General features: G+C 63.9%; 36 protein-coding genes and 1 riboswitch (1 of these 37 only partly in view). Of the genes, 20 read left to right on the top strand and 16 right to left on the bottom strand.

Features of this window, described 5'->3' with window-relative positions:
- Positions 1-127: 127 nt before the first annotated feature.
- The 6 genes from P3T24_RS36005 to fliF form a co-directional block, all read right to left on the bottom strand.
- Positions 128-1,774: a flagellar hook-length control protein FliK gene (locus tag P3T24_RS36005; protein WP_429441538.1), complete on the bottom strand. Its 1,647-nt coding sequence runs from the start codon at positions 1,772-1,774 to the stop codon at positions 128-130.
- A gap of 75 nt (positions 1,775-1,849) precedes the next feature.
- On the bottom strand, positions 1,850-2,299 hold the full coding sequence (fliJ, locus tag P3T24_RS36000; RefSeq protein ID WP_074262840.1) for a flagellar export protein FliJ: 450 nt from the start codon (positions 2,297-2,299) through the stop codon (positions 1,850-1,852).
- Between the two features lie 2 nt (positions 2,300-2,301).
- Positions 2,302-3,942 (bottom strand): flagellar protein export ATPase FliI, encoded by a 1,641-nt coding sequence (fliI, locus tag P3T24_RS35995; protein WP_074262839.1) that lies wholly within the window; start codon positions 3,940-3,942, stop codon positions 2,302-2,304.
- Positions 3,936-4,622 (bottom strand): flagellar assembly protein FliH, encoded by a 687-nt coding sequence (fliH, locus tag P3T24_RS35990; protein WP_429411620.1) that lies wholly within the window; start codon positions 4,620-4,622, stop codon positions 3,936-3,938. The genes fliI and fliH overlap by 7 nt, the downstream gene beginning before the upstream one ends.
- Complete coding sequence (gene fliG, locus P3T24_RS35985) at positions 4,609-5,604, bottom strand: flagellar motor switch protein FliG (RefSeq protein WP_074262837.1); 996 nt, start codon at positions 5,602-5,604, stop codon at positions 4,609-4,611. The genes fliH and fliG overlap by 14 nt, the downstream gene beginning before the upstream one ends.
- A complete protein-coding gene (gene fliF / locus P3T24_RS35980) occupies positions 5,594-7,387 on the bottom strand; it encodes a flagellar basal-body MS-ring/collar protein FliF (RefSeq protein ID WP_074262836.1) in 1,794 nt (597 codons plus the stop codon). Before fliF ends, fliG begins: the two co-directional genes overlap by 11 nt.
- A gap of 235 nt (positions 7,388-7,622) precedes the next feature.
- Here fliF and fliE point away from each other — a divergent pair, with 235 nt between their 5' ends.
- The 5 genes from fliE to P3T24_RS35955 all read left to right on the top strand — a co-directional run bounded on the left by fliE (position 7,623) and on the right by P3T24_RS35955 (position 10,987).
- Positions 7,623-7,958: a flagellar hook-basal body complex protein FliE gene (gene fliE, locus P3T24_RS35975; RefSeq protein WP_074262835.1), complete on the top strand. Its 336-nt coding sequence runs from the start codon at positions 7,623-7,625 to the stop codon at positions 7,956-7,958.
- Between the two features lie 259 nt (positions 7,959-8,217).
- Entirely contained in the window at positions 8,218-8,652 is a 435-nt protein-coding gene (gene fliS / locus P3T24_RS35970) for a flagellar export chaperone FliS (RefSeq protein ID WP_074262834.1), read from the top strand.
- On the top strand, positions 8,649-8,975 hold the full coding sequence (locus P3T24_RS35965; protein ID WP_074262833.1) for a flagellar protein FliT: 327 nt from the start codon (positions 8,649-8,651) through the stop codon (positions 8,973-8,975). Before fliS ends, P3T24_RS35965 begins: the two co-directional genes overlap by 4 nt.
- Before the next feature lie 81 nt (positions 8,976-9,056).
- Entirely contained in the window at positions 9,057-10,661 is a 1,605-nt protein-coding gene (locus tag P3T24_RS35960; RefSeq protein WP_429441536.1) for a flagellar hook-length control protein FliK, read from the top strand.
- The gene (locus P3T24_RS35955) at positions 10,661-10,987 is read left to right on the top strand and encodes an EscU/YscU/HrcU family type III secretion system export apparatus switch protein (protein WP_074262831.1); all 327 of its coding nucleotides are present in this window, start codon (positions 10,661-10,663) and stop codon (positions 10,985-10,987) included. Before P3T24_RS35960 ends, P3T24_RS35955 begins: the two co-directional genes overlap by 1 nt.
- Here P3T24_RS35955 and P3T24_RS35950 read toward each other — a convergent pair.
- Both P3T24_RS35950 and P3T24_RS35945 read right to left on the bottom strand, forming a co-directional pair.
- Positions 10,984-12,402 carry a coniferyl aldehyde dehydrogenase gene (locus P3T24_RS35950; protein ID WP_429441535.1) on the bottom strand — a complete coding sequence of 473 codons (1,419 nt, stop codon included), beginning with the start codon at positions 12,400-12,402 and terminating at the stop codon, positions 10,984-10,986. The two genes, P3T24_RS35955 and P3T24_RS35950, sit on opposite strands and share 4 nt — an antisense overlap.
- A 42-nt stretch (positions 12,403-12,444) precedes the next feature.
- On the bottom strand, positions 12,445-14,127 hold the full coding sequence (locus tag P3T24_RS35945; RefSeq protein WP_429441534.1) for an isovaleryl-CoA dehydrogenase: 1,683 nt from the start codon (positions 14,125-14,127) through the stop codon (positions 12,445-12,447).
- Between the two features lie 364 nt (positions 14,128-14,491).
- On the opposite strand from P3T24_RS35945, the gene P3T24_RS35940 reads away from it, so the two are divergent.
- Both P3T24_RS35940 and P3T24_RS35935 read left to right on the top strand, forming a co-directional pair.
- On the top strand, positions 14,492-16,132 hold the full coding sequence (locus P3T24_RS35940; RefSeq protein ID WP_074262828.1) for a GMC family oxidoreductase: 1,641 nt from the start codon (positions 14,492-14,494) through the stop codon (positions 16,130-16,132).
- Between the two features lie 212 nt (positions 16,133-16,344).
- Positions 16,345-18,144, top strand: coding sequence for an OmpA family protein (locus tag P3T24_RS35935; RefSeq protein WP_429441532.1), 1,800 nt, complete (start codon positions 16,345-16,347; stop codon positions 18,142-18,144).
- Between the two features lie 156 nt (positions 18,145-18,300).
- Here the strand turns inward: P3T24_RS35935 and P3T24_RS35930 are convergent, their stop codons facing one another.
- Positions 18,301-19,263, bottom strand: coding sequence for a LysR substrate-binding domain-containing protein (locus P3T24_RS35930; RefSeq protein WP_429287776.1), 963 nt, complete (start codon positions 19,261-19,263; stop codon positions 18,301-18,303).
- Between the two features lie 247 nt (positions 19,264-19,510).
- Between P3T24_RS35930 and P3T24_RS35925 the strand changes: the two genes are divergently transcribed.
- The 11 genes from P3T24_RS35925 (at position 19,511) to P3T24_RS35875 (ending at position 32,342) form a co-directional block, all read left to right on the top strand.
- Entirely contained in the window at positions 19,511-20,284 is a 774-nt protein-coding gene (locus P3T24_RS35925) for a glycosyltransferase family 2 protein (RefSeq protein ID WP_429441540.1), read from the top strand.
- 67 nt (positions 20,285-20,351) lie between these two features.
- A riboswitch (S-adenosyl-L-homocysteine riboswitch) is annotated at positions 20,352-20,486 on the top strand.
- Between the two features lie 33 nt (positions 20,487-20,519).
- A complete protein-coding gene (gene ahcY / locus P3T24_RS35920; RefSeq protein ID WP_429411602.1) occupies positions 20,520-21,941 on the top strand; it encodes an adenosylhomocysteinase in 1,422 nt (473 codons plus the stop codon).
- A gap of 180 nt (positions 21,942-22,121) precedes the next feature.
- Positions 22,122-22,475, top strand: a complete 354-nt coding sequence (locus tag P3T24_RS35915) for a phage holin family protein (protein ID WP_074262823.1) — start codon at positions 22,122-22,124, stop codon at positions 22,473-22,475.
- 33 nt (positions 22,476-22,508) lie between these two features.
- A complete protein-coding gene (gene metF / locus P3T24_RS35910) occupies positions 22,509-23,339 on the top strand; it encodes a methylenetetrahydrofolate reductase [NAD(P)H] (protein WP_429441530.1) in 831 nt (276 codons plus the stop codon).
- Between the two features lie 224 nt (positions 23,340-23,563).
- A complete protein-coding gene (locus P3T24_RS35905; RefSeq protein ID WP_429441528.1) occupies positions 23,564-25,207 on the top strand; it encodes an ABC transporter substrate-binding protein in 1,644 nt (547 codons plus the stop codon).
- A gap of 204 nt (positions 25,208-25,411) precedes the next feature.
- Positions 25,412-27,040, top strand: coding sequence for an ABC transporter substrate-binding protein (locus P3T24_RS35900; protein WP_429441527.1), 1,629 nt, complete (start codon positions 25,412-25,414; stop codon positions 27,038-27,040).
- A 204-nt stretch (positions 27,041-27,244) separates the two neighbouring features.
- Positions 27,245-28,258, top strand: a complete 1,014-nt coding sequence (locus tag P3T24_RS35895; RefSeq protein WP_074262819.1) for an ABC transporter permease subunit — start codon at positions 27,245-27,247, stop codon at positions 28,256-28,258.
- 4 nt (positions 28,259-28,262) lie between these two features.
- Positions 28,263-29,180 (top strand): ABC transporter permease subunit, encoded by a 918-nt coding sequence (locus P3T24_RS35890; protein WP_074262818.1) that lies wholly within the window; start codon positions 28,263-28,265, stop codon positions 29,178-29,180.
- Positions 29,181-30,185: an ABC transporter ATP-binding protein gene (locus P3T24_RS35885; RefSeq protein WP_429441525.1), complete on the top strand. Its 1,005-nt coding sequence runs from the start codon at positions 29,181-29,183 to the stop codon at positions 30,183-30,185. It begins immediately after the preceding gene.
- A complete protein-coding gene (locus P3T24_RS35880) occupies positions 30,182-31,201 on the top strand; it encodes a peptide ABC transporter ATP-binding protein (protein ID WP_429441523.1) in 1,020 nt (339 codons plus the stop codon). Before P3T24_RS35885 ends, P3T24_RS35880 begins: the two co-directional genes overlap by 4 nt.
- Positions 31,194-32,342: a TraB/GumN family protein gene (locus tag P3T24_RS35875; protein ID WP_429441521.1), complete on the top strand. Its 1,149-nt coding sequence runs from the start codon at positions 31,194-31,196 to the stop codon at positions 32,340-32,342. The genes P3T24_RS35880 and P3T24_RS35875 overlap by 8 nt, the downstream gene beginning before the upstream one ends.
- A gap of 32 nt (positions 32,343-32,374) precedes the next feature.
- Here P3T24_RS35875 and P3T24_RS35870 read toward each other — a convergent pair whose 3' ends face one another.
- The 6 genes from P3T24_RS35870 to pxpB form a co-directional block, all read right to left on the bottom strand.
- A complete protein-coding gene (locus P3T24_RS35870) occupies positions 32,375-34,168 on the bottom strand; it encodes a tetratricopeptide repeat protein (protein ID WP_429441520.1) in 1,794 nt (597 codons plus the stop codon).
- Positions 34,169-34,394: 226 nt separating this feature from the next.
- A complete protein-coding gene (locus tag P3T24_RS35865; RefSeq protein ID WP_429441518.1) occupies positions 34,395-35,351 on the bottom strand; it encodes a DUF979 domain-containing protein in 957 nt (318 codons plus the stop codon).
- On the bottom strand, positions 35,348-36,091 hold the full coding sequence (locus P3T24_RS35860) for a DUF969 domain-containing protein (protein WP_074262812.1): 744 nt from the start codon (positions 36,089-36,091) through the stop codon (positions 35,348-35,350). The genes P3T24_RS35865 and P3T24_RS35860 overlap by 4 nt, the downstream gene beginning before the upstream one ends.
- A gap of 220 nt (positions 36,092-36,311) precedes the next feature.
- Entirely contained in the window at positions 36,312-37,064 is a 753-nt protein-coding gene (gene pxpA / locus P3T24_RS35855; RefSeq protein ID WP_074262811.1) for a 5-oxoprolinase subunit PxpA, read from the bottom strand.
- Between the two features lie 18 nt (positions 37,065-37,082).
- Positions 37,083-38,135 carry a biotin-dependent carboxyltransferase family protein gene (locus P3T24_RS35850; RefSeq protein WP_429441516.1) on the bottom strand — a complete coding sequence of 351 codons (1,053 nt, stop codon included), beginning with the start codon at positions 38,133-38,135 and terminating at the stop codon, positions 37,083-37,085.
- Positions 38,132-38,785 (bottom strand): 5-oxoprolinase subunit PxpB, encoded by a 654-nt coding sequence (pxpB, locus tag P3T24_RS35845; protein ID WP_429441514.1) that lies wholly within the window; start codon positions 38,783-38,785, stop codon positions 38,132-38,134. Before pxpB ends, P3T24_RS35850 begins: the two co-directional genes overlap by 4 nt.
- A gap of 234 nt (positions 38,786-39,019) precedes the next feature.
- Between pxpB and P3T24_RS35840 the strand changes: the two genes are divergently transcribed.
- Complete coding sequence (locus tag P3T24_RS35840; protein WP_074262808.1) at positions 39,020-39,532, top strand: winged helix DNA-binding protein; 513 nt, start codon at positions 39,020-39,022, stop codon at positions 39,530-39,532.
- A 67-nt stretch (positions 39,533-39,599) separates the two neighbouring features.
- Here the strand turns inward: P3T24_RS35840 and P3T24_RS35835 are convergent, their stop codons facing one another.
- Complete coding sequence (locus P3T24_RS35835) at positions 39,600-40,154, bottom strand: 5-formyltetrahydrofolate cyclo-ligase (protein WP_429441513.1); 555 nt, start codon at positions 40,152-40,154, stop codon at positions 39,600-39,602.
- Positions 40,155-40,231: 77 nt separating this feature from the next.
- On the opposite strand from P3T24_RS35835, the gene P3T24_RS35830 reads away from it, so the two are divergent.
- On the top strand, positions 40,232-40,460 hold the 5' portion of the coding sequence (locus P3T24_RS35830) for a transglycosylase SLT domain-containing protein (RefSeq protein WP_429441512.1). Its footprint extends 1,742 nt past the window's final position; only the first 229 of its 1,971 coding nucleotides appear in the window; its start codon is at positions 40,232-40,234; its stop codon lies beyond the right edge, outside the window.

The raw sequence follows: 40,460 nt of genomic DNA, 5'->3' as shown, positions 1-40,460 counted from the left end.
TCTTTGCGGCGGCAAAGAAAGTAAGTGCCGCCCCGCACAGGGGCATCGCTAATAGACCGATAAGACAGCAAGGAAAGGCCAAAGCAGCAAGAACACAGACAAGCGCCGCGCAGGCAAACCCAAAACCTTATGCAAACGTATCCACAAGCCCCACAGTCCGCCGAACGGCAACATTAGCGACAGCAGTGGAATCTCCGTCATCATCCCCGCCGGAGGCAACCCCACTGGCAGAGCCATTCCTCGCCCCATTGGCCGACGACTGCCCCTGCTGCCCAGTCTGCCTGGCAAACCCATCAGTGACGGAGGCACTCCCCAACCCTATACCGTTCTGCTCCATCGCCTCCCGCAACTTCGGCAACGCCGCCTCAACGGCCTCCCGTACCTGCGGATGCTGCGAAACAAACAACGCATGTGCATGGTTATCGGCAACCTGCAACACCACCTGAAGTGGTCCCAGGTCCTTCGGGTTCAGTGTCAACTCAGCACTCTGTTGATGTGCGTTCGACAAAAACACCACCTTCTGTCCCAAAGCTTCTTCCCAATCCGACGTGCCCACCTCCGGTCCCAACGTGCTCGCGGCCGCCGCGGTCGTTGCCGGGTTCGTGCCCTGGGTGGCCGTCGTTGCCGTCGATGCGCTCGCCGCAGCCTGGCTCGCGGCCAGCGCCGCGTTCGCTGCGTCCGCTGTGCCCTTCAAACTCGACAGGCTGTCCTGTGTGTTCGCCATGCCCGTCAATGCCAGCGCATCGGCTGCATCCCTGCCCGCTGTGTCCGTCGGGCTCGTCGTCGTGACCGCAGTCGGATCGGTCTTGTCGCCCTGCTTGAGCTTCGCATCGCCCAGAAGCGTGTTGCTTGCCGAATTCTTGTCGCTCTTCGAGGCGCTCACCGACAGGTCGGTGTCGTCGTTCGATCCCGCTGCGCCCGTCGCCGCATTGCCGGCGTTCGTGGCCTGGGCCGGCGCTGCACCCTGCGTGCCGTTGAGTGCCGCCAGCGCCGCCTGCAGCGCGTCGTTGGCCGTCTTTCCGTCTGCCGAGGCCAGGCGCTTGCCGTGGTGCGTGCCGTCCGCCTTGTCGCTGTCTTTCGCGCCCTGCGCGGTCGTGCCGTCCGTCAACGTCGTGCCGGCGTCGTCGGTTGTCTGTGTGTTCGTGCCGCCGGCGCTCGCGTTGGCGCTGGCCTGAAGCTGTGCCTGCAACTGCGCCAGTACCGACGACGCTGTCGTCGTGCTCGCGGCATCGTTCGATCCGTCGCTGTCCTGCTGTGCCGTCGTGCCCTTCGCGTTGCCGTTGCCGCTCGCCTGCTGCGTGTTGCTCGAGGAGCTCGCCGAGTTCGTGCCGCTGCTGTTGGCACCGTTCGCACCGTTGGCATTGCTGGTACTGGAACTGCCGCTTGTACCGCTGGCGCCGCTTGTGCTGCTCGAACCGTCGGCGCTAGCGGTGCTGCTGGCGCTGCTCGAACTATTGCTGGTGTTGCTTGCGTCGCTCGTGCTGTCGCTGCTGTCATCCGCGCTGTCCGGTGCCTGAGCGTCCGACTGCGAGGCGCTCTGCGTGCTCGCGGAATACGACGGGTCCGACGGCGTCGGCGGTGAATAGGGTGTCGGGGGTGTCGGCGTCGGCTGGTTCTGCGCGTCGCTTGCGTTCTGCGCGGCTTCGGTCTGCGCCTCCATGCTCTGTTGCAGGGTCTGCGAGAACAGTTGCGCGCTCGCAGAGTCCGACGGCGAACTGCCCGGCGTGCTGTTCGACGAGCCGAATAGCGAACTGATATATGAAAGTGGCGACATGGTCGATCCTGTCTATCCGGTAAATCCGGTCAAGTTCCGGCTGCTCCCGGTCGAGCTGTCGTGCTCGCTTGCGGGTTATGCACCCTCGGCGCGCATCCTGAGAATGCGCGCGGCGTGTTCGTCTGCATCGCGTTGTTCACGGCGCGCCGTTTGCTGCGCTTCCGCTGCTTCGCCGCGTGCCTGCAGTACTTCGTAAGAGCCTAGCTTCTGTTTGTGACGCTGCCACTCCGGCTTCGCCGCTTCGACGCGCGCGTTCGCTGCGTTCAGCAGCTTGCGCTGCTGTTCGATGGCGGCGTCGAGCGTATCGATGAAAGCCTGGAAGTTGCGCATGTTGCCGGCCGGCATCCCGCTTTGGGCGGTCGTCGTGAAGCGGGAGTGGTATTCGTCGCGGTAGCGCACCAGGGCGTCGAGCTGCGCCTGCACTTCACTTGCCTCACGTTGGGCTCGGCCAAGGCGCTGCGCGGCGGCGTCCACATCGTCCTGGGCGAGGCCAATAAGCGTCTTGATCGGAAAGTGTTTCGCCATCGTCAGCCTCCTTGGGCAAACAGCGCATCGAGTCTCTTCAGACTCGCGTCAAATTCCGCACATTCGCGGAAACCTTGTTGCAAAAACGCTTCAATGCGCGGATACAGTGCGATCGCGCGATCGAGTAACTGGTCGCGCCCCGTCGAATAGGCGCCCACATTGATCAGGTCGCGGTTACGCTGGTAACGCGACAGCATCTGTTTGAAGAGCCGCGTCTTCTCCAGGTGCGGCTCGTCGATCAGCGCAGTCATCGCGCGGCTGATCGAGGCTTCGATGTCGATTGCTGGATAGTGCCCGGCTTCGGCCAGCGAACGCGACAGCACGATGTGGCCGTCCAGAATCGCGCGCGCCGAGTCGGCGATCGGGTCCTGCTGGTCGTCGCCTTCGGTCAGCACCGTGTAGAACGCCGTAATCGATCCGCCGCCTGCCGGGCCATTGCCGGTGCGCTCGACGAGCGCCGGCAGCTTGGCGAACACGGACGGCGGATAGCCCTTGGTGGCCGGCGGTTCGCCGACCGCCAGGGCGATCTCGCGCTGGGCCATTGCGTAGCGGGTCAGCGAGTCCATCAGCAGCAGCACGTGCTTGCCCTGATCGCGGAAGTATTCGGCGAGCGAGGTCGAGTAGGCAGCGGCCTGCATCCGCAGAAGCGGCGAGACGTCCGCTGGCGCGGCCACCACCACCGAGCGCGCGAGGCCATCCTCACCGAGAATCTGTTCGATGAATTCCTTCACTTCGCGGCCGCGTTCGCCGATCAGGCCGATCACGATTACCTCGGCGCTGGTGTAGCGCGCCATCGTGCCGAGCAGCACCGATTTACCGACACCGGACCCGGCGAACAGGCCCATGCGCTGGCCGCGGCCCACCGTCAGCAGCGCGTTGATTGCGCGCACGCCGACGTCGAGCACCTTGTGAATCGGCTCGCGGTTAAGCGGATTGATGGTCGGGGCGGAGAGCGGGGCGTCCATTTTCGTGCCGAGCGGACCGAGTCCGTCGAGCGGCCGGCCGGAGGCATCGAGCACGCGGCCGAGCAGTTCCCAGCCCACCGGCAGACGCTTCGCGCCCGCCATCGGATCGGCGATCGGTGCGCTTTCCAGCGGATAGACGCGTGCGCCGGGCAGGAGGCCGATCACTTCGGTGGTCGGCATCAGGAACAGCTTGTCGCCGGCGAAGCCCACGACTTCGGCTTCCGCCATCGGCCGCGAGCTGCCCAGCGGCAGTTCGATCATCACTTCGGCGCCGACCGACAGGCGCAGCCCGACCGCTTCGAGCACGAGGCCCGCGGCCCGTGTCAGGCGTCCGCAGGCGCGCATTGGCCGCGCAATCGCGTTACGGGCGCGCAGTCCATCGAGATGGTCACGCCAGGCGTTCATGTGCGGGTTGTTGGCGAGCGCCGGGTTCGGTGCCGGGCGAGCCGCGGCTTTCGCTGAAGACGGCGCGGCATCGCGGCTCGCGGCGGCGAACGCGCTGGCCGAATGACCATGGCGAGGATCGTGCGGGGCGGCCGTCCGCGGCGCGGGCTGCGCACTCGGCAACTCCATCGGCTCGGGTGGCAGCGCGTGCATGCCGAACGAGGCTAGCGCCAACTCCTGTTCGAGCGGCGTCAGATCGCTGGCGCGGATTTCCTCGATGGTCGGCTTTACCATGTGCTTGCCTTGCCGAGAGCGGCAGCAACCCGCTCCCAGCGTGTGTCGATACCGGCATCCACTTCGCCGGTGCTGGCGTGGGCGCGGCAACCGCCGCGTTCCACGGCCGGATCGGTTCGCACGGACCAGCCGCGCGCCTGTAATTCTTCCATCAGATACGCTTCGACCACCGGCAGGTCCGCCGGGCTCACTACCAGGTGCGGCGCGCCGGTCAAGGCCGGCTCCGCTGCGATGACTTCGCGGGCTACGGCAATCAGTGCGGCCGGATCATGCTGCACATGCTGGCGTACCACCTGCTGCGCGATGTCCAGCGCGAGCGCCACCAGGTTCTCCGAAATTTCGTGTTGCGCGCCGTCCAGTGCGACCTTGAAGCTTTCCGCCAGGGCGGCAAGGCGCGCGGCTTCTTCGCGCGCTTCGGTTTGCCCCTGCGTGAAGCCTTGCGCGTGACCCTGATCGTAGCCTGCCTGGTAACCGAGCGCCTGCCCGGCCACGTGACCGGAGGCGAGGCCCTGGGCATGCGCGGCGTCGCGCAGGCGCTGCAGCTCCGCTTCGAAGGCGCCGCTGTCGTCGGCCGGCTCCTCGGGCGGCGCCGGCGGCACCGGGTCGAACGAGGCCATCTCCCAGCGCTGGTAGGCCGAGAGGCTGCCTTTGCGCGCGGGATCCTGATCAGACATATGCATCTTCCGCCTTGCCGCCTATCGCGATCTGACCACTTTCTGCCAGGTTGCGCACGATCTGCAAAATGCGGCGTTGCTGCGTCTCCACTTCGGAGACGCGAACCGGACCGCGGGCGTCGAGGTCTTCGGCGAGCAGTTCGGCCGCACGCTGCGACATGTTCGAGAGGAACTTCTGGCGCAGCGCAGGTGGCGCGCCCTTCAACGAAATAATCAGTGCTTCCGACTCGACTTCCTTCAGCAGCAACTGGATCGCGCGGTCTTCCAGGTCGAGCAGGTTCTCGAACACGAACATCTGATCGACGATCTTCTGCGCGAGTTCCGCGTCGTACTGGCGGACGTTTTCGAGCACGCCTTCTTCGTGGTTGCTCGACATGAAGTTGAGAATTTCCGCGGCGGTGCGAATGCCGCCCATCGGGCTGCGCTTGAGGTTGTCGCTGCCGGACAGCAGGCCCGTCAGCACATCGTCCAGTTCGCGCAGCGCGGCCGGCTGGATGCCGTCGAGCGTGGCGATCCGCAGCAGCACGTCGTTACGCAGACGTTCGCTGAAGCAGGCGACGATTTCGGAAGCCTGATCGCGGTCGAGGTGGACGAGGATGGTCGCGATGATCTGCGGGTGCTCGTTCTTGATCAGCTCGGCCACGGCCGACGAATCCATCCACTTGAGGCCTTCGATACCGCTCGTATCGCTGCCCTGCAGGATCCGGTCGATGATCGCGCCGGCCTTGTCGTCGCCGAGCGCCTTGGTCAGCACCGAGCGGATGTAGTCGCTCGAATCGAGCGACAGTGCGGTGTGCTGCTCGGCCTCGCGGACGAACTCGTGCAGCACTTCGTCGACCTGTTCGCGCGTCACGTTCTTCAGCGCCGCCATGGCGACACCGATCTTCTGGACCTCGCGCGGCCCCAGAAACTTGAATACCTGCGCCGCTTCTTCCTCACCGATCGACATCAGGAGGAGCGCGCTTTTCACTACGCCTTCAGCGCTCATCGGACACCCAGCTCTTAACGACGGTTGCAACGATCTTCGGATCCTGGCGCGCAATGTTGCGGGCGTATTCCAGGTTCCGCTCGAATTTGTGTTTATCGCTCTCGAGCGACATCAGGTCGGATTCGCCGTCGTCGTCGCTCGCCTTGCTGCCGCTGCGCTCGCTAGCCGGCAGGCCGTCGAGCAGCATCGGCTCGTCCGGCGAGGGCAGTGAGGCGGCGGTAACCGGCGTGGGCGGCGGGAAGGCGCGGCGCAGGGCCGGCTTGACCATCACGAAGTAGAGGAACAGGGCGACAGCGCCGATGCCCAGGTACGTCGCGAGCTGCTTGGCCAGCGCGATCATGTCCGGCGTGCGCCACCACGGCAGATTGGCGTTCGGGTCGACCTCGGTCTCGAAGGCGCTGTTGACCACGTTCACCGAGTCGCCGCGCTGGGCGTCGAAGCCCATCGCATCTTTCACCAGCTGGTTGACCTGGGCGAGCTTGTCGGCGGTGAGCGGCTGCATGGTCGAGTGGCCCTTCGCATCCACCACCGGCAGGTAGTTCACCACCACCGCCACCGACAGCCGCTTGATGTTGCCCATCGCCTGCTGGACGTGGCGCACGGTCTTGTCGAGTTCGTAGTTGGTGGTCGCATCCTTGCGGTCGCTGACCGGCGTCGTGGTCACACCGCTCGCGCCATTCGGCGCGTTGATTGGCGCGGAGGCCGGCTGCGGCGGCTGGTTCGACAAGGCGCCCGGCACACCGGAGGCGCCGCCTTGCGACATTTCCGTGTCGGTACTGGTCTGCTGGCTGCGAATCGCGGCCTGCTGCGGATTGGCGTTCGGACCGTAGTTTTCCGAGGTCTGCTCGACCTGCGAGAAATTGACGTCGGCGCTCACCTGCGAGTGCGCATTGCCGGCGCCGAACAACGGAGCCAGGATCGCGTCAATGCGCTGCTGCGTGTTGTGTTCGATCTGCTGCACATATTTGAGCTGGGTGGCGTCCAGACCTGCGCCGGAAGGCGGCTGGGTCAGCAGGTTGCCGTCCTGGTCGACGATCGTCACGCCGCGCGGCGGCATTTCGGGCACCGCCGAAGCCACCATATGGGTGATCGCGTTGACCTGGCCTTCGTCGAGCATACGGCCCGGATACAGATTCACCAGCACCGCGGCCGAGGGTGCTTCCTTGTCGCGTACGAATACGGAAGGCTTCGGAATAGCCAGATGGACGCGGGCCGTTTTCACGCTCGAAACCGATTCGATTGTGCGTTCGAGTTCACCTTCCAGCGCGCGTTGGTAGTTGACCTGCTCGGCGAACTGGCTGATGCCGAACTTCTCGTTGTCCATCAGTTCGAAACCGACCGAGCCGCTCTTCGGCAGGCCCTGGGAGGCGAGACGCAGACGCATTTCATGCACCTGGTCGGACGGCACGAGAATCGCGCCACCGCCGTCGGAGAACTTGTAGGGGATGTTGGCGGCCTGCAGCGCGGTGATGATCGAGCCACCGTCCTGATCCGACAGGTTGCTATACAGCACCTTATAGTCAGGCGCGCGCGACCAGAGCCACAGACCGACCACGACGGCAACCAGCACGGCGACCGCGAAGATCAGCGGTGCACGCGGATTGCCGCGCATCTGCGTCAGGCCGGACAGGCGCTGGCTAAAGTTACCGCCGAGGCCCCCACCGCCCAGGTCCGCAGCGCCGCCGGGCTGGCTGGCGCCGGGTGCGGCGCCGCCTGGCGGTTGCGCGCCGGCGAGGCCCATACGGGCGTCGGGGTTAATCAACGAGTTGGCTGACGAATCCATGCGTCGGGTATCTCCGGGGATGCCTGGGTCCTGCCGCCGCTGCCACGCCGGGGTCGGCAGGGGCACGGACAGAGACTTTCACGATTGGAATTATGCGCAGGCGCGGCGAACCCGATTGCTCGAATAGAGCAGGGTTTCCCCCCCAGTTTCGAGGCTTTCGAACCAGGCCCGCTGATATTCTCTCGCTCAGATCGGTAGGATTTGCTATGCCGTTCGACCTTCCTCAGGAGAGAACATGACAATGTCCGTGAACGCGCTCTCGTCGGCGCTGCAGCAAATGCAGGCCATGGCCGCACAGGCCGCCGGCGGCACCGAGGCGGTGGCGAATCAACCCGCTGCGGCAAGCTCGGGCGGTTTTGCGTCGGCGCTCAAGGCGTCGATCGACAAGATCAGCGACGATCAGAAAACCGCGGCCGGCGAGGCGAAGGCGTTCGAAGTCGGCGCACCCAATGTATCGCTGAACGATGTGATGATCGACGGGCAGAAGGCCAATCTGGGCCTGCAATTCGGCCTGCAGGTGCGCAACAAGCTGGTGTCCGCCTACAACGACATCATGCAGATGTCGGTTTGACAGCGTAGCGGCTGGTCTGGCAAACGCTGCACCGCAACCCGGTCCGCGAGCGGAAGTTCGTGGACGTGGCTGGCGGCGCCGCGCGGCTACGTCTGTGCCTGCCCAAGCTTGCAGCCATTCGCCTTAAACCTCCTTACCGCGTCCTAAAGCTTTTCGGTTGCCGATCCGATAACCAGGTACAGGCATCAATCCGCAAGTGGCGAAGTGCCCCATGCAGCCGTCTGATACTTTCCGTTTCCGTAGCAAAGGAGGAGCGCCGATGTTTTCCCCAGGACACGCTGGAGCCAACGCATACGCACGTGTCGGCGTCGAGACAGGAGTGATGGGTTCAAGCCCGCACCGTCTGATCGTACTGCTGTACCAGGGGGCCCGGCGGGCAATCTCTCAGGCGCGTATGCATCTGCAGCAAGGAAACATCGCGGAGCGGGGAGTGGCGATCAGCAAGGCGATCCGGATTATCGAGGGCGGATTGCAGCAGTCGCTTAACGTCGAAGCGGGTGGTGAGATCGCGCAACGCCTGCACGCGCTGTACAGCTATATGGCACGGCGGTTGTTCGAAGCTAACTTGAAGAAGAGCGAGGCGATGCTGGTCGAAGTCGACGGCTTGCTGGCCACGCTCGAAGAAGCCTGGATGGGGATTGCCCCGGAGATCGCGCGGATGGCGACACAGCCAACCGCGGAAAGCATGAGATGACTTCGAACACAGAATATTTTGCCCGCTACGAGGCCATCGCAGCGATCTCCGCACGCATGCTGACCGCAGCGCGCCGCGCCCTTTGGACCGATCTGATGCCGTTGCAGGAAGAGTACCGGCATATGGTCGACGCGTTGAAGGACGCGGAAACCGGGGTGAAGCTCGACGAAGTGGAACGCGCACGTAAATACGACCTGATCCGCCAGATTCTCGCGGACGACGCCGCTATCCGGGATCTCGCGAATCCCCGCATGGCGACGCTGTCGGCGCTGTTTGCCGGCCGTCCGGCCCGCGTGCTCAAGGAGTTGTACGGCGCACGCTGAACTTTTTTGACTGCGATAGATTGATTGCGAAATTGACTGCGTTAGCCGCGCGCAGCCAGTAGGTACTCCAAAGGAACCGGCATGAACGGAATCGACACGGCCATCGCTTCGCTGCTCGCGAGCCGGGTCGACAGTCTGCTCAATATCGCACCCGGCGCGCCAAATGCAGCGCAAACGGGTGCGTCTGCGCTGAGCACGGATACGCCGGTGACGCCGGGTACGCCCGAGGTGCCGGCGCCGCCGCCTGCCTCTGCGCAGACTGTCCTGTCCGCGGTGGCTTTGACTCTCAACGCGATTGCCCTGTCCGGTGGTGAAGCCACCCCGGCGATTCTCGGCCAGTTGCCGATCTGGCCTGCGGCTCCTGCGCTCGATCCCGAGATAACCGAACTGCCGCTCTTCGAAATACTCGACGCGCAGACGGCGGATGCGGTTGTTGCTACTGTATTGGCCGATGCCGGCGTGGCCGACCCGGCCAGTGCGGCAAACGCAGCGAATGCGGCAAGCACCGCCACGACCTCCAACACCACCAGCACCGCCAATCCGGCAAGCGCTTCGGCGACGACGGCCGCCACTAGCGTTGCCCCAGGGGACCTCCCGGTGGCAGCGCTCGCGGCGGCGCTCGAACAGACCGTCGCCGGTAGCGGCCTCTTTTACGAGGCGCACCTCGCGCAATGGCTGGCGGGTCAGCTCTCGCCCGCCGACCTCGCCAGCGAACCGCAAAACCGTCTTCTCGATAGCGCCGCGCAATTACCGCTCGACTGGGCGTCCGATCTCGACGCAAGCGCGCCGCCGGGCTCGAGCGCGGCGCAGCAGACCCGCTCCGGTTCGACGCAGACAACCCAGAGCGGCAATGACGGCCCCGAGGCGAGTGCTGCCACGCGCGCGGCGTCGATCCAGTCGCCACAGGCCGCGCGTTTCGCCGCCGGGGAAGTGCTGGCGAACTCGCTTTCCGACCTGGCCGGTCAACCGGTGCACGCTGCGCTGCATGCCGCCGCGTCCCAGCTGGGCGACACGCCGACGCAAACCGCGCAATCAATGGCGGGCGCCGTCAACGTGGCGACCATCCCGCTGGTGCGCCAGCAACTCGATATGCTCGCCACGGGCCAGTTCCGCTGGAGCGGCGAAGCGTGGCCGGGCGCGAAAATCGACTGGACCATCCAGCAGGACGGCGACGAGTGGGAGCGCGGCGGCGGCGGTGTAGGCGCGGAAGAGGACTATCCGTGGCGCACGCGTCTGACGTTGTCGTTGCCGCTGCTCGGCACGGTGGATGCCGAACTGACGCTCACCGGCAACCGGCTGGCGGCGCGGGTCGCGGCGAGCCCCTTGGGCGCGGCTCGGCTCGCCGAGCAAAGCGACAACTTCCGCGAGCGGCTTGCTGCCGCCGGAATCGAACTGAGTGCGCTGGCGATTCGCGAGATCGGCGGCGGGGTGCCGGGTGCGGCCTCGGGCGCGGCAGCCGCTGCGGCCGCCCAGGCGGCGGCTTCCGCGTACGCGCGTGCTGCGCCGGCTGTCGATCCTGAGGCGGTCGCGGCGGGTACGCCACGCCGCGGCGGGCCCAGGGCCGCCGAGCGGCCCCAGCGCCCCGAGCGGTCGGAGTGGCCTCCGCGCGGTGCGCGACAGACTCGTCCCGAACGCGCGCAATGGCCGACCACGACGTCCGACACCGATTTCGACTGGGACATGTGATGAGCCGCAGGAATCGCAAAAGCGCTGCTGCGCTCGTCTACGACGCCCAAGGCGGCGACCACGCGCCACGCATGATCGCGAAGGGCTACGGCCTCGTCGCGGAAATGATCGTGCAGCGCGCCAAGGAGGCGGGCCTGTATGTGCACGAGGCGCCCGAGATGGTCGCGCTGCTGATGCAGGTCGATCTCGATTCGCGCATTCCGCCGCAGTTGTATCAGGCGGTGGCGGAGTTGCTGGCGTGGCTGCACCGGCTGGAAAGCGGCGTGGCGGACGAGCCGGAGCAGCCGTCCACTACGCTTGAGCCGGTCGCAGTCAAGGGCCGCTAAAGCCGCAGCATCAGCTTGAGCAGCGCATTGACGCGCTTGCCGTACGGCGGCGCGATCAGCCCGCGTGTATTCCAGCGGGCCTGGGTGAGCACCGGCTTCATCTTCGAGAAGGTCACAAAGCCTTCGTAGCCGTGATACGCGCCCATCCCGCTCGCACCCACTCCGCCGAACGGAAGGCTTTCGCAAGCCAGCTGCATCAGCGTTTCGTTGACCGCCATGCCGCCCGCGATGGTTTCCTGCTCGACGCGGCGGATCGTCGTTGCATCCTCGTCGTAAAGATACAGCGCCAAGGGACGCGGCCGGGCGTTGACCCAGGCGATGGCGTCGTCGAGCGTGTCGTACGGGACGATCGGCAGCAGCGGCCCGAAAATCTCCTCCTGCATCAGCGCGGTTTCATCCGGCGCGTTCGTCACCGCGATCAGCGGGAAGCGGCGCGTGAGTGGATCCGCGGCGCCGTCGGCAAGCGCATGGAGTTGCGCACCGCTGGCTTTCGCTTCGTCGAGAAGACGCTGCAAACGCTCGAAATGACGCGCCGAAATGATGGACGTGTAGTCGCGATTGCTCGAGAAATCCGGATACATCGCGCTCATGCGCGCCCGCGCCCGCTCGATGAAAGCCTGCACCTTGCCGCGCGGCACCAGCACATAGTCCGGCGCGATACAGGTTTGCCCGGCATTCATCGTCTTGCCGGCGACGAGGTTATCGACCGCATTGTCGAAGCGCGCATGCGGGCCGACGATGGCGGGTGATTTACCGCCCAGTTCGAGCGTGACCGGCGTCAGATGCTCGGCGGCCGCGCGCATCACTTCATGGCCTACTTTGGTCGAACCGGTGAACAGCAGATGATCGAACGGCTGCGCGCTGAAGGCGGCAGCGAGCGTAGCGTCGCCATTGACCACGGTGACGTGGTCATGCGCGAAGGTCTGCGCGATCAGTTGTTCGAACAAAGCCGAGGTGCGCGGCGTGAGTTCGGACATCTTGATGATGGCGCGGTTGCCGGCTGTGAGAGCGCTCACGAGCGGGCCGCCTGCCAGCAGGATCGGATAGTTCCACGGCACGATAATGCCGACCACGCCGAGCGGTTGCGCAATCACCTTGGCGCGCGCGGGCAACAGCCACTTGTTGGTGCTGCGCCGTTGCGATCTCATCCAGCGTTTGCCGTGCCTGAGCGCGCCGTCGATTTCCTCTTTCAGGAGCAGAAATTCCGCGAGCAGGATTTCCTCTTTGGCCCGGTTGCCGAAGTCCGCGTTCATCGCTTCGGCGAGCGCGTCGCGGTTGTCGAGCAGCATCGCCCGCAATGCCTTCAGATGCGCCGCGCGCGTTTCCCATGAGGGATAGGGCGCGCGCAGATACGCCTGGCGCTGTTCGCGCAACAGCGCTTCGAGCGCGGCAATCTCCGGCAGATCGTTCTTCATGTCCACTCCCATTTATGGTTATTCGTTATCGTTGTGTGCAGATCACGCGACAAACGCCCGTTCGATAATCGCCGCGTGATCGAACGTGGCGGGCAGCGTGCCGTACACGCGACCGCTTTCGCCGCAGCCGTCGGCGAGGCGTGTCGCGATGAACGCGTCGGCCACGGCCGCCGGTGCGTGCTGCACGAGCAGCGTGGCCTGCGCGATCAGCACGATCTGTTGGGCGATGCGCCGCGCCGACGCTTCGCGCGTTTCTGGCGCGTTCTTGAGCGTCGCTGCCAGACGTCCGAGCGCAGCGGTGAGCGCCGGGTGTCCCTGCGCAGTTGCGTGCCACGCGGCGAAGAGCGCTTGTGCTGCTTCGGCCTCACGTTCCATGGCGCGCAACACGTCGAGGCACATCACGTTGCCGGAGCCTTCCCAGATCGAATTGACCGGCGCCTCACGGTAGAAGCGTGCCATCGGCCCTTCTTCGACATAACCGTTGCCGCCCCAGACTTCCATGGCTTCGCCGGTGAATTCCAGCGTGCGCTTGCAGACCCAGTACTTCGCGGCCGGCGTAACGATGCGCCGCCACGCGCGCTCTTCCGGCGCGCTCGCGGCGTCTTCGAACGCGCGCGCTAAACGCATGAACAGCACCGTCGCGGCTTCGGATTCCAGTGCGAGATCGGCGAGCACGTTTTGCATCAGCGGCTGCTCGGCCAGATGCCGGCCGAACGCGCTGCGATGCCGGGCATGGTGGATGGCCTGCACCAGCGCCGCGCGCATCAATGCGGCGCTGCCGATCACGCAATCGAGTCGCGTGTAGTTGGCCATTTCGATGATGGTGGGTACGCCCCGTCCTTCTTCGCCGATCAGAATGCCGTACGCGTCGAGGAATTCGACTTCGCTGCTGGCGTTCGAGCGGTTACCGAGCTTGTCTTTCAGGCGCTGGATCTGCACGGCGTTCTTGCTGCCGTCGGGCGCGAAACGCGGCACGAAGAAACACGACAGGCCTTCGTGATCGTCGGTGCGGGCGAGTACCAGGTGGGCGTCGCATTGCGGTGCGGAAAAGAACCACTTGTGGCCGACCAGCCGGTATTCGCCGCCACGCCCGCTGCCTGCGCCGCCGCCCGTTGCGTAAGCACGCGTCTGGTTGCTGCGCACGTCCGAGCCGCCTTGTTTCTCGGTCATGCCCATGCCGATCATCGCCGAGGTTTTCTGGCTGAGCGGCAGGTCGCGCGGATCGTGTTCGCGCGCATAGAGTTTGTCGCGCAGCGTCGCGAACAGCGCGGGTTCGCGCTGCAGCACCGGAATGCTGGCGAACGTCATGGTCATCGGACACAACGACCCGGACTCGATCTGCGCATGCAGGAAATAACCGGCGCAGCGCGCCGCCATGGCGCCGCGCTGTGGATCGGAAAACGGCAGCGCGTGCAGTCCTTCACGCCGCAGTAATGACAGCAGCGTGTGCCACGCAGGATGAAATTCCAGCGCGTCGATGCGCTCGCCACGCGGGCTGTAAGTGTGCAGCTCCGGCGTGTGGCGGTTCGCCAGCTCGGCAAGCGCGAGCGTGTCCGGGGTGGTCAGTGCTGCGCCGTGCCGCTGCAGCGCATCGTGATGCCACGACGCGCCGTCGCGTTCCAGTGCGGCGGCTAGGGCGGTATCGCTGGTAAATAGGTTGTAATCCGCCAGTGGCGGAACCTGATTCGTGACGTCGTGCGTTGTTCCGGGGCCATGCTGTTCCATCTGCTGTCTCCGTTTGACGGATGCGCGCCGGGGTTCGATCAGGAGGCGCTGTTTTATCAGTGTATGCGGGCCGCGTGCCGGTGGGGCAGTGCGCATCACGCGGTGTTTGAATACCGCGCGGATACTTGCAGCGCAGGCCTTCAAGGGCCGCCGGCGCTGCCTGATCGCCATGGCGCTGTCCTCGGCGCTGCACCTTTCATCATAGGGTCGCGGTGCGGGTTTCGTTTAGAGGGATCGCTCTGGCGCGAACCCGCCGCACCGTGGCAACGCTCCCTACAATGCGCAGGAAACACACGTAGACAAGTGTGCACGAGACAGCTTTGCTCGGGTTCGCGCAGCACGCGGCCCACATCAGGAGGAGCGCATGCAATACGACTACATCATCGTAGGGGCGGGTTCGGGCGGCTGTTCGCTGGCGGCACGGCTCGCGGACGCCTGTCCCGACGCCACGATCGCGCTGATCGAAGCAGGTCCGCATACGGAGCGCAATCTGTTCGTCAACATGCCGGTCGGCGTCGCGGCGGTTGTCCCCAACAAGCTCAAGACCAACTATGGCTACGAGACCACGCCGCAACCGGCCCTCGCCGGGCGCCGCGGGTATCAACCTCGCGGGCGCGGCTTCGGCGGTTCGAGCGCAATCAACGCCATGATCTACACGCGCGGCCACCCGCTCGATTACGACGAATGGGCGCGGCTCGGCTGCGACGGATGGGCGTGGGACGATGTGCTGCCGTACTTCCGGCGTGCGGAGGGTAACGAGCGCGGCGCCGATGCGTGGCATGGCGCGGATGGGCCGCTCACCGTCAGCGATCTGCGCTATCGCAATCCGTTCTCGCAACGCTTCGTGCAGGCGGCGCTGGAAGCAGGGCATCGGCTCAATACCGACTTCAACGGCGCCGATCAGGAAGGCGTCGGTTTCTATCAGGTCACGCAGCGCGACGGCAGACGCTGCAGTGTCGCACGGGCGTATATCTACGGTCGCAACCGGAGCAATCTGCACACGCTGGCTGATGCCACCGTGCTGCGCGTGACCTTGGACGGCAAGCGCGCAAGCGGTGTCGAAATCGTGCGCGGCGGACGTACCGAGACGCTCGAAGCGCGTGGCGAGGTGGTGCTCGCAGCGGGCGCGTTCAATTCGCCGCAACTGTTGATGTGCTCGGGGATCGGTCCGGCCGCGCAACTGCAATCGTTCGGTGTGCCAGTGATTCACGACGCGCCGCAAGTGGGCCGCAACCTGATCGACCATGTCGACTTTACGATCAACAAGCGCGTGGCGTCGATCGAGCCAACCGGCTTTTCGCTGCGCGGCATCGCGCGGATGTTGCCGCAGTTCGTCACCTTCATGCGGCACGGTACGGGCATGCTGTCGAGCAATGTCGCCGAGGCGGGCGGTTTCCTGAAGAGCCGGCCCACGCTCGAGCGTCCCGATCTGCAATTGCATTTCTGCGCCGCGCTCGTCGACGATCACAACCGGCATATGCACTGGGGGCACGGCTATTCGCTGCACGTGTGCGTGCTGCGTCCGCATAGTCGCGGCACGGTGACGCTCGCGAGCGCCGACGCGCGTGAGGCGCCGGTGATCGATCCGCGTTTCCTGAGCGACCCGCGCGACCTGGAGTTATTGCTGGAAGGCGCATACATGGCGAGGCGGATTCTCGATGCGCCTTCGCTTGCGGTGCACGGTGGCAAGGAGTTGTACACGCATGTGGGGCAGACGCGCGCCGAGTTGCTTGAAACCATCGCGGCGCACGCCGATACGATTTATCACCCGGTCGCTACCTGCCGGATGGGCAGCGATGCCGGCTCGGTGGTCGACCCGCAGCTGCGCGTGCGTGGCGTGACGGGATTGCGGATTGTGGACGCCTCGGTGATGCCGACGCTGATTGGCGGTAACACCAATGCGCCGACCGTGATGATCGGCGAGCGGGCCGCGGATCTCATCGCGACCGCGCGCCGCACCGCACAGTCGACTCAGGTTGGAGTCTGCGCCGGGGCGGTGGTTTGAATCGCCGCCGCCACGCGCTCACTGAATATCTGGCGGCCCGGATGACGGGTCGAGTCTCTTAAAATCAGACTGCTAGTTAGGAATATTGATGGATTTCTACAAAGATATGTAATTAATCTTCTCGCCTCGTTTTTGAGATTTTCAGGCCTCTATACTCTCGCCGCGAAAGAGCGTGTCAGGTGGCGCGTTCGCCCTCTCAAGGAAGCGAGTCGATGAGTATCAACGTAATTCAACTGATTCAGTCCGCGCTGTCTGACAGCGTGGTGCGGCAACTGTCGGAGCGCTTCGGGCTGCCACCGGCCGTCACCGACAAAGTCATCGGCACCGCTGCTCCTGCACTCGTCGCAGCATTGATGCATAAGGGCGCCACGCTCGAAGGCGCACGCTCGTTGTTCACCACGATCATGGCGCCGGAGGTCAATGCGCACATCGGCGAACAACTGCCGCAATTGCTCGCGAGCACGGCTGGCTTGAGTCTGCTCGAAGGTGCCGGCCGTCAATTGCTGGCTCGCGTGACCGATCGCCGGCTCGACGGCGTGAGCGATACGGTCGCCGCACAAACCGGCGTGCCGGCGCAGTCTGCGCATGCGTTGACGGGTATCGTCGGCGCCACGCTGCTTGGCGTCCTGAAGCGTCATTTCCTCGAAGCGCAAGGCAGCGTCGGGCAGTTGCCGACGCTGCTCGGTCATCAATTGCCCGCTATCGCCCCGTTTCTGAATGACGGACTGTTGTCGGCGCTCGGGCTCGGCGGTGTGGCAACGTTCATGGGCAGCGTCCTGCCGCAACTGAAGGCGGTGTCGGCGCATATCGAGCATCCGGTTGCACCTGCTGCGCCGGTCAATCCTTCGGTGCACACCACGCACGCCCCGCAGGCTGCGCCGCGCGTACCGGTCGACGCTGTTTTGCGCGAGGAGCGTCGCTCTCACAGTTGGCTGTGGTGGCTGCTCGCCGCGCTCGCCGCAGTGCTGGCGTTCCTGTTCCTGCGCGGCTGCCAGCATGAGCAGACTTTGGACGTCACGGGCTCGACCTCGCAGGCAGCTTCCGTGGTTGCCGCTGCCTCGGCTCCGGCTGTCGAACTTGCAAGCGATGTCGTGGCGTCGACGGTGGCTGCTTCGGATGTCGTTGCTTCTGCGCCTGCTGCTTCTGCGCCTGCTGCATCAGCGGAGCTCGCCGCGAGCGCAAGCGCGGCGTCGCAGCCTGCCGCTGCTCCGGCACCTACCAAAGATAGTCAGCTGACCTTCACGGTCGATCCGGCCGGCAAGCCGACGTTGACGGCGACGGTCGGCAGCGAAGCCGAAAAGGCTGCGTTGATCGATGCATTGACGAAGAAGTTCGGCGCCGACCACGTTGCCGCCAAGATCACTGTCGACCCGGACACGAAGCCGGCCGACTGGCTCGCGCATCTCGACGCGTTGCTGCCGTTGATGGCGCTACCCGGCGCGGAAGTGAAGCTGGACGGCGCGCGTATCGAACTGAGCGGCACCGCTGCCAACGCGAAGCTCGGCTGGCTCGAGCGCCTGAAGTCTCTGTTTGGTGCGTCGTATCAGATTGGCGCATTCAACGCGGAGCAGGCCGTGGCCGACGCAACGCAATCGTTCCGTAGTGCGATCAAAGATCTGCTCGCGCCGGATAGCTCATGCGTCGTCGCTGATGTGGTCAAGGTGCTGAACCTGCAGGTGATCAACTTTACAAGCGCGAGCGCGCGTGTGCCGGCGTCGGCGGTCGACGATCTGCGTCAGTCGGCCCAGGTGCTGATGGCCTGCTCGCACAACGGCAAGGCCGCGAAGCTCGAAGTGGCAGGCTATTCGGACAACGTCGGTGGCGATCAGCAGAATCTGCTGCTGTCGAAGAAACGCGCTGAATCGGTTCGTGCATTCCTCGTCAGGACCGGTGTGCCGGCTGACTCGCTAACGGCGCAAGGCTACGGCGATGCGCGTCCGGTGGCGAGCAACGACACCGAGAGCGGCCGCTTTGCGAATCGACGGATTGAGTTCGTCGAGGCGCAGCAGTAAGTACGGTATTGACCGGGCATTCGCCTTGGCATCAACCCGGGCGATTACCCTTGGAATCATGCTGGGAGCCATCTCGGGACCCACCGTGGAGGTCGCCCCGGGGGACACCCCAGCGCTCACCCAGGCCGTAACCTAGGCCGTAACCTAGGCCATAACCTAAGCGCCGGCCGGCCCGCTGTCGGTCGGTGCAAGCCCGGTGATGCCGATGTCGGGCCAATGCATCAGATCGTCGCCGGGCTGGGAGGGCAGGATTTCGCGCGCCACTTCGAGCCATGCGCGCGCGGCGTGCGAGAGGTAGCCGTTGCGCCGCCAGCCGACCGCCATTTCCCACGGAATCTCGGGGTCGACCACTGGGCGGCAGGTGAATTGCGTCGCGTCGAGGCGCCGGCAGTAGGGCGCGGGCAACAGCGCAATGCCGACGCCTGCCAGCACGAGCGCCGCCATGAAATCCCAGTGACCGCTGCGCCCGACGATAGTCGGCGCAAAGCCTGCTGCGCGGCACGCGTTCAGCACGACGTCGTTGAGCGCGAGGCTTTCGCCGTAGAAGACGAATGGCTCGCTCGCCAGGTCCGCGAGCGGCACCCGTTGCAGGCGGTCCCAGCGCGAGCCGCGGCGCGCGACGAGCCACAGCAACTGGCGCGTCATTGGAAGCACGTCGATGTGTTCGGGGTCGACCGGCTGCAGCACGCCCCCCAGTTCGAGCTCGCCATTGATCAGTGCCGCTTCGATGGCCCGCGAACCTTGTTCGAACAGTTTCAGCTCGATCTTCGGATATTGCTGCCGGAAGGCGGCGATTGCGGGCGTAAAGAGGGATCCGCCCATTGGCGGAATCCCGATAGTCAGTTCACCACGGCCCAGCGTGTCCAGGTCGTTGAGTTCAGCCTGCAACTGCGCGTGCGCGGCGAGCACATCCTGGCCGCGCTGATAGACGATGCGACCGGCGTCAGTGAGCACCATCTGACGGCCGTCGCGCAGCAATAGCGGCGAGCCGATTTCGTCTTCCAGCGACTTCACCATCTTGCTGATGGTTGGCTGGGTGACGAACATCTGCTCGGCGGCCACGGTAAAACTTTGCTGGCGCACGACTTCGACGAAATAGCGCAGGGCACGAAGTTCCACGATTCCAGGCTCCAGAATTCCAATGTGGAATGAGTATGGCGAGTGCGAGTCATTATATTTATGTTGCGGTGCAATCAGTGCGGGCTTTCGTGTGAAGTCAGCTGGAAATCGCCATAAGCATGCGATTTCCCCGTTGTTTTTCCTTACATGGTCGGCCGCCGCTTTTCAGGATGAATCGACGCAAGACGGCGCTATGATCATCAACTCCCTTTGTGTTTGCCCCTTCGCGCCGTCCTCTCCGAACGCCATGCTGCCCATTTCGATCATCATTCCCTGCTACAACGCGGCGGCGACCCTCGCCCGTACGCTCGACAGCTGCATCATCCAGCCCGAAGCGGCGCAGATTATCGTCGTGGATGACGGCTCGACCGATCGCTCGATCGAGATCGCGCGCTACTACGGCGAGCGCGATCCGCGCATCGGTCTGCTGCAGATGCCAGCGAACGGCGGCGCCGCGCGGGCACGCAACTGGGCCGCGCTACATGCCACGCAACCCTTGCTGGCCTTTATCGACGCGGACGACGAGTATCTCCCCGGCGCGTTGGCAGCCGCGAGCGGCTATCTGGAGCAGAACCCCACTGAAGCCTCGATCCGACTCGACGTCGAATACACCGGCTTCCCGGCGGAAATCACCGCGCATCCGGATTTCGCGGAGCACGCCGCAACGCTGAGCAACACGGTGCCGAGCAGCCTGATCATCCGGCGGGCGGTCTATGCGGCGCTGGGCGGTTTTCCAATGGACGCCTTTTTCCGCCGCAATGGCGGAGAAGACGGCGCGTTTTCATGGGCCCTGCGCGAGCTGTTCGGCAACCGGCGCCTGGGCGACGCCAGGCGCGTGCGGATGCATTACCACCCGCGCATCCATGCGGAACGCTATTTCCGCATTTGCTTCGGGATGCAGGCGCCGGTCGCGGCCGATGTCGAGGAGTCGTTCCGGCTGTCCGGCCAGTTCGTCGAGGCCGCCAGAGCAAACATCGCGCAACTGCGCTCGCTGAGCGGCCCGGCCGGTACGCCGGCTTAGGCTCTGCCTTCGTGTCGAACGCGGACCGACACCCCGAAGCCATCTCTATTTGCTACAATCGCCGTTCGTCTTCGAGGAGCGTTGCGACGGGTACCGCGAATCTGCATTCGCTGGCCGCCCGCCAGGCTCGGAGGCTTTCAATCGGACGGCTTGAATGCGCGCTGCGCTTTCCATCCGCCGCATCGAACCGCGCTCACGTCAAATTTCTAGTCAATTTCTTAGAAAGGAGGGCGTGATGAACGCCGCAGTCATCGATTCCAAAAATTCCCAGGATTTCGTCGTTGCCGACCTGTCGCTTGCCGACTGGGGCCGCAAGGAACTGAACATCGCCGAGACCGAAATGCCCGGTCTCATGCAAACGCGTGAAGAGTACAAGGCGCAGCAACCGCTGAAGGGCGCGCGCATCGCCGGTTCGCTGCACATGACCATCCAGACGGCCGTGCTGATCGAAACACTGACGGCACTCGGCGCCGAGGTCCGCTGGGCTTCGTGCAACATCTTCTCGACGCAGGATCACGCTGCCGCGGCAATCGCCAAATCGGGCACGCCGGTGTTCGCGCTCAAGGGCGAATCGCTCGACGAATACTGGGAGTTCTCGCACCGCATTTTCGAATGGCCGAACGGCGAATTCGCCAACATGATCCTCGACGACGGCGGCGACGCCACGTTGCTGCTGATCCTCGGCTCGAAGGCTGAAAAGGACCGTTCGGTCATCGCCAAGCCGAACAACGAGGAAGAAGTCGCGCTGTACAAGTCGATCGCTTCGCATCTCGACGCAGACCCGACGTGGTACTCCACGCGCCTGAAGCACATCAAGGGCGTGACGGAAGAAACTACCACGGGCGTGCACCGTCTGTATCAGATGGAAACGGAAGGCCGTCTGCCGTTCCCGGCGATCAACGTCAACGACTCGGTCACCAAGTCGAAGTTCGACAACCTGTATGGCTGCCGGGAATCGCTGGTCGACGGTATCAAGCGCGCCACCGACGTGATGATCGCCGGCAAGATCGCGCTGGTCGCAGGTTACGGCGACGTGGGCAAGGGCTGCGCGCAATCGCTGCGCGGTCTGGGCGCAACCGTGTGGGTTACGGAAATCGATCCGATCTGTGCACTGCAGGCGGCGATGGAAGGCTACCGTGTCGTGACGATGGAATACGCCGCCGACAAGGCCGACATCTTTGTGACGGCCACCGGTAACTACCACGTGATTGGCCACGACCACCTGAAGGCGATGCGCCACAACGCGATCGTCTGCAACATCGGCCACTTCGACTCGGAAATCGACATTGCGTCGACCCGTCAGTACCAGTGGGAAAACATCAAGCCGCAAGTCGACCACATCATTTTCCCGGACGGCAAGCGCGTTATCCTGCTGGCTGAAGGCCGCCTCGTGAACCTCGGTTGCGCCACCGGCCACCCGTCGTTCGTGATGTCGAACTCGTTCACCAACCAGACGCTCGCGCAGATCGAACTGTTCACCCAGGGCGGCAAGTACGAGAACAAGGTGTACGTGCTGCCGAAGCATCTGGACGAGAAGGTCGCACGCCTGCATCTGGCGCGCATCGGCGCGAACCTGACCGTGCTGTCGGACGAGCAGGCGGGCTACCTCGGTGTCGACAAGAACGGTCCGTTCAAGCCGAACCACTACCGTTACTAAGCAGGCACGGTAGCGCAACAGGCAGGTCAGACAGCACGTGAGTCCCCGCCGGTCGCCGTACAGGCAACCTGGCGGGCGGCACACGATAAAGGCGGCGCCAGACCGGCAAGTCGTCTTTACCGCCTGGCCGGCCCGTTCCATTCCGCTCAACCCGGATTTTCAGCCAAGAAGGAGCTCTACATGACCGTGCTGCTGACCTGGGTGATCAATGCGCTCGCGCTCCTGATCATCACTTACCTCGTCCCTTCGATCCACATCCGCAGCTTCGGCACCGCGCTGATCGTCGCCGTGGTGCTCGGGTTGATCAACACCGTGCTGCGCCCAGTGCTGATCCTGCTGACGCTGCCCGTGACGATCATCACGCTCGGCCTCTTCATTCTGGTGGTCAACGCGCTGTGCTTCTGGCTGTGTGCATCGCTGCTGAAGGGCTTCGAGGTGTCGGGCTTCTGGTCGGCGTTTATCGGCTCGATCCTGTACAGCATCGTTTCATGGCTGCTGTCCGCGCTTATCCTCGGCAACCGCAGTTTCGGCTGAGGTGAGCTTTACTTCTAGAACGGCGACTGAGTCATGAATCCGCTCGAACTTTCATTCGAATTCTTCCCGCCGAAGACGCCGGACGGTGTCGAGAAGCTGCGTGCCACGCGCGCGCAGCTCGCGCCGCTCAAGCCGAAGTTCGTCTCGGTCACCTTCGGCGCCGGCGGCTCGACACAGCGCGGCACGCTCGATACCGTCGTCGATATGGCGAAGGAAGGGCTGGCAGCGGCGCCGCATCTGTCGTGTATCGGCTCGTCGAAAGAGAGCCTGCGCGCGATCCTCACCGAGTACCGTTCGCATGGCATTCGCCATATCGTCGCGCTGCGCGGCGACCTGCCGTCCGGTATGGGCGAGGTCGGCGAGTTTCGCTATGCGTCGGAACTGGTGAGCTTCATTCGCGCCGAGTTCGGCGACTGGTTCTGGATCGAGGTGGCCGGTTATCCGGAATACCACCCGCAGGCGCGCTCGCCGCGTCACGATCTGGAAAACTTCGCTCGCAAGGTGAAGGCCGGCGCCAATTCGGCGATCACGCAGTACTTCTTCAACGCGGATGCGTATTTCCGCTTTGTGGACGATGCGCGCAAGCTCGGCGTCGACGTGCCGATCGTGCCCGGCATCATGCCGATCACGAACTTTTCGCAGCTGATGCGCTTCTCCGAGATGTGCGGAGCGGAAGTGCCGCGCTGGGTGGCGCGGCGGCTGGAGAGCTACGGCGACGACCGCGAAGCGATTCGCGCGTTCGGGCTCGATGTGGTCACGGACTTGTGTCGGCGTCTGATCGACGCGCGTGTGCCGGGGCTGCATTTCTACACGCTCAACAACGCAGCGGCCACCAAGGCCATCTGCGACCGCCTGGGCGCTTAGTACTGCCCAAGCTTCACACCGCGCGGCCAGCTGGCTGCGCGGTTCAATTCCCGTCTGTTCCCGCCAGTCCCCCTTCTTCACCTGTCCGTTCCCGCCACATTTGGTGCGTTGCCGCAGACACGTGCCAAACGCCCACGCTCGCGGGTAGAACCCAGGATTGAACCCGAATATTGTGCTGTCTATGATCGAGGCGCAGCCAAGCCGGTTGCAGTCCGGAGAACGTCATGACAGTGTCATCCATGCTGTTCGCAGTTCGCCAGTATTGCCTGCCCGCCCTGACAACCCTGGCCGTTGCCACGGCATGCTTCACACCGCTCACCGCCCCCGCTGCCTCCTTGCCCGATAAAACCCTCGTGTTCTGCTCGGAGGGCAGCCCCGCGGGCTTCGATACCGCTCAATACACCACCAGCGTCGAATTCACAGCCGGCTCCTACACGGTCTATAACCGGCTGGTCGAGTTCGTTCAGGGCGGCACCGACATCGAGCCGGGCCTCGCCGAGAAGTGGGACGTTTCCGCTGACGGTCTGCAATACACGTTTCACCTGCGCCATGGGGTGAAGTTCCAGACCACCTCGTTCTTCAAGCCGACCCGCGAATTCAACGCGGACGATGTCGTGTTTACGTTCCAGCGCATGCTGGATCCGGACCAGCCGTTTCATAAGGCATACCCGGTGCCATTCCCGTACTTCAGCGATCTGGGGCTTGCCAAGAACGTCGAAAAGATCGAGGCGCTCGACCCGTACACGGTACGCTTCACGCTTAAAACGGTGGACGCGCCGTTCCTGCAGCAGATTGCGATGCCGTTCGCGTCGATTTTGTCGGCGGAATATACCGATCAGCTGCTGAAGGCGGGCAAGGCCTCCGATATCAATCTGTTTCCGGTGGGCACCGGGCCATTCATCTTCCGCAGCTATACCAAGGACGACACCATTCGCTTCGACGGCAATCCGGACTACTGGAAGCCCGGTATCGTGAAGGTGAGCAAACTGATCTTCGCGATCACCGTCGACCCGGCGGTGCGGCTGCAGAAGCTGAAGCGCGGCGAATGCCAGGTGATGGCCTATCCGCGTCCGGCCGACATCCCGGCGGTCAGGGCCGACTCCTCGCTGGCTATGCCTAGCGAAGTGGGCTTCAATCTCGGCATTCTTGGCTATAACACGACCAAAAAGCCACTCGACGACGTGCAGGTGCGCCGCGCACTGGATATGTCGATCAACAAGAAGGCGATCATCGAATCGGTGTACCAGGGCGCCGGCCAGATTGCGACCAATCCGATGCCGCCCACCCAGTGGGGCTACAACAAGAGCCTCAAGGACGCCCCGTATGACGTCGACAAAGCCAAGGCATTGCTCAAGCAGGCCGGCTACCCGGACGGCTTCGACCTGACGCTGTGGGCGATGCCAGTGCAACGCCCCTACAACCCCAACGCGCGCCTGATGGCGGAAATGCTGCAGTCCGACTGGGCGAAGATCGGCGTAAAGGTGAATATCGTCACCTTCGAGTGGGGCGAATACATCCGTCGCGCTCACGCTGGTGAGCACCAGGCAATCCTGATCGGCTGGACCGGCGACTACGGCGACCCGGATAACTGGCTCGGCGTCCTGCTGGGTTGCGACTCGGTGAAGGGCAGCAACTTCTCGAAGTGGTGCTACAAACCGTTCGATGACCTGATCACCGCGGCCCGTAGCACGACGGATCTCTCGCAGCGCACCAAGGACTACATGGAGGCGCAGGTCATCTTCAAGGACCAGGTGCCGTTCACGCCGATTGCCCACTCCACCGTCTATCAACCTATCTCGAAAGACGTGACAGGCTTCAAGATCGACCCGTTCGGCCCGACCCAATTCCTCGGAGTCGGCCTGAAATAGGGGGAGACGGACGCTTTTGCTTCCCTTTGGCGCGGCTTGAGGCGTCGCGAGGCCCGTCGACCAGGAATTTGACGGGCCTCAATCTTTACTTACCAAGTGTTTCCGCTTCTGGACACAAGGAATTTCCTCCGCTTGTTGCCGCACGGCATGCTCAAGTAAGATCGCGCTACGCTGGTGTAAGCCAGCCCCGAACCTGGAGGAAACATGAAGCAAAACAACCTGTTGCGCGCCGCGCGGATTACCACGCTCGTCGCCGCTGCAGCGGTATCGATGGTGGGCGCCAATGTCGCGCGTGCCGAGATCCCGAATAAAACCCTGGTCTACTGCTCAGAAGGCAGCCCTGCGGGTTTTGACCCAGCCCAATACACCACGGGCACTGACTTCACGGCCAACACGTTCACCGTCTACAACCGCCTCGTCGAGTTCGAGCGCGGCGGCACCAAGGTCGAGCCGGGCCTCGCCGAAAGCTGGGATGTCTCGCCCGACGGCAAGACCTACACCTTCCATCTGCGCCACGGCGTCAAGTTCCAGACCACCACTTACTTCAAACCGAGCCGCGAGTTCAATGCGGACGACGTCGTCTTCACGTTCACGCGCATGCTCGATCCGACCATGCCGTTCAACAAGGCGTATCCGGCACAGTTTCCGTACTTCACGGACATGGGCCTCGACAAGCTGATCGCGAAGGTCGAAAAGGTCGATCCGTACACCGTACGTTTCACGCTGAAGGAAGTGAATGCCCCGTTCATCCAGAACATGGCAATGGAGTTCGCATCGATCCAGTCGGCTGAGTACGCTGATTCGCTGCTGAAGGCCGGCAAGGCCCCTGATCTCAACCAGAAGCCGGTTGGCACGGGCCCGTTCATTTTCCGCAGCTATACGAAGGACGCGACGATCCGCTTCGACGGCAATCCTGATTACTGGAAGCCGAACGAGGTGAAGATTTCGAAGCTGATCTTCGCAATCACGCCGGACGCCGGCGTGCGCGTGCAGAAACTGAAGCGTGACGAATGCCAGGTGATGAGCTATCCGCGTCCGGCGGATATCGCGCCGCTGAAGACGGAAGCCACTCTCGCGATGCCGTCGCAGCCGGGCTTCAATCTCGGTTACCTGTCGTACAACGTTCAGCACAAGCCGCTCGACAAGGTCGAAGTGCGCGAGGCGCTCGACATGGCGATCAACAAGAAGGCGATCATCGATTCCGTCTACCAGGGCGCCGGCCAGTCGGCCACGAATCCGATGCCGCCGACCCAATGGTCGTACGACAAGAACCTGCCGAGCCAGTCGTATGACCCGGAGAAGGCCAAGGCGCTGCTCGCCAAGGCGGGTCTCGCGAGCGGTTTCGACATCACGCTGTGGGCGATGCCGGTGCAGCGTCCGTACAACCCGAACGCGCGTCTGATGTCGGAAATGATCCAGGCGGACTGGGCCAAGATCGGCGTGCGGGCGAAGATCGTCACGTACGAATGGGGCGAGTACATCAAGCGCGCTCACGCGGGTGAGGACGACACGATGCTGATTGGCTGGACCGGCGACAACGGCGATCCGGACAACTGGCTCGGCACGTTGCTCGGTTGCGAAGCGATTAACGGCAACAACTTCGGCAAGTGGTGCTACAAGCCGTTCGACGATCTGGTCCAGAAGGGCCGCACGACGATCGATCAGGGCGAACGCACGAAGATCTACACGCAGGCACAGCAGATTTTCGCGCAGCAACTGCCGTTCTCGCCGATCGCGCACTCGACGGTGTACCAGCCGGTCAGCAAGAAGGTGATCGACATGCGCATCGAGCCGCTCGGTTACGTGCGCTTCGACGGTGTTGGCGTGCAATGAGTCTTGACGTAAGGTGCGCTATAACGTGAGCCATTAGGTGAGCCGTGCGACGAACCGTAAGGTAAATCGCAGGGCTTGCTGTAAAACTGACGCAGTCCGCTTTTCGCCTGGTTAGAAAACTGGTCGAAATGTTCCGGCGACCGGGGTGACAAGCCCTCGTCGCCGGTTGTGTTTTTCCGTTCATCAAGACCATAGGGACGAACCATGTTCCGCTTCGTTTTGCGCCGCATTGGCATGGTGATTCCGACGTTCATCGGCATCACGATCCTTGCGTTTGCGCTCATTCACCTGATACCCGGCGATCCCATCGAAGTGATGATGGGCGAACGCGGTGTCGACCCGGCCATGCACGCGGCCGCCATGCATCGGCTGGGGCTCGACGAACCCTTGCCGCTGCAATACATCCACTATCTTGGGCGCGCGCTGCACGGCGATCTGGGAATGTCGATCATCACCAACACCAGCGTGATGGACGAGTTCCTCGCGCGCTTTCCCGCCACCGTTGAACTGTCGATCTGCGCCATGCTGTTCGCGCTGATCGTCGGGCTGCCGGCGGGTGTGTTTGCTGCGCTGAAGCGCGGTACGGCCGTCGATCACGGTGTGATGGGTACCGCGTTGACCGGCTATTCGATGCCGATCTTCTGGTGGGGTTTGATTCTTATCATGCTGTTTTCGGTGAAGCTCGGCTGGACGCCGGTGTCGGGCCGCATCGCGGTGGAGTTCGACATTCCGCACGTGACGGGCTTCATGTTGATCGATTCACTGCTGCCAGGCACCGATGAAGGTTCGTTCAAGTCGGCGTTGAGCCATCTGATTTTGCCGGCCATTGTGCTCGGCACGATTCCTTTGGCGGTCGTTGCGCGTATGACGCGCTCGTCGATGCTCGAAGTGCTGCGCGAGGACTACATTCGCACCGCTCGCGCCAAGGGCTTGCCGCCGGGACGCGTGATCGTCGTGCATGCGCTGCGTAATGCGTTGATTCCGGTGGTGACCGTGATCGGCCTGCAGGTGGGCACGCTGCTAGCCGGCGCGGTGCTGACCGAGACGTTGTTCTCCTGGCCGGGTATCGGCAAATGGCTGATCGACGCAATCAGCCGGCGCGACTATCCCGTCGTGCAGGGCGGTATCCTCCTGATTGCCACACTCGTGATCGTCGTGAATCTGATCGTCGATCTGTTGTACGGCGTGTTGAATCCGCGCATTCGCCATACGAGGTAAAGCCGTGGCAGATATTCAAAACACAGTCCCCCAGTCAGTGACCCCGCCAAGCGGCCGGGCGCTGGCCGCCCGTGAGTTCTGGGCAAACTTTTCGCGCAACCGCGGCGCGGTATCGGCCGGTGTCGTGGTGCTGCTGCTGATCTTCGTCGCGATCTTCGCTCCGTTGATCGCCCCGCACAGCCCGATCGAGCAGTACCGCGACTACGTGAAAATCCCACCCGCCTGGCTCGACGGCGGCAACTGGAAGTTCATTCTCGGTACCGACGAAGCAGGCCGGGACATCCTGTCCCGCCTGATGTACGGTGCGCGCCTGTCGTTCTGGATCGGCTTCGTCTCGGTCGTGCTGGCGCTGATCCCGGGCATCGTGCTCGGCTTGATCGCCGCGTTCTTCGAGAAATGGGCCGATACGCCGATCATGCGCATCATGGACGTGCTGCTTGCGCTGCCGTCACTGCTGCTTGCGGTGGCGGTGGTGGCGATCATCGGTCCGGGGCTCCTCAATACGATGTTCGCTATCGCGATCGTCGCGTTGCCGGGTTATGTGCGTCTGACGCGGGCGTCTGCGCTCGGCGAGTTGCAGAAGGAGTACGTGACGGCTTCGCGCGTGGCGGGCGCCGGCACCTTCCGGTTGATGTTCTCGCAAGTGCTCCCGAACTGCACTGCGCCGCTGATCGTGCAAGCTACACTCGGCTTTTCGTCGGCGATTCTCGATGCCGCCGCGCTCGGCTTTCTCGGCCTCGGCGTGCAACCGCCGGCGGCGGAGTGGGGGGCGATGCTGGCGTCGGCGCGTGATTACATCGATAACGCCTGGTGGATCGTGACCTTGCCTGGCTTGTCGATCGTGATCTCGGTGCTGGCGATCAATCTGCTCGGCGACGGCCTGCGCGATGCGCTCGACCCCAAACTGAAACGGATGGCCTAAATGAGTAACTTACTGACCATCCGAAATCTCGCGGTGAACTTCAACGGCCTCCCGGCTGTCGACCGGATTGACCTGGACGTGGCGGCGGGCGAAGTCGTCGGCGTAGTGGGCGAATCGGGCTCGGGCAAGAGCGTGACGATGATGGCGCTGATGGGCCTGATCGACGCACCGGGCAAGGTCAGCGCCGACGAGATCCGCTTCGACGGCAAGGATCTGCTGAATGCCTCGCCGAAGGAGCGCCGCAAGATCATCGGCAAAGACATCGCGATGGTGTTCCAGGATGCGCTCACCAGTCTGAATCCGAGCTACACCGTCGGCTATCAGATCAAGGAAGTGCTGAAGCTGCATGAAGGCTTGCGCGGCGCCGCGCTGCATCAGCGGACGATCGAACTGCTCGACCAGGTTGGCATCCCCGATGCGAAAAACCGCATCACTTCGTTTCCGCATCAGATGTCGGGCGGGATGAATCAGCGCGTGATGATCGCCATGGCGGTCGCCTGCAATCCGAAGCTGCTGATCGCCGACGAGCCGACCACCGCGCTCGACGTGACGATCCAGGCGCAGATCATGGAACTGCTGGTGAAGCTGCAGAAGGAACGCGGCATGGCGCTCGTACTCATTTCGCACGATCTTGCCGTGGTCTCCGAAGTCGCGCAGCGCGTGGCGGTGATGTACGCGGGCGAGGTGATCGAGACCAACAAGGTGCCCGATATTTTCGCCGCGCCTCATCATCCGTACACGGAAGCGCTGCTGGCGGCGATTCCCGAGCACAATGTCGGCGCGGTGCGGCTGGCCGCGTTGCCGGGGATGGTGCCGGGCCGCGACGACCGGCCCAAGGGGTGTCTGTTCGCACCGCGCTGCAAGTATGTGGTCGACGATTGCACCAAGGCGCGCCCGGCACTTGGGCCGTTGCAAGGTCATACAGAGGTAACCAGGGTACGCTGTATCAAGCCGTTGAACCTCACCGGCGATGCCAACATCCACACTCACGGAGGCGCACGATGAATGCAGTACCCGAAACGCGCCGCCCGACGGGTCAGGCGGGCGATTACGTGCTGGTTGCCGATCAGCTGGCGCGGCATTACTCGGTGAAGCGAGGCATGTTCGGCCGCGGCACGGTGAAGGCGTTGAACGGCGTGTCGTTTTCGCTCGATCGCGGCAAGACGCTGGCGGTAGTCGGTGAGTCCGGTTGCGGCAAGTCGACGCTCGCGCGCCAGCTCACGATGATCGAAGGACCGACCGCCGGCCGACTGATGATCGACGGTGAAGACGTTGCTGGCGCCGATCACGCGAAGGTCGCGGCGTTGCGCCGGCGCGTGCAGATGGTATTCCAGAACCCGTTTGCGTCGTTGAATCCGCGCAAGACCGTCGAGCAGACGCTCGGCGAGCCGCTCGCCATCAATACGCAGTTGAGCGCGAGCGACCGCGCCGAGCGTATTGCACAGATGATGCGCACGGTGGGCCTGCGGCCGGAGCACGCCAAACGCTATCCGCATATGTTCTCGGGTGGCCAGCGTCAGCGCGTGGCGATTGCGCGCGCGATGATTCTCGATCCGCAGATCGTCGTGGCCGATGAACCGGTGTCCGCGCTCGATGTGTCGATCCAGGCGCAGATTCTCAATCTGTTCATGGATCTGCAGGAGCAGTTCAAGACCAGCTATGTGTTTATCTCGCACAACCTGTCGGTGGTGGAGCATATCGCCGACGATGTGATGGTGATGTACTTCGGCGGCGTGGTCGAACTGGGCGACAAGAAACGCGTCTTTACGAATCCGCGTCATCCGTACACGCGGGCGCTGATGTCGGCGACGCCGTCGATCTTCGAAGCGGATCGCACGATCAAGATCAAGCTGCAAGGTGAGATGCCGTCGCCGCTCAATCCGCCCTCGGGGTGCACGTTCCATCAACGCTGTCCGTATGCGATCGAGCGCTGCCGCAGTGAAGAACCGAAGCTGCGCGAAGTGGATGGGCGTCAGGTATCGTGTCACCGGGCCGAGGAGGTGGGGGACGTGGATGCCTGAAACGTTGGCGGCGCGTCGTCCTGCGCGCCGTCTGCGTGGAGGCGGCTGTGACGCCGTTTTCGCGCGGCGCTGGCGAGCGTGGCTGCTGGGTTGTGCCACGCTTGCTGGCGTCTCACTCGTTTCTGCTTGGCCGGCCGCCACGGCATCTGCTGCGGGCGCGGCCGCGACTTCCCCGGCGCAAAACGGACGGCCGAACCTGCCGCTCCCCGCAGCCCCTGCTTCGCCCGGGCAGCCGCGGGCGACACTGCCCGGTTTTAATCCGCCGCCAGCATCCAGTACGACGACCGGCGGCGCGGTCCGCGCGCAACCGGCGCGCATGCCGTTCTACGTCGCCACGCGCGGCTCCACTACGATCTATCTGCTCGGAACGCTGCACGTCGGCGACCCGGCTGACTATCCGCCGGGCAAGCCGTTCCGGCCGCAGATTCTGGCTGCGCTGGCCGCTTCTCCGACGCTGGCGCTGGAGTTGTCGCCGGACGACCTGCTGGTGTCGCAGGATGACGTGTCGAAGTACGGTGTGTGCCGCAGCGCGTGCCTGCCGAAGTATTTGCCGGAATCGCTCTGGCACAAGCTCGAAGTCCGCTTGCGCGGCAACCCGGCGGCGCTCGATGAGATCAAGAGAATGCGGCCGTGGCTCGCTTCGCTGCTGGTCGAAACCTACGATTCCCTGAGTGCGGGGCTGCAGACCGAGTACGGTACCGAGGCGCAGCTGCAGAATGTTTATCTGCGCACGCGCGGCAAGATTGTCGGACTGGAGACGCTTGGGGAACAGATGCGCTCGTTCACCAGTTTGTCGTCCGCGCAGCAGCGCGAGATGCTGGCGCAGGACCTGGTGCAGACGCCGGCCGAAAATCTCGCCGATGTGCAAACGTTACACAGGCTCTGGCAGGTGGGCGATGCGGACGCGATTGCCGCGTGGCAGGCGGCCAAGTCGGAAGTGCTGGCGCGCGACAAGCGCGTGTCCGATTCGATTGACAACAGGATTGTGTACGAACGGAACCGGCGTTTCGTTGCGAGGATGTTGTTGATTGCCGGACCGAACAAGCCGGTGTTCGTGGCGATCGGGGCGTTGCATCTGGGTGGCCCGAAAGGCGTGCTGCAGTTGTTGCGGCAGCACGGGTTTGTGGTGGAGGCGGGGTGAGGGGGCGAACGTGACGCGATCGTTTGTCTTGTTTACCGCAGCGCTTCAACCACACTTGCCACCACCGGCGTCCAGTCCCCCAGCACTGTTTGCCTGAACAAGCGCGCGCCCGGATACCACGGTGAGTCGCTGCGATTTTCCAGCCAGCGCCAGTCCGAGTTCGCTGGCAGCAATACCCACACCGGTTTGCCCAATGCACCCGTCAGATGCGCGACGCCGGTATCGACTGCGATCACTTGATCCAGGTTCATGATCAGCGCGGCGGTTTCGGTGAAATCGCGCAGGTCAGCGGCGAAGTTGTGCGGCCGGAATGTTTCCGGCGCGTCGACGAGTTGCGCTTCAGCCGGTCCCTTCTGCAACGAGAACCAGGCGATGCCATTCAGTTCACCGAGTGGCGCGAAATCTTCGAGGCGCATCGACCGATAGCGATCATTGCCGAAGGTCGGACTGCCAGCCCACACCAGCCCGATCTTGCGACGCGGGCCAGCCACCGCTTCTACGCGCTCACGCCACGCTTCGATCTTCGTCTGCTCAGCGAAAACATACGGCATGTCAGCGGGAATCGTCGCGATCTCGGTGCCAACGCATGATGGCACGCTCATCAGCGGCGCCCAGAAGTCGTAACGCCCGCCGGCTTTGCCGCTCCACGCGCGATGGACTCCCGGCACGCGCTCCGCGAACGGCACTAGCGGTTCGCGCACGCAAACATCGACTGTGGCGCCAAGCTCTTCAAGCACGCGCGCGAAACGCAAAAACTGCAGTTGATCGCCGAAGCCCTGGTCGCCGACCAGCAGCACGCTACGGCCATCGAGCGCTTCACCGTGCCATTCTGGCACGCCGTCCACCGCGATCGCCGCGTAGTCTTGCGGGCGCCAACGTTTCGCGAATTCCACCCAGCCTTGCTTGTAGTCGCCTCGCTTGAGCAGCAGCCATGCGAGATTCTGATGAGCGTCGACGTAGCCGGGATCGATTGCGAGTGCGTGGCGATAAAACACTTCCTCTTCGTCGAGGCGTCCTTGCGCACCGAGCGATCCGCCGAGACACACCAGATTGGTCGGGTTCGGCTGCAGAGCAACCGCGTGGCGGTACTGCTGCTCAGCCTCGGCGTAGTTTCCCAGCTTGCCGGTCGCACTGCCCAGATTCACGTGCGCCTGCGCAAAGGCGGGCCGCAGTTCGATCGCGCGCTGAAAGCGTGCAATAGCTGCCACGCTTTCGCCCTTTGCGGTCAGCGCGTTGCCAGCATTGAAATGCGCGTCGGCGGAATACGGATCGAGCGCGAGGGCCTGTTCGTAGCACGCGAGCGCTTCGTCATAGTGCTCGAGTTTGGCGAGCGCGGTGCCAAGATTCAGATGAGCGTCTACCAGCGACGGATTGAGCGCCACGGCCTCGCGATACTGACGCCCCGCGGCTTCATGCTCGCCTTGCGCCTGCAGCGTAACGCCGAGGTTATTGCGTGCGTCGGCGAAGTCAGGCTGCAGTTGCAGCGCCTGCCAGTAGCATCGTTGTGCCTCGTCGTAGCGACCGAGCGCAGCGGCGACGAGACCGCGGTTGCTCCAGCACGCCGCATTGGCAGGTTCGATTTCGAGCGCATGATCCAGCAGTGCGGCCGCCGTTGCGTGATCGCGCCGTTGATGATGCAGGACACCGAAGTAATGCAGCGCGCCGGCGTGAACCGGGTTGATTGTCAGCGCTTCCTGATACAAAGGTGCGGCCTGATCGAGATGACCCGCCTGATGGGCATCGAGCGCGGCGGCGAGCAGAGCGTCGATGTAGGTCGGTGCAGCCGCTTCGGGGCGCGCGTCACCCAGATGGAGATGCTGTTCCATGAGAACCTGCTTGAGAGCGCCGGCGCCCGCATGTTGCGTGCGCCGGCTGGTTGATGAGAGAACATCGACCAGCTTATGTCCCAAGCTCTTCCGGTTCGATCAGACGCATCCTAATTTGCCGCGACAGGGCGTTGCGGCATAGGTTGGCGCGGCGTCTTGCTGTCGCAAAATTGCCGCGCCAGGTCGCTTGCGGAGTCACCTCACCTCGCTGCGGGCGCGGCGAGTCCTACAGAAACATCAGGTAGTTCAGCAACAGGATATTCACCACCAGCAGCGACAATGCCGTGGGCACCTGCACCTTGATCACCGCGTTCTTGTCCGGCAGTTCGAGCAACGCGACCGGCACCATGTTGAAGTTCGCGGCCATCGGCGTCATCAGTGTGCCGCAGTAGCCCGAGAACATGCCGATCGCAACCATTACCGCCGGATTGCCGTGGAACACGCCGACCAGAATCGGCACGCCCACTCCGCCGGTCATCACCGGGAAAGCGGCGAAGCCGTTGCCCATCACCATCGTGAACACCGCCATGCCGATGCAGTACACCGCCACCGCGACGAAGCGGTAGTCGAGATTGATATAGGCAGTCGTCACATGCGCGACTGCCTTGCCGACGCCCGCGTCGGAGAACACGAGGCCGAGCATGCCCAGCATCTGCGGCAGGACCGCGGCCCACGAGAGCGCATCGACGAGGCGGCGTGCTTCCTTCATCGACTGGCCGACCGTATCACGCGTCATCACGCATGCAACTGCAAGGGCAATCACGCAGCCAACACCGAAGCCGATCAGCGTGACGTTCTTCGGGTCGATCAGGGGCTTGCCGCCGAAGATCAGATAGCTCGCCGCCAGCGTGATCACGACGGTGACGACCGGAATCGTCAGCGCGGGAATGAACAGCTTGTTGCCGAGGCGCGCGGCACTGGCCTGACGGGCTTCGGGCGACAGCACCTTGGGCTTGGCCGCCGTCACGCCACCGAACCCCGCGACCAGCGCCATCACGATCACCAGCACGCCGACGATCGACGGCGGAATCAGGTCGCCAATCAGGAAGATCAGCGCGTACAGGATCCAGAAACCGCCGCTGCTAAAGCGGCGCGGGTGTTCCTTGTCGGTGAGGATCATGCCGCCGACGATCAGCAGCACGATGCCGACCAGCCAGAACAGATAGTTGATGGTGAGTGTCATGCCTCGTCTCCCTTCGCAGACGGGGTTTGCGCAGCGGCGTTCGACGCTGCGTTGCGGCCCAGTTCACGCTCGAGGCTGCGATCGAGCAGATACAGCCGGAAGCCGTGAATCAGGAATGCGCAGATGGCGGTGGGGATGCCCCATACGGCAACGTGCATCGGCGCGACTTCGATGCCGGCTTCGCGCAGGAAAGTGGTCATCAGCACAATCGCACCGAATGCAACAAAAACGTCCTCGCCGAAAAACAGGCCGACGTTGTCGGTGGCGGCCGCGAACGCACGCAGGCGGTAGCGCACTGCGTCGGTGAGCTTGCCGTAGCGGGTTTCGGCGGCGCCCTCGGTCATCGGCGCGATCAGCGGACGCACCATCTGCGGATGACCGCCGAGACCGGTCAGGCCGACGGCCGCCGTCAGTTCGCGCACCAGCAGATAGACGATCAGCAGGCGTCCGGCCGTGGCCGCGCGGATGCCCGCGATCCACGTTTGCGCCCGTTCGCGCAGACCGTGCCGTTCGAGCAGGCCGATCACCGCCAACGGCAGCAGCAGGATCACGGGGATATTGCGGGTCTTGATAAAGCCCGTGCCGATGGCGGCAAGGATTTTCTCGGGTGGAAAGTGCGCGGCCAGCGCGGTGACGATAGCGGCGGCGGCCACGATCAGCATCGGATTAAAGCGCAACACAAAACCGACAATGATCACGGCCACGCCAATAAGCGGCCATAAGTTGACTGCTGTCTGCATCAGGATCTCCAAACGGGGTTGCTAACCTTGCCGCTAATCGCGGCTAACGTGGGGAGGCGCGTGCTTATCCCCTGCGCCGTCTTGCTGTGCGCCGCTCTGGCTGGCGGCGTCACTGACTTGCTGCTGTCATTTACTGCTTTGGGTACTGCACCTGGCAAACGCCCCGCACGAGGCGGGGCGTTGCGTACTCTTCAGTCGCTGTGGCTTCAGCCGCTCGGACTCACGCGCGTACGGCGTTGGCCGCGTGAACCTCGATGCCGGCGCTTTCGAGCGCGCTGCGGATGCGACGCGCAAACGCCAGCGCATGCGGACCGTCGCCGTGCAGGCAGATGGTCTGTGCATTGAGCGGCACCCAGTGGCCATCTACGGCCTGCACGCGTTGCTCGCGCACCATCGTGAGGGTGCGTTCGAGCACTTCCTCTTCGTCATCGAGCAGCGCACCTGGCTCCTTGCGCGGAACGAGGGAGCCGTCGGCGCGATAGCCGCGGTCGGCGAACACTTCCTCAATGGCGACGAGGCCTGCTTCGCGGGCGGCCGTCACGAGGCCGCTATTGGCAAGCGCGAACACGGCCACGGACGGATCGAAATCGTGCACCGCCGAGACGATCGCATCGGCGATCTTCGGGTCGCGCGCGGCCTGGTTGTAGAGCGCGCCGTGCGGCTTGACGTGCGCGATGCGCCCACCTTCGGCCTGAGCAATCGCCGAGAGCGCGCCGAGCTGGTACAGCACGCCCGCGTAGATCTCGTTGGCGGGCAAGTCCATTTCCTTGCGGCCGAAGTTTTCCGGATCGTTGAAGCTCGGATGCGCGCCAATCGACACGCCTTTCGCGACGGCCCACCGAACGCAGTCATGCATCGCATTGGCGCCGCCCGCGTGCCAACCGCACGCAATATTGGCCGAACTGACGAGGTCGAGCAGCGCCTCATCCGAGCCGCAGCCCTCGCCGAGATCGGCATTCAAATCGATTTCCATAATTTCCTCTACTTGGTCTCACGACACTGCCAGCGCCGGCTGGCGTGCGCAGCGTTCCTCATGCATCGCGATCGCGGCATCGATCTGCCGCAGATACGCCCGTTCTTCGAGTAAAGCGTGACGCGCCTCCTGAGGCGTCGTCGGGATGAAACGGATCGCGCTGTTCAGGCGCACCTGGGCGAGCTTCCACAGGTCGGCCTGGATGACCGCGCCGATCTTCGGATAACCGCCGGTGGTCTGCGCATCGCTCAGTAACACGATCGGCTGGCCGTTCGGCGGCACCTGGATCGTCCCCGGCATCACCGCATGCGACAGCAGATCGGTCTTGTGCGCGCGCTTGAGTTCGGTGCCGGAAAGCCGGTAGCCCATGCGATTGCTGTTGGGCGTCACAAGCCATTCGTCCGACCAGAACGCCTCGTGAGCGCTGGCGGGAAATTGATCGTACTCGGGTCCATGCAGCACGCGAATCGGTACTGCCCATGCCACACCAGATGGATGCCGGCCGCGACGCAAAGGTTCATGGACCAGCACGAATTTGCACCAGCTGGGCGCCTTGACGCCGAATTCGGGGGCTTGCGGACTAAAGCTCGCGCCAGCGCGTGACGAGGGCACGCCGACCGGCAGCCGGTCGCCGTCTCGCAATGCACGGCCACCGAGGCCGCCGAAATGACCGGCGAGGTCGGTGCTGCGCGAGCCAAGCATCGGCAGCACGTCGATTCCGCCGGCGATGCAGACGTAGCCGCGCATGCCGCGCCTGGCCGCTTGCAACGTCAATTCCTGACCGGCCTGGACCGGCAGGCTCCACCATGAATAGACGGGCTTGCCGTCGAGCGTAGCGCCGAACTCGGTACCGGTAATCGCGACCCGGGTGGCACGCGGAAAGCGTAGCACGGTCGGTCCAAAGGTGACCTCGAGGCCTGCAGCGTCGGGCCGGTTGCCGACGAGGCGGTTGCCCACTTCCAGCGAGAGCCGGTCGAGCGCGCCGCCCATGGCCACGCCGAGATGCCGGTAGCCATGCCGTCCGAGATCCTGAACCGTGGTCAGAAGACCCGCGCGAATCACGTCGATCATGCTGTGATCCCCGCCACGGTGAAGCGCACCCGGTCGCCCGGTTGCAGCAAGGTGGGCGGCGAGCGCGCCGGATCGAACAGGGGCACGGAGGTGCGGCCGATCAGTTGCCAGCCGCCAGGCGATGTAGCCGGATAGATGCCGGTCTGCTCGCCGCCAATCCCCACCGACCCCGCCGGCACCTCAACCCGCGGCGACGAGCGGCGCGGTGTGTGCAGCGCCTTCTCGAGACCGCCCATATAGGCGAAGCCGGGTTGGAAGCCGAGGAAAAACACCACGTATTCGCCGGCCGTATGACGTGCGACCACCTCTTTCGCCGACAGCCCTGTGTGATTCGCCACCGCCTGCAGGTCAGGGCCGAATTCGCCGCCGTACTGCACTGGAATCTCGACCTCGCGGCCGGCGGAAGGCGCCTCACCCGGGGCGTCCCAGGCCGCTTCCAGCAACCTGGTGAGTGCGGCGCGGTCTGCTTCCAGCGGATCGAACATGATGGTCAGGTTGTTCATGCCGGGTACGACCTCGAGCACATGCGGCCAGCCGCGTGCGGCGTCGGCCACCGCCCAGACGCGCTGCTGGCAATCGAGCGTCGCGGGAGCGTGGGCCTCGCAGACTAGCGCGGCGTCGCCGAACTGGAAGATTCGTGGTTGCGTCATTGCGGATTCATTCGGGTTGGAGCGGAAGCCTTGCAACATTGGAATCGGTAGGAGCAGCGAAAGCGCACCGCCCTATGACTGGATAACGGCACCAGGAGCATCAACCATAACAACTAGGCTACATTATCAATAAGATATCGACAATTTATCAATAAGCGTTTGTGCCAGGCACCCATGATGAGGCGCTCGTCGTACACTTCGAGCACTTCCTTTCATGTATCGAGAGCACCCGTCATGTCGCGTCAACCGACCAAAATCGTCTCTTCGGAACACCTTGTGTCTGAAGCTAGCGCGGAGTTGTCCGAGCTGGAGTACGGGCTCATCATGGCGAGCAACGCGTTCAACCGCTGGATGGTGCGTTGCATGTCGGCGGCGGGAGAAAAGGATATGACCGCCATCGAGGTGTCGCTTCTGCATCACGTGAGCCATCGCGAGCGGCGCAAGAAACTCGCGGACATCTGCTTCGTGCTGAACATCGAAGACACCCATGTTGCCACCTACGCGTTGAAGAAGCTGGTAGCTAGAGGGTATGTAAAAAGCGAAAAGACCGGCAAGGAAGTGTTCTTCTCTGCCACGGAATCCGGGCGCGCCCTCTGCATGAAGTACCGCGAGGTGCGCGAAAGCTGCCTGATCGCCACGCTCAGGGAGAGCGGTTTGACCAACGAGCAGATCGGCGAGGCTGCGCAATTGATGCGCAACGCCTCCGGCCTTTACGATACGGCGGCGCGGGCGGCGGCTTCGCTGTGAGGCCGGTTGGAATCGGCGGCCTTTAGCGATCTTTGACTGGCTTCAGGCGGTTTGCCAAATCTGACTTTTACTGAGCCGGGTTGGGTCGCTGCTGCGGATAGCAGGCCGCTTCGGTGATGATCAGGTCCAGCGCGATGTCGTGGGCTTCGTGCTGCAGCGCGTCCGTGCGGCAGGCTTCGCAGGCTATGCCGACCGTGACCGGCCGCGTCGCGCCGGGCCATGCCGCCAGCGTGCGATCGTAATAGCCGCCGCCATAGCCGAGCCGGTAGCCTTCGACGTCGAAGCCGACGCACGGCACGAACAGCAGATCGGGTGTGACGACCCGCTCGGTGTCGGGCTCGGGGATCCGGTGATGACCGACTTTCATCGGTGTGTCCGGCGCCCAGGCCCGGAACTGCAGCGCCTCGCCATGGTTCGTGATGACGGGCAGGCTCGCCTGACGATGCGCGTCGAGCGCGAGCCAGATGGCGATCGCCGCACGCGCGTCGAACTCGCCCGGCAGCGGCCAGTAAAAGCCGACACACGCGGGTTCATGGCGTTTCAATGTGTCGAGCATGCGGCGGCTCAACGCCTCCTGGGCGGCAGGCTCGAGGGCCGCATCCAGCCGTGTTTTCAGCAACATTTTACGGAGCGCGTTTTTCGATTCCGGCAGGGGGTTGCGTGCTATGCTTTGGCTCAATTCGCGCTCCAGAAACAACGATGTCAAAACGCCTCTTTCGAGTATATCGCGCGGTCGGTCTTGCGCTGGCCGCGGCGGCACTCGTCGCGTGCAGCACTGCTTCCGCGGTCAAGCCTGTACCGGTATCGCAACTCTCCAACGACGACCAGATTTTCGTGCAGTTGCGCGAAGCAGCGCGCAATAACGATGTTGCGCGCGCAGCGCAACTGGCGGCGATGATTCCGGATTATCCGGCGCCAGGTTACGTGG

The sequence above is a fragment of the Paraburkholderia sp. GAS33 genome (assembly GCF_050436645.1).
Lineage (GTDB): Bacteria > Pseudomonadota > Gammaproteobacteria > Burkholderiales > Burkholderiaceae > Paraburkholderia > Paraburkholderia phenazinium_B.
This window is presented reverse-complemented; position numbering and strand designations above follow the sequence as displayed.

Excerpts from the sequence above, each read along its gene's own strand:
- P3T24_RS36005 (WP_429441538.1), bottom strand. The coding sequence starts at position 1,774 with ATGTCGCCACTTTCATATATCAGTTCGCTATTCGGCTCGTCGAACAGC.
- fliJ (WP_074262840.1), bottom strand. The coding sequence starts at position 2,299 with ATGGCGAAACACTTTCCGATCAAGACGCTTATTGGCCTCGCCCAGGAC.
- fliI (WP_074262839.1), bottom strand. The coding sequence starts at position 3,942 with ATGGTAAAGCCGACCATCGAGGAAATCCGCGCCAGCGATCTGACGCCG.
- fliH (WP_429411620.1), bottom strand. The coding sequence starts at position 4,622 with ATGCATATGTCTGATCAGGATCCCGCGCGCAAAGGCAGCCTCTCGGCC.
- fliG (WP_074262837.1), bottom strand. The coding sequence starts at position 5,604 with ATGAGCGCTGAAGGCGTAGTGAAAAGCGCGCTCCTCCTGATGTCGATC.
- fliF (WP_074262836.1), bottom strand. The coding sequence starts at position 7,387 with ATGGATTCGTCAGCCAACTCGTTGATTAACCCCGACGCCCGTATGGGC.
- fliE (WP_074262835.1), top strand. The coding sequence starts at position 7,623 with ATGACAATGTCCGTGAACGCGCTCTCGTCGGCGCTGCAGCAAATGCAG.
- fliS (WP_074262834.1), top strand. The coding sequence starts at position 8,218 with ATGTTTTCCCCAGGACACGCTGGAGCCAACGCATACGCACGTGTCGGC.
- P3T24_RS35965 (WP_074262833.1), top strand. The coding sequence starts at position 8,649 with ATGACTTCGAACACAGAATATTTTGCCCGCTACGAGGCCATCGCAGCG.
- P3T24_RS35960 (WP_429441536.1), top strand. The coding sequence starts at position 9,057 with ATGAACGGAATCGACACGGCCATCGCTTCGCTGCTCGCGAGCCGGGTC.
- P3T24_RS35955 (WP_074262831.1), top strand. The coding sequence starts at position 10,661 with ATGAGCCGCAGGAATCGCAAAAGCGCTGCTGCGCTCGTCTACGACGCC.
- P3T24_RS35950 (WP_429441535.1), bottom strand. The coding sequence starts at position 12,402 with ATGAAGAACGATCTGCCGGAGATTGCCGCGCTCGAAGCGCTGTTGCGC.
- P3T24_RS35945 (WP_429441534.1), bottom strand. The coding sequence starts at position 14,127 with ATGGAACAGCATGGCCCCGGAACAACGCACGACGTCACGAATCAGGTT.
- P3T24_RS35940 (WP_074262828.1), top strand. The coding sequence starts at position 14,492 with ATGCAATACGACTACATCATCGTAGGGGCGGGTTCGGGCGGCTGTTCG.
- P3T24_RS35935 (WP_429441532.1), top strand. The coding sequence starts at position 16,345 with ATGAGTATCAACGTAATTCAACTGATTCAGTCCGCGCTGTCTGACAGC.
- P3T24_RS35925 (WP_429441540.1), top strand. The coding sequence starts at position 19,511 with ATGCTGCCCATTTCGATCATCATTCCCTGCTACAACGCGGCGGCGACC.
- ahcY (WP_429411602.1), top strand. The coding sequence starts at position 20,520 with ATGAACGCCGCAGTCATCGATTCCAAAAATTCCCAGGATTTCGTCGTT.
- P3T24_RS35915 (WP_074262823.1), top strand. The coding sequence starts at position 22,122 with ATGACCGTGCTGCTGACCTGGGTGATCAATGCGCTCGCGCTCCTGATC.
- metF (WP_429441530.1), top strand. The coding sequence starts at position 22,509 with ATGAATCCGCTCGAACTTTCATTCGAATTCTTCCCGCCGAAGACGCCG.
- P3T24_RS35905 (WP_429441528.1), top strand. The coding sequence starts at position 23,564 with ATGACAGTGTCATCCATGCTGTTCGCAGTTCGCCAGTATTGCCTGCCC.
- P3T24_RS35900 (WP_429441527.1), top strand. The coding sequence starts at position 25,412 with ATGAAGCAAAACAACCTGTTGCGCGCCGCGCGGATTACCACGCTCGTC.
- P3T24_RS35895 (WP_074262819.1), top strand. The coding sequence starts at position 27,245 with ATGTTCCGCTTCGTTTTGCGCCGCATTGGCATGGTGATTCCGACGTTC.
- P3T24_RS35885 (WP_429441525.1), top strand. The coding sequence starts at position 29,181 with ATGAGTAACTTACTGACCATCCGAAATCTCGCGGTGAACTTCAACGGC.
- P3T24_RS35880 (WP_429441523.1), top strand. The coding sequence starts at position 30,182 with ATGAATGCAGTACCCGAAACGCGCCGCCCGACGGGTCAGGCGGGCGAT.
- P3T24_RS35875 (WP_429441521.1), top strand. The coding sequence starts at position 31,194 with ATGCCTGAAACGTTGGCGGCGCGTCGTCCTGCGCGCCGTCTGCGTGGA.
- P3T24_RS35870 (WP_429441520.1), bottom strand. The coding sequence starts at position 34,168 with ATGGAACAGCATCTCCATCTGGGTGACGCGCGCCCCGAAGCGGCTGCA.
- P3T24_RS35865 (WP_429441518.1), bottom strand. The coding sequence starts at position 35,351 with ATGACACTCACCATCAACTATCTGTTCTGGCTGGTCGGCATCGTGCTG.
- P3T24_RS35860 (WP_074262812.1), bottom strand. The coding sequence starts at position 36,091 with ATGCAGACAGCAGTCAACTTATGGCCGCTTATTGGCGTGGCCGTGATC.
- pxpA (WP_074262811.1), bottom strand. The coding sequence starts at position 37,064 with ATGGAAATCGATTTGAATGCCGATCTCGGCGAGGGCTGCGGCTCGGAT.
- P3T24_RS35850 (WP_429441516.1), bottom strand. The coding sequence starts at position 38,135 with ATGATCGACGTGATTCGCGCGGGTCTTCTGACCACGGTTCAGGATCTC.
- pxpB (WP_429441514.1), bottom strand. The coding sequence starts at position 38,785 with ATGACGCAACCACGAATCTTCCAGTTCGGCGACGCCGCGCTAGTCTGC.
- P3T24_RS35840 (WP_074262808.1), top strand. The coding sequence starts at position 39,020 with ATGTCGCGTCAACCGACCAAAATCGTCTCTTCGGAACACCTTGTGTCT.
- P3T24_RS35835 (WP_429441513.1), bottom strand. The coding sequence starts at position 40,154 with ATGTTGCTGAAAACACGGCTGGATGCGGCCCTCGAGCCTGCCGCCCAG.